General features: G+C 51.6%; 48 protein-coding genes (1 of these 48 running past the window's edge). 32 read left to right on the forward strand and 16 right to left on the reverse strand.

Annotated elements, in window-relative coordinates; all coding sequences use genetic code 11:
- The 3 genes from asnB to lepB form a co-directional block, all read left to right on the forward strand.
- A protein-coding gene (gene asnB / locus BN54_RS06025; protein ID WP_019206269.1) for an asparagine synthase (glutamine-hydrolyzing) crosses the window boundary here: on the forward strand, positions 1 to 1,355 show its 3' portion. Its footprint begins 559 nt before the window's first position; only the last 1,355 of its 1,914 coding nucleotides appear in the window; its start codon lies beyond the left edge, outside the window; the stop codon is at positions 1,353 to 1,355.
- Between the two features lie 164 nt (positions 1,356 to 1,519).
- The gene (locus BN54_RS06030; RefSeq protein WP_019206270.1) at positions 1,520 to 3,058 is read left to right on the forward strand and encodes a UDP-N-acetylmuramoyl-L-alanyl-D-glutamate--2,6-diaminopimelate ligase; all 1,539 of its coding nucleotides are present in this window, start codon (positions 1,520 to 1,522) and stop codon (positions 3,056 to 3,058) included.
- A gap of 62 nt (positions 3,059 to 3,120) precedes the next feature.
- Complete coding sequence (gene lepB / locus BN54_RS06035; protein WP_019206271.1) at positions 3,121 to 3,723, forward strand: signal peptidase I; 603 nt, start codon at positions 3,121 to 3,123, stop codon at positions 3,721 to 3,723.
- 155 nt (positions 3,724 to 3,878) lie between these two features.
- On the opposite strand, the gene thrS is transcribed toward lepB, so the two are convergent.
- The 3 genes from thrS to BN54_RS06050 form a co-directional block, all read right to left on the reverse strand.
- On the reverse strand, positions 3,879 to 5,687 hold the full coding sequence (gene thrS / locus BN54_RS06040) for a threonine--tRNA ligase (protein ID WP_019206272.1): 1,809 nt from the start codon (positions 5,685 to 5,687) through the stop codon (positions 3,879 to 3,881).
- Positions 5,688 to 6,006: 319 nt separating this feature from the next.
- The gene (locus BN54_RS09840; protein ID WP_019206274.1) at positions 6,007 to 6,795 is read right to left on the reverse strand and encodes a hypothetical protein; all 789 of its coding nucleotides are present in this window, start codon (positions 6,793 to 6,795) and stop codon (positions 6,007 to 6,009) included.
- Positions 6,796 to 6,941: 146 nt separating this feature from the next.
- On the reverse strand, positions 6,942 to 8,519 hold the full coding sequence (locus BN54_RS06050) for an Nramp family divalent metal transporter (protein ID WP_019206275.1): 1,578 nt from the start codon (positions 8,517 to 8,519) through the stop codon (positions 6,942 to 6,944).
- Between the two features lie 400 nt (positions 8,520 to 8,919).
- Between BN54_RS06050 and BN54_RS06055 the strand changes: the two genes are divergently transcribed.
- The 6 genes from BN54_RS06055 (at position 8,920) to BN54_RS06080 (ending at position 15,038) form a co-directional block, all read left to right on the forward strand.
- A complete protein-coding gene (locus BN54_RS06055; protein WP_019206276.1) occupies positions 8,920 to 9,930 on the forward strand; it encodes a zinc-dependent alcohol dehydrogenase family protein in 1,011 nt (336 codons plus the stop codon).
- 217 nt (positions 9,931 to 10,147) lie between these two features.
- The gene (locus BN54_RS06060) at positions 10,148 to 10,690 is read left to right on the forward strand and encodes a TetR/AcrR family transcriptional regulator (RefSeq protein WP_019206277.1); all 543 of its coding nucleotides are present in this window, start codon (positions 10,148 to 10,150) and stop codon (positions 10,688 to 10,690) included.
- Positions 10,674 to 11,726 (forward strand): ABC transporter permease, encoded by a 1,053-nt coding sequence (locus BN54_RS06065; protein ID WP_019206278.1) that lies wholly within the window; start codon positions 10,674 to 10,676, stop codon positions 11,724 to 11,726. Before BN54_RS06060 ends, BN54_RS06065 begins: the two co-directional genes overlap by 17 nt.
- Before the next feature lie 18 nt (positions 11,727 to 11,744).
- Entirely contained in the window at positions 11,745 to 12,416 is a 672-nt protein-coding gene (locus tag BN54_RS06070; protein ID WP_019206279.1) for an ABC transporter ATP-binding protein, read from the forward strand.
- Between the two features lie 96 nt (positions 12,417 to 12,512).
- Positions 12,513 to 14,486 carry an ABC transporter ATP-binding protein/permease gene (locus BN54_RS06075; protein ID WP_019206280.1) on the forward strand — a complete coding sequence of 658 codons (1,974 nt, stop codon included), beginning with the start codon at positions 12,513 to 12,515 and terminating at the stop codon, positions 14,484 to 14,486.
- Positions 14,487 to 14,579: 93 nt separating this feature from the next.
- Positions 14,580 to 15,038 (forward strand): arginine repressor, encoded by a 459-nt coding sequence (locus BN54_RS06080; protein ID WP_019206281.1) that lies wholly within the window; start codon positions 14,580 to 14,582, stop codon positions 15,036 to 15,038.
- Between the two features lie 55 nt (positions 15,039 to 15,093).
- Here BN54_RS06080 and BN54_RS06085 read toward each other — a convergent pair whose 3' ends face one another.
- Together BN54_RS06085 and BN54_RS06090 are read right to left on the reverse strand one after the other, a co-directional pair.
- Complete coding sequence (locus BN54_RS06085) at positions 15,094 to 15,396, reverse strand: ArsR/SmtB family transcription factor (protein WP_019206282.1); 303 nt, start codon at positions 15,394 to 15,396, stop codon at positions 15,094 to 15,096.
- 83 nt (positions 15,397 to 15,479) lie between these two features.
- Positions 15,480 to 17,453: a LysM peptidoglycan-binding domain-containing protein gene (locus BN54_RS06090; RefSeq protein WP_019206283.1), complete on the reverse strand. Its 1,974-nt coding sequence runs from the start codon at positions 17,451 to 17,453 to the stop codon at positions 15,480 to 15,482.
- Positions 17,454 to 17,850: 397 nt separating this feature from the next.
- Here BN54_RS06090 and BN54_RS06095 point away from each other — a divergent pair, with 397 nt between their 5' ends.
- Positions 17,851 to 18,801: a LacI family DNA-binding transcriptional regulator gene (locus tag BN54_RS06095; RefSeq protein WP_019206284.1), complete on the forward strand. Its 951-nt coding sequence runs from the start codon at positions 17,851 to 17,853 to the stop codon at positions 18,799 to 18,801.
- Between the two features lie 53 nt (positions 18,802 to 18,854).
- On the opposite strand, the gene BN54_RS06100 is transcribed toward BN54_RS06095, so the two are convergent.
- Positions 18,855 to 19,043: an LBP_cg2779 family protein gene (locus BN54_RS06100; protein ID WP_019206285.1), complete on the reverse strand. Its 189-nt coding sequence runs from the start codon at positions 19,041 to 19,043 to the stop codon at positions 18,855 to 18,857.
- A 153-nt stretch (positions 19,044 to 19,196) separates the two neighbouring features.
- Between BN54_RS06100 and BN54_RS06105 the strand changes: the two genes are divergently transcribed.
- A complete protein-coding gene (locus BN54_RS06105; protein WP_019206286.1) occupies positions 19,197 to 19,817 on the forward strand; it encodes an LVIS_2131 family protein in 621 nt (206 codons plus the stop codon).
- 126 nt (positions 19,818 to 19,943) lie between these two features.
- Positions 19,944 to 20,501, forward strand: a complete 558-nt coding sequence (efp, locus tag BN54_RS06110; protein WP_019206287.1) for an elongation factor P — start codon at positions 19,944 to 19,946, stop codon at positions 20,499 to 20,501.
- Between the two features lie 56 nt (positions 20,502 to 20,557).
- Here efp and BN54_RS06115 read toward each other — a convergent pair whose 3' ends face one another.
- Complete coding sequence (locus tag BN54_RS06115) at positions 20,558 to 21,193, reverse strand: NAD(P)H-hydrate epimerase (protein ID WP_155818327.1); 636 nt, start codon at positions 21,191 to 21,193, stop codon at positions 20,558 to 20,560.
- A gap of 134 nt (positions 21,194 to 21,327) precedes the next feature.
- Here BN54_RS06115 and BN54_RS06120 point away from each other — a divergent pair, with 134 nt between their 5' ends.
- The 6 genes from BN54_RS06120 to BN54_RS06140 all read left to right on the forward strand — a co-directional run bounded on the left by BN54_RS06120 (position 21,328) and on the right by BN54_RS06140 (position 26,524).
- Positions 21,328 to 21,654, forward strand: a complete 327-nt coding sequence (locus BN54_RS06120) for a DUF7671 family protein (protein WP_019206289.1) — start codon at positions 21,328 to 21,330, stop codon at positions 21,652 to 21,654.
- Positions 21,651 to 22,334 carry an NAD(P)H-dependent oxidoreductase gene (locus tag BN54_RS06125; protein ID WP_019206290.1) on the forward strand — a complete coding sequence of 228 codons (684 nt, stop codon included), beginning with the start codon at positions 21,651 to 21,653 and terminating at the stop codon, positions 22,332 to 22,334. Before BN54_RS06120 ends, BN54_RS06125 begins: the two co-directional genes overlap by 4 nt.
- A complete protein-coding gene (locus BN54_RS10315; protein ID WP_019206291.1) occupies positions 22,334 to 22,507 on the forward strand; it encodes a hypothetical protein in 174 nt (57 codons plus the stop codon). Before BN54_RS06125 ends, BN54_RS10315 begins: the two co-directional genes overlap by 1 nt.
- A gap of 161 nt (positions 22,508 to 22,668) precedes the next feature.
- Positions 22,669 to 23,979, forward strand: a complete 1,311-nt coding sequence (locus BN54_RS06130; protein ID WP_019206292.1) for an NCS2 family permease — start codon at positions 22,669 to 22,671, stop codon at positions 23,977 to 23,979.
- 122 nt (positions 23,980 to 24,101) lie between these two features.
- Entirely contained in the window at positions 24,102 to 25,997 is a 1,896-nt protein-coding gene (locus BN54_RS06135) for a M13 family metallopeptidase (RefSeq protein WP_019206293.1), read from the forward strand.
- A gap of 5 nt (positions 25,998 to 26,002) precedes the next feature.
- Complete coding sequence (locus BN54_RS06140) at positions 26,003 to 26,524, forward strand: O-acetyl-ADP-ribose deacetylase (protein ID WP_019206294.1); 522 nt, start codon at positions 26,003 to 26,005, stop codon at positions 26,522 to 26,524.
- 69 nt (positions 26,525 to 26,593) lie between these two features.
- On the opposite strand, the gene pnuC is transcribed toward BN54_RS06140, so the two are convergent.
- Positions 26,594 to 27,346 (reverse strand): nicotinamide riboside transporter PnuC, encoded by a 753-nt coding sequence (pnuC, locus tag BN54_RS06145; protein WP_019206295.1) that lies wholly within the window; start codon positions 27,344 to 27,346, stop codon positions 26,594 to 26,596.
- Positions 27,347 to 27,556: 210 nt separating this feature from the next.
- Positions 27,557 to 28,054, reverse strand: coding sequence for a transcription elongation factor GreA (gene greA / locus BN54_RS06150; protein ID WP_019206296.1), 498 nt, complete (start codon positions 28,052 to 28,054; stop codon positions 27,557 to 27,559).
- Between the two features lie 84 nt (positions 28,055 to 28,138).
- Between greA and BN54_RS06155 the strand changes: the two genes are divergently transcribed.
- The 4 genes from BN54_RS06155 (at position 28,139) to BN54_RS06170 (ending at position 30,869) form a co-directional block, all read left to right on the forward strand.
- Positions 28,139 to 28,462, forward strand: coding sequence for a hypothetical protein (locus BN54_RS06155; protein WP_019206297.1), 324 nt, complete (start codon positions 28,139 to 28,141; stop codon positions 28,460 to 28,462).
- A gap of 98 nt (positions 28,463 to 28,560) precedes the next feature.
- On the forward strand, positions 28,561 to 29,358 hold the full coding sequence (locus BN54_RS06160) for a transporter substrate-binding domain-containing protein (protein ID WP_019206298.1): 798 nt from the start codon (positions 28,561 to 28,563) through the stop codon (positions 29,356 to 29,358).
- Positions 29,359 to 29,435: 77 nt separating this feature from the next.
- Complete coding sequence (locus BN54_RS06165) at positions 29,436 to 30,131, forward strand: amino acid ABC transporter permease (RefSeq protein WP_019206299.1); 696 nt, start codon at positions 29,436 to 29,438, stop codon at positions 30,129 to 30,131.
- 3 nt (positions 30,132 to 30,134) lie between these two features.
- The gene (locus tag BN54_RS06170; RefSeq protein ID WP_019206300.1) at positions 30,135 to 30,869 is read left to right on the forward strand and encodes an amino acid ABC transporter ATP-binding protein; all 735 of its coding nucleotides are present in this window, start codon (positions 30,135 to 30,137) and stop codon (positions 30,867 to 30,869) included.
- A 38-nt stretch (positions 30,870 to 30,907) separates the two neighbouring features.
- Here the strand turns inward: BN54_RS06170 and BN54_RS06175 are convergent, their stop codons facing one another.
- The 3 genes from BN54_RS06175 to BN54_RS06185 form a co-directional block, all read right to left on the reverse strand.
- On the reverse strand, positions 30,908 to 31,132 hold the full coding sequence (locus tag BN54_RS06175) for a hypothetical protein (protein WP_019206301.1): 225 nt from the start codon (positions 31,130 to 31,132) through the stop codon (positions 30,908 to 30,910).
- 17 nt (positions 31,133 to 31,149) lie between these two features.
- Positions 31,150 to 31,656, reverse strand: a complete 507-nt coding sequence (locus BN54_RS06180; RefSeq protein WP_040469998.1) for a YbhB/YbcL family Raf kinase inhibitor-like protein — start codon at positions 31,654 to 31,656, stop codon at positions 31,150 to 31,152.
- Between the two features lie 71 nt (positions 31,657 to 31,727).
- Entirely contained in the window at positions 31,728 to 32,675 is a 948-nt protein-coding gene (locus BN54_RS06185) for an SGNH/GDSL hydrolase family protein (protein ID WP_019206303.1), read from the reverse strand.
- Positions 32,676 to 32,847: 172 nt separating this feature from the next.
- Here BN54_RS06185 and BN54_RS06190 point away from each other — a divergent pair, with 172 nt between their 5' ends.
- From BN54_RS06190 to BN54_RS06200, 3 genes are all read left to right on the forward strand, one after another.
- Complete coding sequence (locus BN54_RS06190) at positions 32,848 to 34,014, forward strand: galactokinase (RefSeq protein ID WP_019206304.1); 1,167 nt, start codon at positions 32,848 to 32,850, stop codon at positions 34,012 to 34,014.
- Between the two features lie 121 nt (positions 34,015 to 34,135).
- Positions 34,136 to 35,587, forward strand: a complete 1,452-nt coding sequence (locus BN54_RS06195; protein ID WP_019206305.1) for a UDP-glucose--hexose-1-phosphate uridylyltransferase — start codon at positions 34,136 to 34,138, stop codon at positions 35,585 to 35,587.
- Positions 35,588 to 35,636: 49 nt separating this feature from the next.
- A complete protein-coding gene (locus BN54_RS06200; RefSeq protein WP_019206306.1) occupies positions 35,637 to 36,623 on the forward strand; it encodes a LacI family DNA-binding transcriptional regulator in 987 nt (328 codons plus the stop codon).
- Between the two features lie 124 nt (positions 36,624 to 36,747).
- Here the strand turns inward: BN54_RS06200 and BN54_RS06205 are convergent, their stop codons facing one another.
- The 3 genes from BN54_RS06205 to BN54_RS06215 form a co-directional block, all read right to left on the reverse strand.
- Positions 36,748 to 38,967 carry an alpha-galactosidase gene (locus BN54_RS06205; RefSeq protein WP_019206307.1) on the reverse strand — a complete coding sequence of 740 codons (2,220 nt, stop codon included), beginning with the start codon at positions 38,965 to 38,967 and terminating at the stop codon, positions 36,748 to 36,750.
- Between the two features lie 77 nt (positions 38,968 to 39,044).
- Positions 39,045 to 40,979, reverse strand: coding sequence for a sugar MFS transporter (locus BN54_RS06210; RefSeq protein WP_019206308.1), 1,935 nt, complete (start codon positions 40,977 to 40,979; stop codon positions 39,045 to 39,047).
- A gap of 202 nt (positions 40,980 to 41,181) precedes the next feature.
- Positions 41,182 to 41,865: a DUF6198 family protein gene (locus BN54_RS06215; RefSeq protein ID WP_019206309.1), complete on the reverse strand. Its 684-nt coding sequence runs from the start codon at positions 41,863 to 41,865 to the stop codon at positions 41,182 to 41,184.
- 214 nt (positions 41,866 to 42,079) lie between these two features.
- On the opposite strand from BN54_RS06215, the gene BN54_RS06220 reads away from it, so the two are divergent.
- The 4 genes from BN54_RS06220 (at position 42,080) to BN54_RS06235 (ending at position 47,117) form a co-directional block, all read left to right on the forward strand.
- Positions 42,080 to 43,363, forward strand: coding sequence for a dicarboxylate/amino acid:cation symporter (locus BN54_RS06220; RefSeq protein WP_019206310.1), 1,284 nt, complete (start codon positions 42,080 to 42,082; stop codon positions 43,361 to 43,363).
- 3 nt (positions 43,364 to 43,366) lie between these two features.
- On the forward strand, positions 43,367 to 45,184 hold the full coding sequence (gene pepF / locus BN54_RS06225) for an oligoendopeptidase F (protein ID WP_019206311.1): 1,818 nt from the start codon (positions 43,367 to 43,369) through the stop codon (positions 45,182 to 45,184).
- A 166-nt stretch (positions 45,185 to 45,350) separates the two neighbouring features.
- The gene (locus BN54_RS06230; RefSeq protein WP_019206312.1) at positions 45,351 to 45,800 is read left to right on the forward strand and encodes a GNAT family N-acetyltransferase; all 450 of its coding nucleotides are present in this window, start codon (positions 45,351 to 45,353) and stop codon (positions 45,798 to 45,800) included.
- The gene (locus BN54_RS06235) at positions 45,801 to 47,117 is read left to right on the forward strand and encodes an MATE family efflux transporter (protein WP_019206313.1); all 1,317 of its coding nucleotides are present in this window, start codon (positions 45,801 to 45,803) and stop codon (positions 47,115 to 47,117) included.
- Between the two features lie 53 nt (positions 47,118 to 47,170).
- On the opposite strand, the gene BN54_RS06240 is transcribed toward BN54_RS06235, so the two are convergent.
- Entirely contained in the window at positions 47,171 to 47,656 is a 486-nt protein-coding gene (locus BN54_RS06240) for an Lrp/AsnC family transcriptional regulator (protein WP_019206314.1), read from the reverse strand.
- Between the two features lie 193 nt (positions 47,657 to 47,849).
- Here BN54_RS06240 and BN54_RS06245 point away from each other — a divergent pair, with 193 nt between their 5' ends.
- The 3 genes from BN54_RS06245 (at position 47,850) to epsC (ending at position 50,052) form a co-directional block, all read left to right on the forward strand.
- Complete coding sequence (locus tag BN54_RS06245; RefSeq protein WP_019206315.1) at positions 47,850 to 48,317, forward strand: universal stress protein; 468 nt, start codon at positions 47,850 to 47,852, stop codon at positions 48,315 to 48,317.
- Positions 48,318 to 48,578: 261 nt separating this feature from the next.
- Positions 48,579 to 49,493 carry a PLP-dependent cysteine synthase family protein gene (locus tag BN54_RS06250; RefSeq protein WP_019206316.1) on the forward strand — a complete coding sequence of 305 codons (915 nt, stop codon included), beginning with the start codon at positions 48,579 to 48,581 and terminating at the stop codon, positions 49,491 to 49,493.
- A gap of 13 nt (positions 49,494 to 49,506) precedes the next feature.
- Positions 49,507 to 50,052, forward strand: coding sequence for a serine O-acetyltransferase EpsC (epsC, locus tag BN54_RS06255; protein ID WP_019206317.1), 546 nt, complete (start codon positions 49,507 to 49,509; stop codon positions 50,050 to 50,052).
- Positions 50,053 to 50,086: the final 34 nt, after the last annotated feature.

The raw sequence follows: 50,086 nt of genomic DNA on the forward strand, positions 1-50,086 counted from the left end.
ACCCAGCCCTTGATGAAACCTTCTTTAAGGGGATCTTTAAGCTGCCAGAAGGGCATTATTTCTACTACCGGAATGGTGAATTTTCAATGGCCCAATACTGGGACGCGGAATTTGCGGCTGAAGACGAAAGTTTTGAAGAAGCCGTTGACAAGATTGAAGCGGCAGTGAGCGAATCCGTTAAGGCCCACTCCTTTGCTGATGAAGGCATCAAAGTGGGGTCCTTCTTATCCGCCGGGGTTGACTCCAGTTACGTCACGGCCATGATGCGCCCCGATGAAACCTTCTCGATCGGCTTTGATCAGGGGTATGATGAAACCAAGCAGGCCCGGGAGTTGGCTCAGAAGCTGAACTTAAAGAATACGGATGCGACTTTGACCAATGATGAGGCCTTTCATACCTTCCCGTTGATCCAATACTACTTGGATGAACCGGATTCCAACCCGTCGGTCGTGCCGCTGTACTTCTTGACCAAACTGGCTAAGGACCACGGCTACAAGGCAATGCTTTCCGGGGAAGGGGCCGATGAGCTTTTCGCGGGTTACACGGCTTATGGCTACAATACCAATTCCAAGGTCATTAAGTGGTTGACCAACCGGTTGGCGAAGTTGCCAAAGGCCAAGCGGGAACGGGTGGCCAACTGGCTGAAGCACCACAAGAATTTCCATGGTCGGTTGCACATGTACAATAACCTGGCGGCGGCACGGGATTCCTTCATTGGCCAAGCCCGCGTCTTTACGCCAGAAGAAGCCGAAGCGATTTTGCAACCAGCTTACCACCAAGCCCCAAGCGTGCAAGAAATCGTTGACCGGACGTATGACCGGATTGATGATCAAGCCGTGCCAGAACTGTCCAAGAAGCAATACCTGGACATTCACCAGTGGATGCCCGGTGATATCTTGCTGAAGGCGGACAAGATGAGTATGGCTAATTCCTTGGAACTGCGGGTTCCATTACTGGATAAGGAAATGATGAAGGTGGCAGGGCACACGCCAGCGAAATACTTGCTAACGGATCAAGGGACGAAGTGGGCCTTCCGGATGGCGGCCAACCGGCACTTACCAGAAGAATGGGCCACCCGCGAAAAGCTGGGCTTCCCGGTTCCGGTGCGGGAATGGCTGCGGCAAAAAGATTTCTATGAAGAAGTGCTCGAAATTTTTAAGCAGGATTTCGTGGGAGAATTCTTTGATCAAGCCAAGTTGTTGGCGATGGCGCAAGCCAACTTTGAAGGCAAAACGGATGACCGGCGGAAACTGTGGACGATCTATACTTTCTTAGTTTGGTACAAGCTTTACTTCATTGACAACTTTAACCCGCACGAGGAAGTTGAATTAGTCAAGGAAGGCGCTAAGGCCTAATCCCGCGGCGAAGAAAGCAACAGCCTGAAAGTAGGAAAGCGGCGGCAAGGCGGCTTTCCTTTTCGCTGTGTTACACTTGGAAATCGAACAAGAGGCCGCGGAAAAACAGCGTTTTTCCCCGGCCTTATTTTGTAGCGCTAAAATAAATTTGGAGGATCATGATGATGCGTTTAACCCTAACTCAAGCCGTAACCTTGCTCAAGGAGCACGATTTACTGATTAAAGTTGTCAACCCGCAGGTAACCGAATTTACGGCGGTGACCTATGATTCCCGCCACATTCCGGCGGGGCAGCCCCTCTTTTTTTGCAAAGGGGTTGGCTTTAAGGCGGACTACTTGGCAATGGCAATCGATCACGGGGCAGTTGGATACGTGGCGACCCAGGCTTATGAGCAACCCGTCACGGGGATTGTGGTCAAGGATGATCAAAAGGCAATGGCCCTGCTAGCGGCGGCCTTTTATGATTATCCGCAAAATGATCTGTTCATCGTGGGGATTACGGGAACGAAGGGGAAAACGACCACCGCTTACTTTACGCATAATGCCCTGACGGCCAGTGCCGGCCCCCAAACGGCCCTGTTGTCGACGTTGAACACGATCTTAGGGCCCCAGCCCGATCAGACCTTCAAATCCCACTTGACGACCCCAGAATCGCTGGATCTCTTTGCTTATATGCGCCAAGCCGTTGATAACAAGATGACCCATTTGGTAATGGAAGTGTCGTCGCAAGCCTACCTTAAGCACCGGGTCTATGGCTTGACGTTTGACGTGGGCATCTTCTTAAATATTAGTCCGGACCACATTGGGCGCAATGAGCACCCGACCTTTGCCAACTACTTATTCTGTAAAGAACAACTGTTGGTCAACGCCAAGACCTGTTTGATCAATGCGGATATGCCATACTTTGCGGCGGTCCAGCAGGCGGCCCAAACGACGACGGCGCCTGAGCGCATTTTTACCTTCGGGCAAACGGCGCCGGAAGTTGATTTTCGCTACCAATCAGTGCTGAGTGATTTAGCGGAATCCAAGTTTCACTTGGAGGCGGAAAGTCCGAAAGCCCAGGCCCTGCAAGTGGCTGGTGAGTACATTGCCAGTGTGCCCGGGGACTACAACGAAGGCAATGCGACCGCAGCCGTGATTACGGCTGGCTTGGCCGGGGCTAAAGCGGCGGCCATTCAAACGGCCCTGCAAAAGACGCACATTCCGGGCCGGATGGAGGTCTTGCCGACCAAGGGCCACGGGACCGTCTACGTTGATTATGCGCATGATTATGCCAGTGTGAAGCGGTTAGTGGCCTTCTTACGTTCGCAAACGCCAGCCGGGGGGAAGGTAATTGTTGTCTTGGGGGCCCCCGGTGATAAGGGCATTTCCCGGCGGCCGGGCTTTGGGAAGGCCTTATCCGAAGAACGCGCCGACGAAGTGATTTTAACGACGGATGACCCAGGTTTTGAGGATCCCAAGGCAATTGCTGACGAAATCGCCGCTCACATTGATCCGCAAAAGGTGGGACACGTCCAATACATTGCGGACCGGGCTCAGGCCATTGCAACGGCGATTACGATGAGTCACAACGATATGGTCGTCATTGCCGGCAAAGGGGCCGATGCCTACCAGAAGGTCAAGGGACAAGATTTACCGTACCCGAATGATTTGGTCGTTGCCAAGCAAGTCATTGAAAAGTTAGGGGCCCAATCGGAAAAATAGTGGTCAAGGACGCCTCAGCGGACTATGATGATAGTAAATGTACAAAGTGCAAGGAGAAGCTTATGAAAACCATGAAACAAATCATGAGTTGGGTCGTGCCGATTGTGATTGGGTTATTGATTGCGGTCTTGATTCGGACCTTTATCATGCAACCAGTCCGGGTGGATGGCCCCTCAATGTTACCGAACTTACAAAACAACGAGCGGGTCTTGACCTGGAAGTTAGCCAAAATTCACCGCGGCAGCGTGGTCGTCTTTAATGCCGATGGGGTCGATCCGCAGGTCTCCCAGCGCACCTATTACGTGAAGCGGGTCATTGCTGTCCCCGGGGATACGGTAGCTGCTAAGGATGGCAAGCTTTACGTCAATGGCAAGGAAGTGCGCCAGCAATACATTAATCGGTACCAACGGACCCAAGGGACGGGGAATTGGACCCTCAAGTCGATTTCGGTCCAAAACAGTTGGCTCAAAAACAGCGGCGCGACCAAGGTGCCTAAGGGGGAATACTTTGTTTTAGGTGACCACCGGAGTGTTTCCAACGATAGTCGCTACTACGGCTTTGTCCCGAAAGAAAAGGTCTTAGGGGTTGTGCAAGTTGGCTTCTGGTCCGGCAACCAAAGCAAGAAGAATAACGTTAACCACGAATGGCAACACTATTTTGAATAGGGCCAAGTGAAGTTGGGAAAAAAGTCTTAAAAATTCAAAAGCGCTAGAAACCACGTTACTGAAAACGTTGATTTCTAGCGCTTTTTGTTGTTACTTGCTAAGCTTTAGCCGCAAAGATAGTTTCGTCTCAGCCTCACTCACCGTTACCCACCGAATTAGTTTTTCCGGGAGTAGCTGGCAATGTCGGCTAAGATTTCGTTTAAGAATTCTTGCTTGCTCAGGCTGGTTTGGTCTTTTTCACCGTATTTACGGACGGAAACCGAACCGTTGGCTTGTTCATCTTCCCCTACGACCAGCGTGTATGGGACTTTTTGGGTTTGAGCTTCCCGGATCTTGTAGCCCATCTTTTCGTTGCGGTGGTCAACTTTGACCCGCACGTTAGCGGCCTTTAATTGAGCGGCCAATTGGTCGGCGTAAGCCCCGTGCTTGTCATCAGAAACCGGAATGATCGTTACTTGTTGTGGCGCTAACCAAGTTGGGAAGGCCCCCTTGTAGATTTCCGTCAGGTAGGCGATGAAACGTTCCATCGTGCCGACAACCCCCCGGTGGATCATTACGGGCCGGTGTTGCTTCCCGTCTTCGCCAACGTAGTGCAGATCAAAGCGTTCTGGCAACATGAAGTCGAGTTGGATCGTCGACATCGTTTCTTCGTTGCCTAGGGCCGTCTTGGTTTGGATGTCCAGCTTTGGTCCGTAGAAGGCGGCTTCCCCTTCGGCTTCGTAGTAGTCTAAGCCGAGGTCGTCCATGGCACCCTTTAACATGGATTGGGCTTGTTCCCACATTTCATCGTTTGCGTAGTACTTGTCGGTGTTCTTAGGGTCCCGGTAGGACAGCCGGAAGGTGTAATCCGTGATGTCAAAGTCTTCGTAGACGCTCATGATCAACTTTAAGATCTTGGCAAATTCCTTTTGAATTTGGTTTAAAGCAACGAAGGTGTGACCATCGTTCAGCGTCATTTCCCGGACCCGTTGCAAACCAGACAGGGCCCCGGATTTTTCGTAACGGTGCATCATCCCCAGTTCGGCAATCCGCAAGGGCAGATCCCGGTAGGAACGAATGTGGTGCTTGTAGACTTGAATGTGGGATGGGCAGTTCATTGGCCGCAATTCCAGCATTTCGCCGTCCCCCATGTCCATTGGTGGGAACATGTCATCACGGTAGTGTTGCCAGTGGCCCGACGTCTTGTAGGCATCCAGGTTCATTAAGACCGGGGTGTAAACGTGCTCGTAATCGTCAGAAACTTCCCGGTCGATGATGTAGCGTTCAATCGTCCGCCGGATCGTCGACCCCTTTGGCATCCAGTAAGGCAAACCGGCGCCGACCTTTGGATCGACAAAGAAGAGGTCGAGTTGGTTCCCGATCACCCGGTGGTCGCGTTCCTTAGCTTCTTGGCGGGCCTTTAAGTCCGCGGCCAGGTCATCGCCGTTAAAGAAGACCGTTCCGTAAATCCGTTGCAGCATCGGGTTGGAAGACATCCCCTTCCAGTACGCGCCAGCCACGGACAGGAGTTGGTAGTGCTTAACGACGTTGGCATAGACCAGGATCGGTGCTTCAGCGACAATCGCTGCATCCCCCAAGCGGTAGAGGGCCACCTTACCGTCGTGGGCGTGTTCCTTTAACAGTTCGTTGGTGAATTGATCATCCCCGGCTTCAGCTAAGGCCGCATCCAGGTCAACTTCAGCAAATTCTACCTTTAAGCCGTCCTTGGCAATTTGCTTCATGGCGGCGGCCAGATCGTCCAGTTGGTCGGCGGAGACTTGTTGGTCGTCCTTGTCGGAATCAACGTAGAATTGATCGTCTTCGGCCACGGCCGCGCCTAAGCGAATGCCGTCAAATTCGTGTTGTAAAGCCGCCTTTAACATCAAAGCGGCCATTTGCCGCAGGGCAGCCAGTGCGGCGGGATTCCCATCCCGTTCAATCTTTTCGACTTGGCCATCGGGGGCCATTACTGCTACTTGTGCCATCAAATCGCTCCTTTGTAAGAAAAAAATAAATAAAACGCCCCCTTGACCAAGGCTTGGTCAAAGGGACGTTGGTTAACATAACTCAGCGTGGTTCCACCCAGTTTCAGAATCAAAGCATGATTCTCTTTGAAGGTGTGGTAACGGACACGACCCGGAACACCTTATTTCGGTGTCAAAATAGAAGGTGGTACCACCAGTGGGGCTAACGATTCTTCCAGCCTAGGAACCGCTCCCTGGATAACTGACCACTGGTGACATGTCCTTCCAATTAGTGCTGATTATAGCATTTTGGTGGGTGGTGTCAAGGGGAGTGACTTAATTATTGTTCTGCCGGTGCCCCGGTTCCCCCACTTGGGGTTGCTTCACTTTGGGCGCTACCAGTGGTTGTCCCAGTATTACCATTGCCCGTGCCATTGCCGTTACCATTACTAGTAGTGTCTTGGGGCTGACTAGGCTTGGATTGGTAAGTCGACTGGTTATCGTTGCTGTTGGTAGTCGTTTGGTCATCCGTCGTGGTGCTGGTGGCCTGCGAAGTCGTAGTCGGAGCCGTCTGGTAGCTGTCCTGGACGTCCGTGGCAGTCGACGAAGTGGAGTGAGACCGCTTCTTGTGGCTGCTAGAGGACTTGTGACTAGAAGTCTCACTCGAGGAGACCGTCTCGTCGGAAGTCGTATTGACCGGGTTTTGTTGTTTGATCAAAAAGACCACAAAAAAGACTACTAAAGTAGCGATCGCGACCCCTAAAATGGTTTTATAAATCAGGTGTTTCTTGTGGCCGCCAGCCGGCCGGGAAGCATGGTGGCGCTGTGGCTGGCTGGCCGTTGGGGCGGTATAGACCGGTGGGGTGGGTTGGCTCGGTTGAGCCGTCGTCGGCCGCGGAGCATCATAGCTAGCGGTCTTTTCCACCCGGGTGGGGGTGGCGGTTTGTTCTTGCCGGACGGCGGCGCGGCTGCCCGGGGTGGGAGCAGACTTTGCTTCTTGATCTAAGACCCCTTTGAGCTTAATTTTCAGCGGCTTATCTTTTAAGCGCCGTGCTTGTTCGCGCTTGTGCTCGGGCGTGTCGTAGAGTTCGACCCGACTGAGCTGCTTTTTGCGCTCTTCATTGTTCAAAGCAATCACCTCTTCGTAATTTCAGTCAGTTTTAGGACCATTATATCATCTTGCGTCGGGAAAGGATAATTTCCCCGGGGACTACGCCCAACAAAAAAACGATCGAGCTTCCCCCGATCGTTGTCATAGTATTATTTCCTGGGAAATTATTCCGCCGTTGCCACGGTTTCCCACGGGTGGGCATGATGTTCGGCCGCAAAGCGCTTATTACCCTTGTGTAATTCATAAATTGTCCAAGCCAACAATGCCAAGATCGCGATAATTGTAAGCCAAGCTAAAACATCTGCAGTTCCTTTGCTCCAAATGCCAAAGCCTTCGTACGTGGCTGGCATATTCAAGAGATTTAAGAACGTCAGAACAATTACCGATAACCACCCTAACACTTTGGTCCAAGTAGCATTCTTAAATTGCCCCATTTCAACCTCACTGTTGGTCATCATCAATAATGGTAGCATTGAGAAAGGTAAGGCAAAGGCTAAGAAGACTTGAGAATTTTCCATCAACATGTTGATAGCTTGGTGTTGTTGTAAGTCACTTTCACCAGCGGTCATGGAAACACAGATTAAAACTGGTACAACAGAAATTAACCGGGTAATCAAGCGCCGGGCCCATAATGGCATCCGCATGTGCACAAAGCCTTCCATGATAACTTGCCCAGTTAAGGTCCCAGTAATTGTTGAGTTTTGACCAGAAGCCAGTAAGGCAACGGCAAATAAGGTGGATAAAATACCAGATTTTGCCACTGCAATCAACACACCATTACTCAGCATTGAAGTGTTATTTAATGCTTCATACAATCCAAAGAATGAGGTATCTTGGACAGCCCCAGACTTGAAGACGGCAACCCCCATGATTAACAAGAGGGCGTTGACAAAGAAGGCCGCTGTTAATTGAATGTTGGAATCCCATGCGGAGAAGCGAACCGTTTGCTTGATGTCTTCAGCTTTAGTGTGGTCGAGTTTGCGGGTTTGGGAAATTGCGGAGTGAAGATAGAGGTTGTGCGGCATAACGGTTGCCCCAATAATCCCTAATGAGCCACTAAGTGGAGAAATCCCCATTTTTTCAGGTCCTTGTGCAACTGCGGCAGTAGAAGGCACTAAGCCAACTAGCGCTGCGCCCCAATCCGGATCAGAAAGCAGGACTTGATAAACGAAGACAAAAAGAATGACTAAAATTAAACAAACCACAATTGCTTCAATTTTTCGGAAGCCCACTTTGGTTAAGAGCAACAATAGTAAAACGTCTAAGACCGTAATAAAGACGGCAATTACTAATGGAATATGGAATAAGAGATACAAGGCAATCGCCGCCCCAATAACTTCGGCAATGTCGGTGGCCATAATTGCCAGCTCAGTCATGATCCAAAGGACAATTCCTAACGCCTTCCCGGTCCGCGCCCGAATGGCCTGAGCTAAGTCCATTTGGCTGACGATCCCAAGTTTGGCTGCCATGTATTGAAGCAACATCGCGATCAAACTTGAAATCAGGATGGTCGTCATTAAAGTGTATTGAAATGCTTGCCCCCCGGTAATCGAAGTTGCCCAGTTACCAGGATCCATATACCCAACGGCAACTAAAGCGCCGGGGCCAGAATAAGCAAAGAGAGTTTTCCAGAAACCCTTGCCATGGGGCACTTCAACGGAGCCGTTGATTTCTTCGAGTGATTTCCCGTTTGCGTATTCAATTAATTTGTGCTTGCGGGGTTGGTTTTGTGTGCTGTCCACGCCAAATCCACCTTTCTGTCATATGCTTTCGACGGTTCTCAATTTGAGATTCACCGATTGAGAACACCTTTGTTAGGTTAGCATAAAAAATAATATCCCGCAATAAAAAATGCCGCATTTTCGGCGTTTTCACGGACATTTATGCCGAAATATCCTAAGTCAATCTTGAAATCGGTTTCAGCTTGCGGATGAAGTAAAGAAAATAAAAAGTTTGTCTCCTCACAAAGCGAAATAAAAAACGTGGGGAAATTTACCAGTCGACGAAAAGGTTGTTAAATCAAATCTTTTCAGAAAATTAACAGGGCTAAAGTTTATGACAAGCGGTTGACATAAATGGGTCAAACGACTATACTTACAGTCGTCAAATGATATTTTTCACAAGAGAGAAGGAGAAAAAGTTATGAAGGCACTTGTATTACAAGGAATTAAAGATTTAGCAGTGCAAGATTACGACGTCCCAAGCATTAAGCCAGATGAAGTGCTGGTGCACACGGCCTTTGCCGGGATTTGTGGGACTGACAAGGCCCTTTATGCCGGGTTGCCAGGTTCTGCTTCAGCTGTGCCACCGATTGTTTTGGGGCACGAAAACTCCGGGGTAGTGGCCAAAGTCGGGGCGGCCGTGACGAACGTTAAGGTCGGCGACCGGGTGACGGTGGACCCGAACATCTACTGTGGCCAATGCCAATACTGCCGGACCCAACGGCCTGAATTGTGTGAACACCTGGATGCGGTAGGGGTAACGCGTGACGGGGGCTTTGCCGAATACTTTACCGCCCCAGCCAAGGTGGTTTACCCAATTCCAGATAACGTTTCCCTCAAGGCCGCGGCGGTCATCGAACCAATTTCATGTGCGATGCACGGGGTGGACTTATTAGAAACTCACCCATACCAAACGGCTCTGGTAATCGGGGACGGCTTTGAAGGGCAACTCTTTGCTCAAATCCTGAAAGCCCGGGGGATTCATGAAGTGACCCTGGCGGGCCGGTCGGACGAAAAGCTGGCCAACAACCGGAAGCACTTTGGCGTTAAGACGATCAACACCACCAAGGAAGAAATTCCAGCGGATCACTTTGACGTGGTTGTCGAAGCCGTTGGTCTGCCAGCCACCCAAGAACAAGCCCTGGCCGCCGCTGCCCGGGGGGCCCAAGTGCTGATGTTTGGGGTCGGGAACCCGGACGACAAGTTTAGCGTCAACACTTACGATGTTTTCCAAAAGCAACTGACGATCCAAGGGGCCTTTATTAACCCTTACACCTTTGAAGATTCAATTGCCCTGTTGGCAGCCGGGAAGGTTGATCCGCTGCCACTGTTCTCCCACGAATTGGATCTGAGCGGGGTGGAAGACTTTGTCGCCGGGAAGTTAGGGAAAGTTTCCAAGGCGATCGTAAAGGTCGGCGGCGAAGAAGCTTAATTTATTTACCAATGCTTCGCCTTCGCGTGGCCGCCGCTCCAACGGCCAGTCGAACTTAATCTGTGTAAAATCTAACCCCATTAATTTGTCCCGCCCTAGTGCGGGATTAAGTTCCCGGCCGGGCCGGGAACTTTTTTTACACTCTTGTTGACACGGTGTCACTTGAGGGGTAAAGTTAAGTCGTTGACATGATGTCACTAAGAACGGAGGAACCAGAATGCCAAGTCAAACCTTTTTAAATTTGAAGCCCGAAAAGCAAGCGCGGATTTATGCCGCCCTCCTGACGGAATTTAGTGCCTATCCCTTAGCCAAGGCTCAAGTTGCGCGGATTGTCAAGGAAGCCCAGATTGCCCGAGGTGCCTTTTATAAGTACTTTGCCGATTTGAACGATGCTTACCAGACCCTCTGGCGGCGCTCGCTTCACCAGATCCACTCCCAAGAAGAGTTAGCGGGGCAATTGGCGCAAACCCCAGCGGATTATACCAATCAGGTGCGCCAGTTTTTGACCACCGGAGCCCAGCAAGGGTTGCGCGAGTTGTTGCGGCTGCATTATTCCACGAATGAAGCTTACTTGGGCCTAGCGGCAGTCCCAACGATGGGCCCGCGTTTTAATGCGCAAACTTGGGCGGTTATGACCCTGACCCACCAAGCAATGAAGGAATGCTTGATGGAGCCCGACCGGGAGGATGCGATTTTAACGCGGTTAGAGCAAGCTTTGACGGCTCTGATGGGAGGGAAGGTCCATGTTTCTGGCGATTAAAGAAATCAAACACGCTAAAGTCCACTATGGCTTGATTATCGCGATGGTGACCTTGATTGGGTATTTGATTTTTATGCTGCTCGGCCTCATGTTGGGCTTGGCAAATGAAAATACCGCGGCAATTGATGCTTGGTCGACCAAGACGGTGGTTTTAAGTAAGGGCGCGAATGTCAATCTCAATCAATCGCTGATTAAAACGGCGGATTTGCCCCCGTTAAAAGCTGGTGACAGTTTGGTCGGGCAAAGTCCAGTCGTGATCAGCCGCCAAACGGGCGCGGCCCGCAAGCAAAGTGCCCAGCTGATTGGTCTGCGCGCCGATCAGCCGATTTACCAACATTTGGAACTAGTCAGTGGGCACCGGCCCAAGGACTCTCGGCAGGTCGTTTTGGCGGCGAACTTGCGGACCAAGGGCTATCACTTAGGCGATCACATTAAGCTGGCGGGGCAGATGCAGAGATTAACGGTAGTTGGCTTTGCTAAAGATGGGATGTTAAACATGACCCCGATCGTCTACGGGAACTTGCAATTATGGCAAGCCGTTAAGGGGGGCCCGCAATTTGCGGCCAGTGCGATTTTTTCCCAACGCACCTTTCAATTGGACACCACCGCTTTAAAGGCCTACCCGCGGGCGACGTACGTTAATAAGTTGCCGGGTTACACGGCGCAAAACAAAACATTTGCGGCGATGATTGGTTTCTTAATGATCATTTCGATGATCATTATCGGGGTCTTTTTGTACATTTTAACGATGCAAAAGTTGCCAAACTATGCGGTTTTACGGGCCCAGGGGATTCCCGGGCGGACACTGACGATGGCGACAATCAGCCAGGCGGCGGTGCTCATGGTCAGCGGGGGGCTTTTAAGCTTGCTTTTGACCCGCTTGACCATGCTGGGCTTGCCAGCCAGCATGCCTTTCCAATTATCATGGCCACTGGCGGCGGGGTTGACGGGGGCGTTGGTCTTGCTGGGAATGGTCGGCGCGTTAATTCCAGTGAAGCTGATCCAACGGGTCCAACCCTTAGATGCGCTGCACTAGCTCAATCAGGAGGCAAGTATGAACTTAATTGAATTAAAGCAGGTCAGTAAGGTTTACGGGCACGGCGTCAGCCAGGTGCAAGCGTTACAAGAAGTTAATTTTGCGGCGGCCCCGGGCGAATTAAATTTGGTGGTTGGCCCGTCAGGGTCGGGTAAAAGCACCTTTTTAACGATTGCGGGGGGCTTGCAAACCCCGACGAGCGGGCAGGTGTTAATTGACGGTCAAGATCCAGCTCAATTAACGGCTCAGCAACGGGATCATTTGCGCTTGACCCGGCTGGGCTTTATCCTGCAGGCGTATAACCTCCTGCCGTATTTAACGGTTCACCAGCAATTTGAACTGGTCGACCGGGTGAAAAAAGATCATTTAACGCCGGCGGCCTTGCAAACCTTACTGAGCGAGCTAGGCATTGACCAACTGCAAGCCAAGTATCCGGACCAATTGTCAGGGGGCCAAAACCAACGGGTGGCGATTGCCCGGGCGCTTTATGCCAACCCGGCGATTGTGCTGGCGGACGAACCAACGGCGGCCTTAGACAGTCAGCGGGTTCAAGTAGTTGGCCAATTATTTAAGACTTTGGCGGTTAAGCACCACAAGGCGGTGGTGATTGTGACCCACGATCAGCGCTTGGCGGCCTTTGCGGACCATTGTTACCAAATTGAAGATGGTCAAATGACGCAATTATCATAACGGTACGGGGATTTCCCGGGAAATAACTGGCTTGGCCAAGTGAAATTCGGTACCATAAAAAGCAAAGTGTTGCTGTAGCTGGAAAGGGGAGATCACATGGCTTTTTTAGAACTGGCTGCAATCCGGAAATCCTACTATTTAGGTAAAGAAGAATTCCCGGTCTTAAAGGGGATTGATCTGCGCTTTGAGCGCGGAGAATTTGTCTCGATTCTCGGTGAATCCGGGGGCGGGAAGACGACGTTGATGAATATTATTGGGGGCTTGGATCGTAAGTTTAGCGGGACGGTGACGGTGGAAGGCGCCCCCTTAGACCATACGAAAGAAAAACAAATGGATGAGTACCGCCGGGCGATGGTTGGCTACATTTACCAGTCCTATAACCTGGTCCCCCATTTAACGGTGTTGGATAATGTGTTGGTCGCCTTAGAGATGACGACCCTCGCGGCTGCGGAACGGAAGGAACGGGCTTTAAAACTATTGGATGAAGTCGGGTTGGCGGACCACGCCAAAAAACACCCCCGGCAATTATCAGGCGGGCAAAAGCAACGGGTGGCGATTGCGCGGGCTTTGGCGGCTGACCCGCAAATTATCATTGCCGACGAACCAACGGGGGCATTGGATGCGCAGAACACCAAGGAAGTCCTGGGCATTTTGGACCAAATTGCTCAAAGCGGTAAATTGGTGATTGCCGTTACCCACTCCCAAGCGGTCGCTGATTACGGGACCCGGGTCGTTCGGCTGGCGGATGGCCAGATTGAAGCGGATGAACGCTTGCGGCCGGCCTACCCCACCCAAGCGGCGCCACAGTTGAAGGCGCGTCCACTGCCGGCTTTAGCTAGTTACCGGACGGCCTTTAAACACTTAATGTATAATTTTTGGCGCAATTCTTTGATTATGCTCGGCGTTGGGATTGGGCTGTTTGCGGTAATTTTATTTGCCGGTTTGGGGAATGGCGTTAACGGGTACTTGCAAAATCAGATTAATCAGGTTGCCAATCCCCAGGTAATTTCCGTCTTAAAGAATCCAACGGGGAAAAAGATGTCGATGGAACGGCTGCAAATGGCGGTGCAAAACATGGGTGCCAACCTGAAGGACGCCACGATCAGTGAGCATGACCAAGCCCGGATCAAAAAGCTGGCGGGGGTCCAAAAAGTGGAAGCCAACTATATTTTGCCGACCTACCGGTTAACGAACCAAGCCAAGCAACAAAGCGGGGCGATGATGCAGACGTGGTCATTGAGTGATAAAAAGAATCTGTTGAAAGCCGGCCACGTTCCGGGCAAACAAGAAGTGGTCTTAAAAAAGCAAGATGTAATCGAGCTCTTTGGCGACCACGCCAACAAGGCCTTGATCGGTAAGCAAGTCACGTTGGAATTCCAATGGGTAGATTCAAATAACCAGCCGGTGGTCATCAAGGTGCCGCTTAAAGTAGCCGGGATTACGGAGGGCACCAGCAGTGCCACGTTGGTGAATGCGCAGACGATTAAGGCGGCCTTGCAGGCCCAAAATGCGCTTACCGCCCCGAATATGCTGGCGGTTAAGGTCCACCACTTGGGCCAAGTGGAAGCCGTTGCCACGAAAATCAATCACTTAACCACGGATAACAAACGGGTAGTCGGCGCCATTACGATTGGCTCGGCCCTTAAGCGGGTGAATACTTACGTGAAGTTAGCGGCGAACCTCTTAGCTGCCATTGCAGGGATTTCCTTGCTAGTATCAGCCCTGATGATTATTGTTACGATGTACATGTCAGTTTCGGAACGGACCAAAGAAATCGGGATTCTCCGGGCCTTGGGGGAACGCAAAAAGGACATTCGCCGGTTGTTTACGGCGGAATCGCTGTTAATTGGACTGTTTGGGGCGCTGTTTGCCCTGATCTTAGCCCTGTTAGCCGCGGCGGGCATCAACCATGCGGTTGCCCACCTGATTAAATATCAGATCGTTCAAATCCAAACTGGCAACGTGGTGTTTGCCTTTTTAGCCGCGATTGTGATCTCCTTTTTGGCCGCTGTCCTGCCGGCCCGGCGCGCGGCCAAACTCAATCCGGTTGACGCCTTAGCCGAAGATTAGAAAGGGATAAAAATTCACCAAAAATCCCCCTGTAAACGGCTTGACTGAATGTTAATTATGATAAGATTGAGGGTGCTAAAAGGGGTGTTGAAAATGGGAAATAAGGAACGACGAAAATTAATTAAAAATTTGATTGCGGCCGAAAAAATCAGTACGCAAGATGAACTCCTAAAACGGCTCAAAGCGGCAGGGGTGGAAGCAACCCAAGCGACCATTTCACGCGATCTGCATGCGCTCAACGTCGCTAAAGTCAGTGATGGAAATGGCCGTTCTTATTATGCACAACTCGAGGTTGCGGCCCCAAAGATCGATCAGCGCTTGTATGATGCGATTGAAAATACGGTTGAGTCGATTACGATGGTTCAGTTTATGAACGTGATTAAAACGACGCCGAATTCCAATTATGCCACGATTCTGGCGGGCTTGTTTGATGACAGTCAAATGCCTGAAATTACGGGGACCTTGGCGGGGAATGATACTCTAATTACGATCAGCAAGTCACCAGAAGAAGCGCAAGTCATCAATCAATTAGTCTTAGATCACATGAACTAACAAAAAGCCTGGTTTACCTCACTGCGAAGTAAACCAGGCTTTTTCGATTAGGTGGTTAGCGACCGAGGTTGCGATCCTCAATCGCATCGGCAATTAAGGCCATAATTTGCGGGCTGGTTAATTGGTAAACCATATTTTTCCCGCGCCGGCTCGCCGTGACCAGCTTTTTTTGTTTCAACAATTGCAATTGGTGGGAGACCGCCGACTGTTCCCAATCCAAGGCTTGGCTGATTTCTGAAACGGTCATCCGGTTTTGCATCAGTAAGTAGAGCAATTGCAATCGCTTGGGGTGGCCAAGAATTTTAAAGAGCGAACTGACCCGTTCGAGCTCATCTTGCCGTAATGATTGATAGTTCATCGCCAGTCGTCCCTTCTTAACTGGAAAAGACAGCCGCTGTATTTGACAGCTGCTGTCTTAAGGTTGTCCGTCTCAGCTCAATGCTAGAAAGCTAATTTTTGTCCGACGTAGATGGTGTAAGGCTGGCTGATGTGATTGGTCTGCGCTAAGTGTTGCCAGTTGACCCCGACTTTTTGGGCAATTTCATAGAGCGTATCCCCCGCGGTCACGGTGTATACCCCCCGTTTCGCTGTCGTGGTTGTGACTGACGTGGTCCGGGTAGGAGCCGTAAACTTTAAGGTTTGCCCAACGTAAATTTCGTTGGGATTGCTGATCCCATTTGCTTGGGCCAGGGCTTCGTAACTGGTACCGTGAGCGGCGGCAATAGCTGATAAGGTATCGCCCGCCTTAACGGTGTAAGTCCCTTGGTTAGTTGAAGCGGCCGGGGTCGAGGTTGTCGTTTGGGTAGAGGTATTGGTGGTAGCTTGCAACTTTAAAGTTTGGCCAACGTAGATTTCGTTAGGGTTGCTCAAGTGGTTGAGGCTCGCCAAGTTTTGGTAAGAAGTTCCATGGCTGGCAGCGATTTGACTTAAGGTGTCCCCCGCTTTAACGGTGTAAGTAGCTGTCGAAGCAGGCTTAGCCGGCGCGGCAGTGGTTGATTGACTTGCCGAGGTGGCTTGCTTGATCGTCAGGACTTGACCGACGTAAATCAGGTTGGGGTTGGCCAACTTATTTAATTGCACCAATTGGTTGACGCTCGTTTGGTGGTTGGCAGCAATCTGACCCAGGGTGTCCCCTGCTTTAACGGTGTACGTTGCAGCCGTGGTCGTGCTGGTGGATGGGGTAGTGGTTTGCGGTTGGCTTGGGGTCGCAGCTTGTTGGACCAAGAGCCGTTGACCGACGTAAATCAGGTTGGGGTTGGCCAAGTTGTTCAAACGAGCCAAGGTATTCACGGTCGTTTGGTAGTTGTTGGCAATCCCGGATAAGGTGTCGCCCGCTTTAACCGTGTAGTAACTGGTACCCCCCGTCGAGGTGCTGGTGCCATTGCCAGTGTCACTAGTGTTGTAAGCATCGTTATTGGCGGCTCCGTTGCCCTTGTTGTTAACGGCGGTTGCCCCCGACAGCGCAATTGAATCTAAGCGGTCCAACCCGTACGTTTGGACCAGGTTAATCAAGGCACTGGCATAGTTTGGATCGGTTGCGTACCCGTCCGCCCGTAACTTGTTGGCCACGCTGACGTAGCTGGTGTCCCCCAACAGATTGTGGTAACGACTGTTTTGGTTTAAGAACGCCCCGTGGTCTTCAACGGATTGATCGTTGTTAGCGTAAGCTCGGAAATTGTCATAGATGTAGACACTTTGACCATTGTAAACTTCCCGGGTTTGGAGCCGAATCGAGTTTCCGTTGTAGCTCCCCTTGATCCCAAAGAGGTTGTGGGCGGCCGTTGACAGGTATGACGATCCCCAACCACTTTCCAAAATGGCTTGGGCAACCGTCACCGACGGGAGAACTTGGTAGGTATGCCAACCGTTGATTGCCCCTTGAGCCACACTTTGGATAAAGGCTTGGCTCTTTGCATTGTTGGAGAAGGTAATAGTGCTTAAATCCACGTTGTTTGTCGTCGCAGCGGCTTTGTACATGGCAACACTGGCCTGGCTGGCTTCAACCGGGGCTGAAGCAACGCTGGTGGCAGCTTGGGACGTGGCACTAGCCGCATTTTCATTAGCGCTTTGGGGGGCTTGACTGGCTGCTTCACTGGCACTGGTTAAAGTGACCTGATCAGCCGTGGCCGCCACTTGCGCTAATGAGGCTTCACTGGTAGCCGCCGCACTGTTGCTGTCAGCGGCACTGCCGTTGCTTGTTGCGCTGGTGGTTTGGTCCGCCGGGCTGGTGGCATCACTGCCATTTGCGTTTGTGGTTTGCGCTTGGTCCGGCGCAGCTGCTTGATCATCGGCGTGGGCCACCGCCCCGCTGGCCGTCAACAGCGTTAACGCACAGACGCTGGCAAAGACCCATTTTTTTCCATTTTTGTACATTTTGTAGTGTAGGTGGTTTAACTCGTAATTGTTTTTCTGCATAAGTTTAGTCCCCTCTTGATATTCCCAGTTTTTGTGTGAATAGCTTTAATTTCAAACGTTGTGGTGATCCCCAAAATTTAAGAAAATCATAAGGATGCTAACACCTTCAAACTAGCATGATTCCGGGTTCAGGTCAACGAATTTTACCAGCCTTTTTTGCGATCTTAGGCACGGTAAGGTAAAGTGCTTAATAAGTTTCGAAAAAAGCGGCAAGTTCGCCAATTTTGTCAATTTGTGGTTGGTGATTAAAGCGGAAGCAACCGGACGCAGGAAGGCAAACAGCACTGGTAATGGGCCGACGGGATTGGTATACTGATGATTGATTGGAAATGATAACGCCACCATGCGTTGGTTGAGTGATTTTCCCAATAATTTTTGGTGAGTGGAGTTTGAAAAAATGGTAGCGAAGTTAAAAGACGTAGCCAAGTTGGCGGGGGTGTCGGTCACGACGGTCTCCCGGGTAATTAACAACTATGGTTCGCTAAGCAAAAAGACAATTTATAAGGTGCACCAGGCGATGCAAGAGCTGAATTATCAGCCCAATGCTTTGGCCCGGGCGATGCAAGGAAAGCCGTCCAACTTTATTGGCCTCATCTTTCCTAATTTGACCAACCCCTTTTACGCGGAATTGGTCAATGAATTAGAGTCCCGGCTGTTTGCTAAGGGATACAAAACAATCATTGCCTCAGCCGCAGAAAATGAACAAATTGAGCACGAATACTTGGGGATGCTGATGGCCAACCAAGTTGATGGGATTATTTCCGGTTCGCATAATTTGGGGATTGAAGAATACAAGCAGGTGGGCGCCCCGATTGTTTCTTTTGACCGGTATTTGGCAGAAGGGATTCCGATTGTCACGTCAGACAGTTACAGTGGTGGGCGCTTGGCGGCCGATTATTTAGTGAACTGGGGTTGCCAAAACTTGGCGGTCTTAATCGATGAAGACACCTCTTCGTCACCGACCATTAACCGGGTCCAAGGGGTGGTAGATTACATGAATGAACATGATTTTGAATACACCCCCCTGGATGTCAATGAAATTCAGGTCGAAGCAGTTTTCCCGGGTGATTTTGACGGGGTCTTGGCCCCGGATGATGAATTTGCTTTGCAGATTCGCAGCTTGGCCGAGCGAGCAGGGAAAGTCTTTGGCAAGGACTTTATTGTTACCGGCTATAACGGCTCGCACCTGGTTCAAAAAATTGCCCCCGATTTGCCAACGGTGGTCCGGCCCGTTGACAGCTTAGCAGATGAATTGATTGATACCTTATTAAAACGGATTGCCGACCCCACCAAGCCTTTGCCCTCAAAGGAATTACCGGTCCGGCTGGCCAATCCGTTGCCAAACTAAAAAAGCACAGGGGCCGCAGCGGCGTTCCCTGTGCTTTTGATTTTTGAGCGGGCTTAACGTTGGGAGTCCATGAACTTGCGCAATAAGCCGGCTTCTTCTTCGGTGGCTTGGCTGGCTTGGGACTTGATATCGTGGACCCGTTCAACTGACAGTTGGCTGCCAAAGGCAACTTGATTGTCAATCAGATCAAATTCCTTTTCAAAATTAATGATTTCCATTGACAGGTTGTTTGATTCGTCCATTATAAGGCCTCCTGGAAATTTCCGTAAAAGTGATAACTTTTATCATTTTACCCCATTGATCTCGGATTGGCCAATCTTAAATTCAGGGTAAGTGTGGTACAATGCTAACATAACGGCAGAATGCTGACTTTGGTAAAAGGATGGAGACAAATAATGACATGGAATTGGTTAGGCTGGTTGCTTTGGCTTGGGGCCTTGGTATACCTGTGTTGGGTCATTCACTATATTCGGGTGCACCAATTGATGCTGATTGCCAAGACCGGGAATCGCTTAGATAAAATGCTGATGGCCAAATATGTGGGCTTTTTATTGGTAGCCTTTTGCTGGGTTGGCGGGATGTATTATTTAACGTTTGCCCGGTCCGTTGATTACCGTGATCAAGCGGCAGTTAAAGTCACGACCCAGTATGCGCCGTTGCAATTAAGCAGTGCGGGGGGCGATTATTACTACGTGTTGGGTAATAAGAGTGCTGGTGGCAAACACCAGGTGGCTTCGTATACGTACGCCACGGCCACCCGCAAAAATACGGTCAGTGCCCGCTATGCGACAGTGGTCACAACGGATGAACTAATTCCGGCGGATGCCCGGGATTATCCGTGGCAAGCTGCCCGGTTGCAAAAAGAAGACCGTAATACCACCCATGCCTTTGTTGCCACGATGGATGTTACTTACCGGAATACGGTTTTAAACGGTTTGGGCTTGCGCGTGAACCGGCCCGCCGGTCAGTACACACTGTTGCGAATTCCCGCACCGGGGTTGTTGAAAGAACAATAACTCTGGTCAGGAACGGATTGCATGATATAATTGTAAGGAATGCCCTGGTTGGGATGAAGCAGCCAGGAACTGAGCATAATTAACGTCGGCTCGTCAGCTTGGGGAGCCTAATGAGGAGGAAATACAATGATTCAAACGATTGATTTGAAGAAGGGTATGGTTTTTGAACGTGACGGTAAGTTATTACGGGTCTTAGCCATTAACCACCACAAGCCAGGGAAGGGGAACACCCTGATGCAAATGGATATTCAAGACCTGCGTTCTGGTTCCATTGTGCACACGACGATGCGGCCATCCGAAAAGGTGGAACAAGTCAACGTTGACAAGCGCAATGCCCAATACCTCTACGATGAAGGGACCACGTCAGTTTTCATGGACTTGGAAACGTACGAACAATACGAAATTGACCAAGCCCAAATCAAGGAAGAAAAGAAGTACTTGGTTGAAAACATGGAAGTCTTAATGGAATTCGTGGGCAGCGAATTAGTTGGGATTGAATTGCCAGCGACGGTTACCCTGGAAGTGGTTGACACGCAACCAGAAATCAAGGGGGCCACGATTGATGGTGGGGGCAAGCCAGCCACGCTGAACACTGGGTTGGTGGTGAACGTGCCATCCTTCATCAAGAATGGGGACCAAATCGTGGTTAACACGGCTGATGGGGTTTACAAGTCCCGGGCCTAATCGCCACTTAAAGCAAGGAAAAAGGGACGCTACTCAGCGTCCCTTTTTTACTTGCTTTATAGATCATAAATTCCAATGTGATCGGCGACGATGATGTGCCCTGCCTGTGCTTCTCCGGCCGGGGTCGTCAAGCCAACTTTCAGGTAGGCTAAGGTGACGGTGGAGGCGGCCGTAACTGCGGTTCCCATTGCTTCGCCCGTATCGGTGTTCATTCCCGAAGGAAGGTCAATGGCGACGATCGGGGCCGCCGCTTGGTTCATGGCATCGATCAAGTCAGCATAGTGGCCCTCAACTGGGCGATCAATGCCGATTCCCAAGAGGGCATCGACGATGAGGGTGGCTTCGCTTAACACGGCAGGATCGGTCGTGACCGGCAGTTGGTAATATGCACAGGCGTGCTGTTGAACCCGGTTGGCCTCACTGGCTTGGGTTGGCGGTAGGGCGAACAGCAACTTGACGGGGGTCCCGGCTAAGTGGAGCAGGCGGGCAACCGCTAAACCATCGCCCCCGTTATTCCCGTTGCCAACGACCACCACTACTTGGTGGCGTTTTTCCTTTGGCAACGCCAAGATGTGGTCGGCCACGGCCAGGGCCGCCCGTTCCATTAAAACCAGGGCCGGAATCCCGACTTCTTCGATGGTGTGGCGATCAAGGGCTTGCATTTCTTTGGCAGTAACAACTTTGGTCATCAGCTTCATCCCTTCCTAAAGCGGGCGGTGGGGCATTCGCGTGGCGCCCGTCAATCCTAAGTGATAAGATACCTTTATCTTACCACGGAATGAAGCGCTTGCAGATCGCCGAACGAAATTAAATGAGGTAAATCAAGATGAGCAAAAAGAATCAATATGAGGTACAACGTTTCTATGGGGTCCCCGTGGAAGCTGATGCTAACGGGACGTACCAGTTAAAATTAGATCCCCGTGGTGAATTTAAAGTCCATACTTGGCGGACCGGCAAGCACACCAAGGGGAAATTCACGGGCATTGGACAATTAATGCTAACAGAAAACAACTTACCGGTGGTGATTTTAAAGGCCGAGCCAATGGCGTTTAAGGATCGCCACACGGAAACGCCCTTGCAACGCTTCTTAACGGTGGCAGTGACCCCAGCGGTTTTAGCGATGGCACAACACGAGTGGGGGGAACCGCAATGAAAACGTTAGTCGTCGTGGGGCACCCGTCCTTGGCGGACTCAAGCACCCAGCCTTTTTTAAAGGCATTGAGTCAGGATTTAGCGCTTTGGCACCCGTTAGCGGCACCGTTCGACCCCCAACATGAGCGGCAAGCATTATGGCAAGCCGACCGGATTATTCTCCAGTTTCCCTTGTATTGGTATAGCGTCCCGGCGATTATGAAACAGTGGCTGGATGAAATTTTTGACGACGCCTTGCTCGGGCCGGATCATACCCGTTTAGCGGGGAAGGAATTAGGGGTAGTCGTGAGCCTGGGCCGGCCCGGGGATGAATTTGGCGCCGGTCAAAAGCAGGGCTTTACGATCGATGAGTATTTGCGGCCCTTGCAAGGCTTGGCCCAAGCCACCGGGATGGGGTGGCTGCCACCGTTAGTGATCAGTCAGTTTGCCTATCAAACAGCAGCTCAGCGCCAAGCTCTGGCGGTGGCCTACCAGCAGTATCTAACGCTGCCCCAACCCAGTCGGTTTGCGGATCGCGTCCAGTGGCTGGCCACGCGGTTGGACCAGTTGGCCCAGCAAGTGCCGGCCCCCAAGGAGCGCCAAAAATTGACCCAGCTGCGCGCGGTGCTGTTGGCCCAACAAGCCGAATTGGATGATTTAACCGCGAACCTGCGCTTGGTGCGAGAAACGGAGGGATTTTAATGAATGAAGAATGGGTGAGCCAAACGGTAGCGGAATTACAAGCCGCGTTGCCAGCTTATGCGGACCGGGCGCTCCTGGCCCAATTGCAGGTGATCTTAGCTGAGCAACAACACCGGTTGGATTTGGCCGCTGCCGAATTGGATGGCCGCGCGTGGAGTAAACGGAATTGGTAAAGCCGAACTAAAACCGCCTGCTAGCTGGCGAGACCAACGGATGACCAAAAACGGGAGGATTGTAAGCGAAAAAGTTTCGTTTTTCCTTTACAAAGTTAAGCGAATATTATAAGATACTTAACGTGATTTTGTTCGTTAATAATTGGAAAGGGAGAGAAACTGTGACTTGGTTGAACAGCTACTTTCAGTTAGATAAGCTTAATACTACGATTAAGCGGGAAATTTTGGCCGGGATTACGACCTTTATTTCCATGTCGTATATTTTATTTGTAAACCCGAACGTTTTGGGAGCAGCGAAGATGGACACGGGGGCGGTCTTTACGGCAACCGCCCTGGCTAGTGCGTTGGGCTGCTTGCTGATGGGCTTTTTAGCACGGTACCCGATTGCGACGGCGCCGGCATTGGGGATTAATGCCTTTTTCTCCTACTCCGTGGTGATTGGGATGGGGGTGGACTGGCAAACCGCCCTGGCCGGGGTCTTTGTCGCGTCATTAATCTTCCTGCTGATTACGATCTTTAAGTTACGGGAAATGATCATTAATGCGATTCCCAGCGACTTAAAGTACGCTATTTCCAGCGGGATTGGCCTTTTCATTGCCTTTTTGGGCTTGCACCAAGGGGGCTTGGTCGTGGCGAATAAGTCGACGGTCGTGGGATTAGGTTCGTTTACCACGCCAACGACTTGGTTGACCATCTTTGGTTTATTAGTGACGACGATTTTGATGATCCGGAAGGTACCAGGGGCGATTTTCATTGGGATGTTTTTAACGGCCGGCTTGGGCCTGGCAACCGGGCTGATCAAAATGCCGGCGCGGTTGATTTCGGGCGCCCCGAGCTTAGCGCCCACCTTTGGGGTAGCCGTTAAGCACGTTGGCGAAATCAATACCCCGCAAATGTGGGTGGTGGTCTTGACCTTCTTATTGGTAACCTTTTTTGATACCGCGGGGACGTTGGTTGGCTTGGCCCAACAAGCGGGTTTCATGCGCAACAACCAAATGCCCCGGGTCGGGAAGGCCTTGATGTCTGATTCGACGGCGATGTTAGCCGGGTCGATTTTTGGGACTTCGCCCGTGGGGGCCTACGTTGAATCCTCAGCGGGGATTGCCGTTGGGGGGCGTTCAGGATTAACGGCCGTGGTTACCGGGATCTGCTTCTTGGTGGGGATGTTATTCTCACCGCTGCTGACGGTGGTCACCGACCAAGTGACGGCGCCGGCCCTGATCATTGTCGGGGTCTTAATGGCCCAATCGCTGAAGTACGTCGATTGGGGGCACTTAGAAGTGGCCGTGCCATCATTTTTGATTGTTTTGGGGATGCCACTGACCTACAGCATTTCTGATGGGATGGCCTTAGGGCTGATCATGTATCCAATTTGTATGATTGCCGCTAAGCGCGGCCGGGAGGTCCACCCGATTATGTACGCCCTGTTCTTTATCTTCATTATCTTTATGTGGGTTTTGACGGTGGGATAACACGATTGGCAAAGGGGACTGGTGAGAAAAGCGTCTTTTCTCACCAGTCCTTTTTTGGTATTTTGAGTCGAATTTTTCTATAATAAAAAGAAAAGTGCTTTAACAGCAAGGAGGAAGTTGAAATGACAATTGATGTGGCAGCCGTCCGGCAAGATTTATATCAAGCCGTTAATGGCGATTGGGTCAAACAAGCGCAAATTCCGGCCGATAAACCCGCGACCGGTGGCTTTAACGACTTGGTCGATGGGATTGAAAAGCAGTTAATGGCCGATTTGGATGCCATGCTGACAACCCCACCAACGGATGCAAAATTGCAACAAGCGGTCCAATTGTATGCGTTGGCGAAGGATTTTGCGCGCCGGGAGCAAGAAGGGGTGGCCCCCTTGCAAGCGCGGCTGGCCGAGATTGAGGCCCTGAATTCGTATGCTGATGTGCAACCCCACTTGGTAGCGTGGACCTTAAGCGGGGAAGCTCTCCCCGTCGCCTTTGACGTAGACGCTGACATGAAAAATGCTCAGGTCAACGCTTTGTTTGCCGGGGCTCCCGGCTTGATTTTACCGGATAAGACTTACTACGACTCAACAAATGAACAGGGGCCACAATTGCTGGCGGTTTGGCGGCAGATGACCACCAAGTTGTTGGCGAAGCTGGGCTACTCCGCTGCTGACCAACAGCGGCTGGTAGAACAAACCATCGCCTTTGATGCGCGAATTGCGCCCCATGTAAAGAGCCGTGAAGAAGCCGCGGACTACAGCAAGATGTACAATCCCCAATCATTGGCGGAATTTGTTGGCCACACTACCCAGCTGGATCTGCAAGCGTGGATTACTGCTTTGCTTGGTCAAACCCCAACGCAAGTCATTGTGACGGAACCAGAATACTATGCCGTCTTAGACGGGCTGCTGCGGGATCACTTTGCCGAATTTAAAGCTTGGTTGTTGGTGAACCGGGTCTTGGGTGAAGCGAGCTTTCTCACGGATGAATGCCGGATTTTAGCGGGGGAATACGGTCGGGCTCTGTCGGGGAGTCAAGCCCCGATCAGTCAGGCCAAATCGGCCTATTACCTGACGAACGGCTACTTTAGTCAGGTTGTGGGCGGCTACTATGCGCAGCGCTATTTTGGGGCGCAAGCGAAGGCCGATGTGGAACACATGGTGCACCAAATGATCGCCGTCTACAAGGCCCGGCTGCAAGCCAACGATTGGTTGAGTCCAGCGACGCGGCAAAAGGCAATCACCAAGCTGGATCACCTGGGGGTACAAGTGGGCTATCCAGACCAGATTCCCGCCCTGTACGACCAGTTGCAAGTGGATCCGCACCAAACCTTGCTGGCTAATGTCCTGGCGTTGACAAAAGAGCAACGCCAAGACCTGTTTGCCCGTTTCAATCAGCCCGTGGATCGGTTGCGGTGGGAAATGAGTCCGGCGACGGTCAATGCTTACTTCCATCCCTTCAAGAATATCATTGTTTTTCCCGCGGCAGTTTTACAAGCGCCGTTCTATAGTCTGACCCAATCCAGCAGCCAAAATTACGGTGGCATTGGGGCGGTGATTGCCCATGAAATCTCACATGCCTTCGATAATAACGGGGCGTTGTTTGATGAATACGGGAACTTGAGCAATTGGTGGACGGCTGAGGATGCCGCGCACTTCAAGCAACTGGCCCAACGGATGATTGATGAATTTGATGGCTTGCCGTTTGCTGGTCAAACAGTTAACGGGAAACTCACGGTGTCAGAAAACATTGCGGATGCCGGCGGTTTGAGCTGCGCGCTTAGTGCCGCGAAGACCGAAGCTGATTTTGATGCCCAGGCCTTCTTCATTAATTGGGCCCGGGTTTGGCGTACCAAGGCGCGCAAGGAGTATCAACAATTGCTACTGGCAATCGATGTGCATGCGCCGCAAAAATTACGGGCGAACGTTCAAGTGCAAAACCTGGCGGACTTTTACCAGGCGTTTGGGGTCCAACCTGGCGATCCGATGTACCTGGCCCCTGACCAACGCGTAAATATTTGGTGAGCATGATGGGGCGGTTAATTATTAAACAAGGTGATATAACGCTGGAACGAGTTGATACGATTGTGAATGCGGCGAATACAACGCTAATGGGTGGGGGCGGCGTTGATGGGGCGATTCATCGGGCCGCGGGGCCAGCCTTGGACGTGGCCTGTGCCCGCCTGCACGGCTGTCCAACCGGTGAGGCCCGTTTGACCCCAGGGTTTGCCTTGCCCGCCCGGTATATTATTCATACCCCGGGTCCCGTCTGGCAAGGGGGTCAGCACAACGAGGCGCAGTTGTTGGCTAACTCATATCGTAACAGCCTGCGGTTAGCAGTGGCCCACGGTTGTCAAACGGTGGCATTTCCTTCGATCAGCACGGGGGTTTATGCCTATCCGGTGGCTAAAGCCGCCCAAGTGGCCATTGCGACCATTAAGACGGCATTAGCCCAGTGGCCCCAACTGCGGGAGGTCCGGCTGGTGTGCTTTGATGAGCAGACGTATCACGCTTACCAACGGGCGGCGCAAGTAGCGCTAGGTAACAATTGATGATCAAACCAGAGTGGGGAGCGAAAATGCCATTTTCGCTCCCCACTCTAGTGTTTCACATGAAACATGTTAAATTTTCACGCCCATCGCTTGGGCATAGGCGACTTCCTGGGCGCTGACGCGTTGGCGTTCTTGTTCGTTGTACCAAGGTGAAATGGTAAAGGCCAGCAGGTCGTTAAGGACGTAAATCGAACTGTTGATGGCCATGGCCAAGGTGGCCGAACCCTGGCGGAAGGAAATGAACCAAAGGACCAATTGTGCGATCCCCGAAGCCAGCCACCAGAAGTACTGATTATTGTACCGCAAGAAGCAGATAACCCCGGCGGAGAGGCTGATGGAAAAACTGATGGCATCAATCCATGGCCGGGGATCATCAGTCCACCGGGCAATCAGGGTGCCGGAAAGCACGTAGACAGCCGCCGTAGCGACTAAGGCAACGCACCAACTCCGCCAAGTAAAGCGGCGGATCTTAGCGGCTAAGTTGAGATTCCAATTGCTGGACAGTAAAACTGGAATATCTAAGGTGATTACGTAGGCCAGCTGCTCAAAAATACTCAGATAGTTCTTGGCATGGAAGCCAGCAATGGCAAAACAAAGAGCTGATAAAAGGCCTAACCAACCGTTAACGGATTTGGTGGCATTAATAGCGAGCACGCATAGCACCCCTAAATTAGTTCCGATAAAAGTAATCAAAGTGAGCCAGGTAAGCGGTGCATTAACGAGCGTCATGAGTTGACAGCCCAAGCTAAAAAAGAACAGGTAGTAGTTTTGTTGGGGCCACCCTTGTAACTGATGGCGTAAAAAATGCCAGTAATTCTTCATGATGATAATTCCTCTCTTAAACCCAAGATCTGGTGGTCAGCGCGCTATTTTGTGGTTAAAGGCCACAAGATCTAGGAAAATACAACGAGAATTAGTATAGCATCTTCAACGCGAAAGACAAGCAGTTAATTAGACGCCAATCAGGTGATGTGTCTATTAGATTCGGGGAGCCAGCCCAATGAAACCCGTTCCGGTTTGTGCAAGAAAAAATTAATCAGCCCCGAACCCCGCCGCGGCAGTTGATCGGACGTTAAGGATTTTAACCTGGTAGGTGCCGGCGGGGGCCGTGACGATGACGACTTCGCCCGCTTGGTGGTGACTGAGCGCTTGACCGAGGGGCGAGTCAAAGGCTAGTTTTTGCTGGTGTAAATCGGCTTCTTGGCGGCCCACCAATTGGTAAGTGACTTGAAAATGATCATCCAAAAATTCGAGGGTCACCCAATTGCCCAGGTCAATTGCCCCGTCGGTGCGCGGGGTGACGATTTGGGCGTATTTCAGCTGTTTGTCGAGGTACCGCAAGCGGCTGTCTAAATGTCGCAAATCCCGTTTGGCACTGCTGTATTCCGTATTTTCCGACAGGTCCCCCAGGGCGCGGGCGGCTTTGAGGCGCGCGACCAGGGTCGGCCGCTTGGCTTTCAGGGTAGCAATCTGTTCTTCCAAGGCGGCATAGCCAGCCGGGGTCATTTTTTGAAAGTAAATTTTGGTCATCAGTAAGGTTCCTTTCGTGCTTTTTGTTGCCATTATGGTAAGATTAGCAACGGAAAACAAGTTCAAAGAAGGGGATTTTTAGCGATGAGTATTGAAATTCCAGAAAACATGGAAGAAGTCGCGATGAAGATCGCGCGGGCGCAAGTACGCGGGGAACATTTAACCCAACGGATGGTAATTGAAACGGCGGTCACGGAAATTTTGCAGTCCTTTATGGATGAAGCTTTGGAAGGTCATTATGATGACGTTAAATTAGAAGGCTCCGCCTTAGTCGTATATGACTTTATGGGCCAAGAAGAAGGTCGCGTGACGCCGGAAGTCGACTGGGTCAGTGACTTTCAGGCCGATGCCGATGCCGTGATTGACAAACTCTTAGCGGCCGTGGGCCAAATTGTGCGGGGCCGGTAAGGACTTTTCCGGGGTTTTGTCTTGACGGGGCCCAGGGAGTTCGGTAAACTACTTATTGTTTGTAAGTATGTTGGCAAAACAGTAAGGAGGATTTACCAATGAAAAAGTTGATGAAACGCTTGGGACTCGCTGCGGCAGGGATTTTAATGGTCTGTGGTTTGGCAGCGTGTGGTAAGCAAGCCAGTTCGACTCAACCGCAGTTGGTAAGCAAAGGGACCTTGACCGTGGGGTTGGAAGGAACCTATGCCCCTTACTCTTACCGCCAAAACGGTAAGCTGACTGGGTTTGAAGTTGAACTCGCCCAACAATTGGCGAAGAAGATGGGCTACAAGGTTAAGTTTGTGCCAACCAAGTGGGACTCTTTGATTGCCGGGGTTGGGGCCAAGAAGTTTGATTTGGCCATCAACGATATTGCGATGACCCCGGAACGGAAGAAGGCTTACCGCTTCTCGGATCCATACATTTACTCGAAGTCAGCCTTGATTATGAAAAAGGATGACCAAGCAATTAAGCAAGTTGGCGACATTAAGGGCCAAAAGATTGCGGCGGCAACGGGAACGGCCAACGCGGATAATGTGAAAAAATTTGGTGGTCAAAACGTCTCTTCGACCGACTTTGCCACGGCGATGAGCCTGGTGCGGGAAGGACGGGTGGCCGCAGCCATGAATTCGAAGGAAGCCTTTTTGTACTACCAAAAGTCAACCGGCGCTTCGGATTTGAAGTACCAAGAAATTCCAACCAGCAAGATTAAGGAACAACCAATTGGAATCTTAATGGGCAAGAATAATGCGGGGCTGCAAAAGAAGGTTAACAAGGCCTTGGCAGAATTACGCAAGGATGGGACGTTGACCCGTTTGTCCGAGAAGTACTTTGATGGTGACATTACCAAGCCGTAGTCAAAGACCAGGCCGTAGCAAGGGTGAGCCTTTGTTGCGGCCTTTTTGGCAATTTAAACAACGAGAAAGGAATTATTATGTGGGAAATTATTCGAACGGCCACGCCCGAAATTGTCTGGGCGGGGCTTAAATACACGATCCCGATTGCGGTGATCTCGTTTGCGATCGGGTTGGTAATCGCGGCAATCACCGCCTTGGTCCGGACGTCCACGCCCCGGGGTAACCAGGTGGTCAAGGCCCTCTGGTACCTCGGGCGGGCGGTGTTTACCTTCTATGTGTGGCTGTTTCGCTCGACACCATTGTTGGTGCAGCTCTTCATTGTTTTCTTTGGGTTGCCCAACCTGGGGATCCAATTTGACGCCTGGACGGCCGGGATTATTACCTTTTCCTTGAATACCGGGGCCTATGCTTCAGAAACCATTCGGGGGGCGATCAGCTCCTTGCCGACCAGCCAATGGGAAGCGGCCTATTCCTTAGGGATGACTTACCACCAAGTGCTCTTTTTGGTGATTTTTCCGCAGGCCCTGCGGGTAGCGTTGCCACCCCTGTCAAATTCCTTCATTGGCCTGGTGAAGGATACCTCATTGGCCAGCTCGATTACGATTCTAGAAATGTTTATGGTCAGTCAGCAGATTGCCTCGCATAATTACCAGCCCTTGCTGATGTATTCGATTGTTGCGGCCGTCTACGCAGTCTTTTGTACCATTTTAACGATTTTACAGCACGCCTTGGAAAAGCGGATGTCACGCTATGTTGTGGCCGAGGGGGAATAAGGAATGATAAAATTAACGCACGTTGATAAGCAATACAAGGAACACCATGCGTTAGCTGACGTTTCGGTCGAATTTCCTGAGCACCAAACCACGGTGATCTTGGGACCGTCGGGGGCGGGCAAATCAACCTTGCTGCGGGCAATCAACCTTTTGGAACGGCCCCAACAGGGTCAGATGACGATCGGGGATTTAACCGTTGATTTTGCGCATCCACTGAGCAACAAAGAAGTATTGGCCGTACGACGGAAAACGGCGATGGTCTTTCAAAGTTGGAACTTGTTTCCGCACCTGACCATCTTAAAAAATATTACGGCGGGGCCTATTCATGTGCTCAAGCAAGAGCCCGCGACGGCCGAAAAGCGGGCTTTGGCGCTCTTAGAGCAAGTAGGCTTGGCCGAGACGGCACACCGTTACCCGGGGCAGTTGTCCGGGGGGCAACAACAGCGGATTTCGATTTGCCGGGCCTTGGCGATGGATCCGTACTACATCTTATTTGATGAACCAACCAGTGCCTTAGACCCTGAGCTGGAAGCCCAAGTCCTGCGGGTCTTGCAGGATTTGGCCAAGCGGCAAAATTCAATGATTGTGGTAACTCACAACATGGAATTTGCCCGGCGGGTTGCGGATCAAATCGTCTTTGTCGAAGATGGGCGAGTTGAGTTTGCCGGTACCAGCGCGGCCTTCTTTAACCGGCCAACGGAACGAATTGCCGCCTTCTTGGATGCAATGAAATTTTAACGAGCAAATTAAAACGGCGCGAGTTTCGCGCCGTTTTTTTAGAGCTTTTGTTGGACATCATAAGGTTGAGAGGTGTGGTGGTCGGCCGGCAGGGCATCCTTGGCGTAGAAGATGGCATATTCTTCGTCGCCGGGGCCCTTGGCGATAACCAGGTCGTCAGTGTGTTGTTCTTTTTTGAAGATTTGGCCTTTGCGGATCGCTTCATTGTAATCGTTGATGTTGGCGATTGAATCACCAGGGTTAAAGAAAATTCGGTTATCCATCAAATCATTCCTTTCTGTTAAACTTGGCAGGGTAATTCGAGTTGGGCTTTGGCCAACACGTGGCCGCGCAGGGCGCGCCGCAGGTCGTTTAACCAAAAGCCTGGGGCCAACTGCAGCTGCTCAGCGAGGGCGTACACCGTTAAAGTATAGGCGTGGGCTTTATCCGGTGGTTGCGGACCGGTATAACCGGTCGCCATCCTTGCTGGCCGGGGCGCAAAGGTATTGGCATTGCTGTTTTTGCCTTGGATGAACTGGGCGGCCAACTTCGGCTCTTGGCTGGCAGTTTCCGGAATGGTCAGCCAAGTCGCGGGCAGGTTGGCCGCTAACCAGTGGACCCAAGGAAAAGCGCAGACGGGCGTGGCATCAAAATCGATTAAGCTGAGGGTAAACGCTTGGGTAGCGGTTGGCGCCTCAGTGATTGTAATCGGAAATGAGCGGACCGGAACTCCTGCCAAAAAATCGGTTGCGTCAGCGTGCTTGGTAAAGCGGGCGGGTAAAAAGCCATCCGTTAGAGGGACTGTAATTTCATTTTCTCACACCCTTTCTAAAGTTTATTATACGCGTTTGATTATAAGTTGCCGGAAATTTCTGGTAGTTAGTCAGCAGAGACTTGTGCCAACCGCTGTAAGGCGTGAGCAAAATGGTGCCCTAAAGTCAGGGAACCGGCTTGGTCAGGGTGCAGACCATCAATCGTGCTAGCGGTCCAGGCTGCCGTTTCGATTACCGGCCAGTGGAATTGTTGCCCAAAAGCGCGGAGTTCGGGGGCCCAAGTTTGGGCAAAGGGAATCATCAGCGCAATCTGGCTCGTGGTAACGGTGGCAAGTTGCCGGAAGTAAGTTGCCATGGCTTGTTGGACTTGGCGGCGCGGGTAGCGACGGTCGTTAACCCCGAGGGCCACAATCAGCCACGGGGTCTGAATCGCGGGCGCCAAGTGCGTCGCGTCGGTTTGCGTAAGCCACGCTAAAGCTGGTGGGACGCCCCCGGCCCCGGGACGGACAAACCCAGCGGCCGAATAAGCAATCCGGTTGAGCGGTTGGTGCAATAAGTCGCTGGCCACTCCGACATAGTTGCTTTCGGCCCGGTAATCAGCGCTGGCGTGTTTTCCGGCCACCCAACAGCCGGCGGTAATTGAATCGCCGATGATGGTTGCGACCGGGGCCGGGGGCTGGGGTGACCATTGAGCGTGGTCAGCACAAGCCAGGGCTTGCAAGGCAAAGCCTTGGTGGCCAGCCCAGACTTGGTCTAAATCACAGTTGCCGGCGGTCATTAACGTGACGTGCGCTACAGCTGGCAGGGCGAAAGTGACGGGCGCCCCAGCTACAAACCGTTGCCACGGCCCGTGGTTGATCCGCACGGCCCAGGATTGCGCTGGACTATGCGGATGGGCCCGATTGGGGGCACGGATAATCAGAAAGGGACTAGCGGAAAGCGTAAAGGTCAGCGTTTGGCCCAGCAAAGGGGTGGTTAAGCACCCCGCTTGCAGTTGCCACCGGCTGCCGGGGCTGGTGGCGGTCATCAACTTAGTGGGGGAAATGATTTGCATAATGTTTACCTTCCTTTCCTTTATTATATCGAAAAGACCGGTCCGGCAATGGGTGACGCGAAATTTTTCCAAAAAATGTAAGCGCTACCTTGACCGGGCGAAGAAAGCAGTGTACCATTAATTTTAGTAAAGTTTTATTAAAACTCACCAGGAGATTTTTGGAGGTTATGTCATGAAGAAGGAAGAACTGCTGCAAAGCTATGAAGCAACCTTTCACACGGCGGGACAGGATGTCTTTTTCTCCCCCGGTCGGATCAATGTAATCGGGGAACACACTGATTATAACGGGGGCCGGGTCTTCCCGTGTGCCATCAGTTTGGGCACTTTTGCGGCCTACGGACCCCGGGATGACGACGAAGTGCACTTGGCTTCGTTGAACATGGATGGCAAAGTAGTCAGCTTCAAGCTTGATGACGACCAACCAGAAACTGATGACGACAAGCAATGGGCCAACTACTTCAAGGGGATGTTGGTTTACTTAAAGCAAGCGGGACACCAAATTGATCATGGTTTTAACCTCTTGGTACACGGGAATCTGCCGTACGGGGCCGGGTTATCTTCGTCGGCTTCGATTGAAATGCTGATGGGGGAAGTCTTAAAGGAAGAATTTAACCTGACACTTGACCAAGTGGACCTGGTTAAGTTGGGTCAAAAGACGGAAAATGACTTTGTGGGCTTGAATTCCGGGATCATGGACCAGTTTGCCGTGGGGATGGGGAAGAAGGACAATGCCATCTTCTTAGACTGCAACACCCTGGAATACAAGTACATGCCATTGGAACTGGGTGATTACGAAATCGTGATCATGAGTACCAATAAGAAGCACTCCCTGGCTGGTTCAGCCTACAACGAACGGGTGGCTCAATGTCAAGAAGCCGTTAAGCGGCTGCAACAAAAGCTCGACATCCAAACCCTGGGGGAATTGGATGCCGAAACCTTTGACGAATACTCCTACCTCATCAACGATGATGTTTTACTGCGGCGGGCGCGGCACGCGGTCTTTGAAAATGAACGGACGGTCAAGGCGACCGAAGCCATGCAAGCTGGCGACCTGGCGAAGTTAGGCCGCTTAATCAACGCTTCGCACGTTTCCCTGCACTTTGATTACGAAGTTTCCGGGATGGAATTAGACACCTTAGCCGAAGCTGCTTGGCAACAACCAGGTGTTTTAGGGGCCCGGATGATCGGGGGTGGCTTTGCCGGCAGTGCCATCGCGATCGTTAAGAAGGATCAAGCGGAAAACTTGAAGGAACAAGTCGGCAAGATCTACGAAGCCAAGGTGGGCTATGCTGCTAGCTTCTACGATGCTGAAATCGTGGATGGGCCACACAAGCTGTAAAATGACTAACGGCCATTGGTAAATTAAGAAATTGCATGCAAATAGATGACGCCTTAGCGCCGCTGGCGGTTAGGGCGCCATTTTAGCTTAAGGCGCAAACTGAATAAGAGAGGGAAGTATCATGGGTGTAATTAAAGCATATGCACAAGCGACAATTGAAGCCGGGGCCTTTGAACCCTTAGACCAAGTTTATGTTGAAAATAAGATTCGGGCCCTGGTCGGGGATGAAGATGTACCCGTTAAAGCCGGTAAGCTGGTGCCGCAGCTGGTCGAATTAGCGGTTCAACGGGGCAAGATTGAAGCCGGGCAAACGGCCCGGGAAATCTTGAATGATCAGCTCTATGACCTGATGACCCCGACCCCGAGTGCGGTCAACCACGCTTTTTGGCAAAAGCACACGGTCGCGCCAGCGGCGGCCACTGATTGGTTCTACCAGTTATGTACCAGCAATGATTACGTCAAAGTTGACGCGATTCAAAAGAACGTGGCCTTTACGGAAACGGTGGCCGACGGCAACGAGCTGGAAATTACGATCAACCTGTCCAAACCGGAAAAGGACCCGAAGGCAATTGCGGCGGCCGCCCATGATACGGCGAAAAAATACCCGCAATGCGCGTTGTGTTTAGAAAATGAAGGCTACTTAGGTCGTTTGGGGCAGGCGGCCCGGAGCAATCACCGGATTATCCGGCTAAACGTTGGCGGCCATTCATGGGGGATGCAATATTCACCATACGCGTACTTTAATGAACACTGTATTTTCTTAGACACCAAGCATGAACCGATGAAAATTGATCAGCAGACCTTGATCAACCTGGTGGAAATTGAGCGGCAGTTCCCCCACTATTTTGTGGGCAGCAACGCCGATTTGCCAATTGTGGGGGGCTCAATGTTGGCCCACGAACACTACCAAGGCGGCCGCCACGTTTTCCCAATGATGAAGGCAAAAATCAAGCAGGAACTTGATTTCCCGGCCTATCCAGCGGTTCAGGCGGGGGTCGTGGATTGGCCAATGAGCGACATTCGCTTGCGCAGTGAAGACACCAATCAGTTGATTCAACTTGGGACGCACATTATGGCCGTTTGGAACCACTATGATGACGCCAGCTTGCAAATTCAAGCCGTTGATGCGGCGGGTACGCGTCATCACACCGTAACGCCAATCATGCACCGGGAAGGCGCTGAGTATGTCTTAGACTTGGTCTTACGTGATAATAATACGACCGACCAGTACCCACTGGGGATCTTCCACCCCCACCAGAAACTTTGGCACATCAAGAAAGAAAACATTGGCTTGATTGAAGTGATGGGGCGGGCCATCTTACCAGCCCGGCTGAAGGACGAATTGCACGAAGTGAAGCAATTCTGGCTGAACGCCCCGAACCAAATTGCCGCTGCTCATTTGCCGTGGGCCAAGGAAGTGGCCGCACGACGCGCAATTACGGCGGAAAATGTCGATCAGGTCCTGCACGAAGAAGTCGCACAAGTCTTTAGCGATGTCTTAGCGGATGCGGGGGTCTTCAAGAATGATCCAGCGGGGGAAGCCGGCTGGCGGCGGTTCTTGCAAAACTTGTAGTCTTGTAAGACAATAAGAACGTTAAACTTTTTGGGGAGGTGCAAGACGGATGGCAGTAACGTTAAGGGACATTGCAAAGCGAGCGGGAGTCTCGTTAGCAACGGTTTCGCGGGTCCTCAATGATGATCCGCAGTTAGCAGTGAGCGATGAGACCAGGAAAAAAATCCTGACAATTGCCGAAGAACTGTCCTATACCAAGCGTCGTCGTCGTGATACGGCCGCCCGGCATAAGATTGTGATCGTGCAGTGGTATCCGGAGCTGCAAGAGCTGACCGACTTGTACTACCTGAACATTCGGATCAACGTGGAAAAAGAAGCCCAGGCGGCGGGCTTGGTAACCGAAACGGTCTTTGCCAATAACCTGGCCCAAGTCCCCAAGGATGCAGCGGGGATTATTGCCATTGGCAAGTATAGTCCCGCCCAACTCAAACAACTCAGCGCGGTTAGTCGGGAGCTGGTGGTGATTGACGGTGACGTCTTAGCCCAAGGTTACGATTGTGTCGTCCCGGATTTTGAAGGTGGGATTACCCAGGCCACCCAGGCCTTGTTGGCCAAATACCGGCGGGTCGGGATGATTGCGGGCCAGGAATCAACCACTGATGGGCGCCCAGTTGCTGACCCGCGGGCCAGTGCCTTTCAAGCGGCGATGGGGGCGCAATTTGTCCCCGCTTGGCTGAAAGTCGGCGATTATTCTGAAAAGAGTGGCTACGCGCAAATGCAAGCTTTACTAGCCTTGCCGGTCGCTAAACGGCCGCAAGCCGTTTTGATTGCTAATGACGTGATGGCGGCGGGGGCGTTGCGGGCCCTGCACGAAGCTGGGGTGGCTGTGCCAGCGGAAATGGCGATTATCAGCTTCAATGATACCAGCATGGCGCGCTACTTGTACCCGCCGCTGACGGCGATCCGGGTGCCAACGGAACAAATGGCCGCAATGGGGGTCGCCTTGTTGCAGCAACGCCTGACGGTGGCGAATTTGGCCCCGCAGCGGGTTGTGGTGGGCACCTTGTTAACCCAACGGCAAAGCGCTAAGTTATAGTTAAGAAGTAGGGGGTGGGAAGCAAATGCTGGTTTGCTTCCCACCCCCCTTTATTTATTGGAAGATGTAAAAACAGCAGGTAACCACTGATCTGATTACCTGCTGTTTTTGTTAGATTAACGCCCTAATCAATGGCTTTGACCACGAAGAGGTGGGCGTAGAAGTCGGCCGGATCCTTTTCGGGTTGGGTCCGGTCCATGACCCGGGCCACAAAGTAACCGGCGTTCATTAACTCGGCCCCGGAGTAAGTTTCCGGATCGTCATTGACTTGGTAGGTCTTTTCTGGTGCCAAGCCCTTGAAGTAGTAGCGAATGTAGCCAGGGTTGGCTTCGTTGAGGATTTGGAAGCGGGCCCCAATCGCTTCGGTTTGGTCGTCGTTCACGACTTCCCAACCATAAACGTTCGCGCTGGTATCCGGCGTTTCCAAGCGGTAGAAAGTCCCAAATTGGAAGAGGGCCCGGTGCTGCTTGTAAAAGGCGACCTGATCCTTGATCGTCGCTTGCTCGGCCGCACTGAGCTTGGTGATATCCAGCTCATAACCAAAGTCACCAAAGTAAGCTACCTTGGCGCGGGTATCAATGGAAGTTACCCGGGCGACTTGATCATTTGGGACGGCTGAGACGTGCGCGCCCCACATGTTTTGGGTGTAACCATAGGAAGTCCCATCTTGGATCTTGATCCGTTCGATGGCGTCGGTGTCATCACTGGCCCAAGCTTGGGGTGCATAGTACATCATTCCGAGGTCGAAGCGCCCACCACCCGAAGCACAGGATTCGAAGAGGACGTTCGGGTAAGCCGTCGTCAACCGGGCGTAGAGTTGGTAGACACCGAGGATGTAACGGTGGGCAAATTCCAGCTGTTGGTCGGCGGGCAGGGCGGCACCGTACATTTCGGTGATGCTGCGGTTCATGTCCCACTTGATGTAATCCAATTGGGTGGCTTCAATCACGGCACTGATCTTGGCGACCAGGTAATCGACGACTTCTGGTCGGCTCATATCGAGGACAAATTGGTGGCGGGCCGGGGTCGCCGTACGGTTTGGCGTGGCAATCATCCAATCCGGGTGGTCGATGTGCAATTGACTGTCTAAGGAAATCATTTCGGGTTCAAACCACAACCCAAACTTCAAGCCCAGATTGTGTACGCGTTGGGCAAAACCGCCGATGCCGTGGTTAAATTTCTTTTCGTCAGTAAACCAATCGCCTAAGCTGGTGTGGTCATCATCGCGGTGGCCAAACCAACCATCGTCAAGGACAAACATTTCAATCCCCAGTTCCTTGGCCCGCTTGACAATTGGCATCAGTTTATCTTCAGTAAAGTCCATGAAGGTAGCTTCCCAGTTGTTAATCAGGATCGGCCGTTCTTGCTTTACGAAGCGCGGGTTTAAGAGGTGGTGGTTATAGAAGCGCCCCAGTTGTTGACTGAGGGCGTTCAGCCCGTCTGACGTGTAGGTCAGCACGGCTTCCGGAGTTTGGAACGTCGCGTCCGTTTTTAAGTGCCAGCCGAATTCCAGGGGGTTGATCCCAACGAGCACCCGGGTAGTGTCAAATTGGTCGACTTCAATTTCATCCTTGAAGTTGCCAGAATAAATGAAGTTAAAGCCAAAGGCCGCCCCGTGGTTGTTATCAGTGTGCGGCCGGGCCAGGATAAAGAAGGGGTTTTCCTGGTGGCTGGAGTGACCGCGGGCGGATTCAATACTTTGGGAGCCGGGCCGCAGGTGATTGCGGTAGAGGTGCCGTTCGCGACTCCAAGTGCCCGAGAATTGCAGGAAGTCATAATCGGCGTCCGGTAAATCAAGTTGGGCACTCATCGCCCGGTTAATGAAGACCGGGGCGCCGTGGTTAGTGAAGGTGGCGCTGCGGACCAGGACGTCTTCTTGTTCAAAGACGGTGTAGTGCAGGGCCAATTCGAGGTGTAAAAGGTGGTCAACCAACTTGACGGTCAGCGTTTGACTGTCGTGATGGTCATCGTCGAAACTGGCGGGCAGGTCGCCTAAGCGCTCCTTGCCCTCACTCAGTTCATAGCCGGCGTAGGCGAATTCCGTGATGCGGGAACCATTGGGCCCGGTAATTTGGTAAGCCGGGGTCCGGTAATCCCCCTTACCAAAGCTGGCGTATTCTTGCTTGATCATTTCCAATTGGAAATCGGTTTGCTCTTCGCTTAAGGTGTTGGTACAGTCGTGTTCTTCCATCCGGGTCAGGTTAGGGTAGGCGGCTTTGACCGGGATCCGGTCGCCATAGTAAATTTGCCCCAGCTCACCGTTTTCCAAAACCCGAAAAATATAACTGGTATGGGCGGTTTGCAAATGGAACAGGTTCGTCGCTTCATTGACGTGAATACTCATGGTTAACCATCCTTTCGAAAAAACGGACCCGAGTAGTTATTCGGATCCGTCTTGTCATCAAACGTGCGTCAACTTAATTATTTGCTTTTGATTTCTCCCAGGGTTTCGCCGTGCTTAACGTCGCCGCTTTCCTTGGTAAATTGCAAGTCGTAAGCTGGGGTATCAGCCGACTTGGTAAAGGCAATCATGACCGTGTCATCATGCCCAGCTTGGGTAATTGCAGGTGCCCAGAATTCAATCAGCTTGTCGCCGGCCTTGACGTGTTGGCCCTTTTCAACGTAACTGATAAAGCCAGTACCCCGCATTTGGATCGTGTCGACCCCAACGTGAATCAGGACCGGTACCCCGTTTTCGCTGCGTAACCCGATCGCGTGGCGCGTCGTTGGGAAGTCAGCGACTACTTCCCCATCAAATGGGGCGAAGATTTGGCCGTCGGCTGGCTTAATGGCAATCCCTTGGCCCATTTCACCGCTGGCAAAGGCCGGGGCAGAAACGGAGCTTAATGGGGCCACTTGACCATCAACAGGGGCTTGGAAGGCCACCGTTGTCACGTCGGTTTCGGCAATCGCGGCTGCTTCGCTTTCGCCTTCCAAGTGCTTGTGCCAAGTCTTTTCCAATTCTTCCACGATTTCCGCGTGCATCTTTTCGTCCAGCTTAACCTTGCGGGCAAAGACCAAGACCCCGAGGATCATTAAGGCAGCTGGTACCAAGAACATCGTGGACTTGAAGACAACCACCCCGTGGGTAGTAATGTCTGCAAAGGTGTGACCAGAAATCATGCCAGCAGCGGCGGCAGTCGCACCGACTACCCCACCGGCGACGGCGCCCCCGAACTTATCGAGCAGCGGCCGGACAGACAGGATGACCCCTTCGTCCCGGTGACCGATCTTTAATTGACCGTATTCAACCGAGTCGGTAATAATCATCAAAACAACCAAGAAGATCAGTGGTTGTGGCAACATGAAGATGACCCCACCGGCGATGACCATTGGTAAGGACTTGCCGGCAAAGGCGAAGAGCAACAGCCCAATCAGCATTACCAAAATGGAGTAGAAGAAGACCTTGCGCCGGCTAAACTTCTTTGCCAGACTTGGGAAGAGCGAAACCGTCACGACCCCGATCAGCCCGTTGATTAAGGCGTATAGGGTGTAGGTGCTGGCCTTCCCCAGAATGTAGGTGAAGTAGTACAGTTGGAAGGAATTCATAATTTGAATCCCGGTCGTGTACAGGACGTAAGTTAAGGAAATCGCCATCAGTTGGTCGTTGTGGATCAAGACCCCAATCACCTTCCCGAAGGTCGTCTTTTCCGTGTTCTTCCGCAGTTCGTTGTCCTTTTCGTGAGTGAAGATCCCCACCCCGATGGAAGTTACGGCCGCAATCGTTGCGATGATCGCAGCAAAGGCGAACCAACCGCGGCTGTCCCCGGAGCCCCCGTTGGATTGGAGGGAGAAGAAGAGAACGATCGGCATCACGATCACCCCAACTAATTGGCCCCCTAAAGTGGAACCAACCCGGGCGAAGGTAGCCGTCTTTTCCCGTTCAGCGGAGTCAAATGAAATGGCTGGAATCATTCCCCAGAACGCAATGTCGTTAAAGGAATAGAAGATATCCATCAAAATATAAAGAATTGCAAAGACAATCAAGTACAGCCATGGGTTCTTGTAAGTCAAGCCCCCCATGTCTGTAAACAGAACCGCAATTGCGACGGCGGAAACAACCCCACCACCAACAACCCAAGGCTTAAAGTGGCCCCACTTGGTGTTGGTGTTATCGATCACGTTCCCAATGAACGGGTCGATTGCCAATTCCACAATCCGTAAGATCATAATCGTCATGGAGATGAAGTAAACCATGCGGGTCGCTTCACCCCCGGCATTGCTACTGAACAGGTGTCCAGTAACGAACATCATAAAGTAAGTCGAGAGCATCCCGTAGAACATATCGTGCCCAAACGCACCGAATGAATACGCGATCCGGGAACTCATCGTCTTGCCTGAGCTGCCATCACTCATTAATCCGTACCTCCTCAAAAAACAAAATACGCAAATACCGTTTACATTTAAGTATCTTAAGCGCTTACATAAGATTGGTCAATGGTTTTTACTAAAATTTTTACTCATTTTTTTGGTCCGGTCCACTGAAGGGACGGTGAGCTAGCCCAGCAACCCTAGTAAAAAACCGGCTCACGCTAAAGCGCGGCCGGTTGACTGGAAACTAATTTTTAATGTCGAGGTGGTGGTGCAAAATCGGCAAAAAGTGTTTGTCAGCCCAACCGATAATGGCCCCCTGAGTCAAGATATTGTACAAAGTGCCCCAGCCGAAGGAAAAGAGCTGGTGGGTAAAGGCGAAGACCAGTAGGACTAAGGCGAGCGGGGGCACATTACTGAGCCACTGGGAAGTTACCGGCGAACCGTGTAAAAAGCGGAAGCGCAAAATATACGGCATGTCATCATTGGGGTGCATGATTAAATTAGCGCGTTGGTAAAGCGAAACGGCACACGCTACCCCAAACAAACCAATGACATCAAAAGCGATCCGCCATCCCAACGGTAAGGTCGGAACGCCCAGGGCAACAAAGATCCGCTCAAAGAAGGCCAGCAAATAGGAAAAGGGAGTAATAAACAGGAGGTTGCGCACTAAGCGAAAGTAGTCAAAGCGGCCTAATAACGATAAATTGACAAAGGCGACGATCACCCCTTCTAAAAAGAGGATATTCCCGAGGGAAACGTGAAGCCACCCGCTCAAGCTAACAGCCGAAGCAGTCCAAATGGCACTCCCCAAATGGGTAGAGACCGTTAAAGCATTGAAGAAACTGTTGATTAAGATTGAAAGGGCCAAAAAGGCCAAGCGGCCGTTGAAGCTGTTGGCCCATCCGGCCGCCGGGCGTTGTGCTTGCATGGGGATCGCACCTTCCTTAACATAAAATTTAACATTGTCTACTCTACCACAGATTAAAGTGGTTGGCGGAAAAAGACCGCTAGAAATCAGTGCGTAAAAATTAGAAAACTGTGAGAGAAAGCAGCGATCTTTTCACAGCTGATTTTAAGCTTTTATCAAACGGTTGGTGAATTGTGGTAAAGTAGATATAAATGGATGAGATGGAGGAATGATCATGAAACACTACCGGTTCAGCCGCCTGTCGTTAGGGTGGCAGATTTTTATCGGTTTACTGGCGGGGATTGTGGTGGGGATGATTTTTTATCAGAACCACACTGCGATCACCGTCTTACAAAGTTTAGGGACGATCTTCTTGCGGATGATTCAAATGATCGTCATGCCAATTGTGATCTCATGTTTAACGGTGGGGATTGCCAACATTGGTGATATTAAAAAGTTAGGGCGGATCGGGGGTAAGACCTTGATCTACTTTGAAGTCTTAACGACGATTGCGATTATTTTAGGGTTGATCGTGGGGAACTTGGCGCACCCGGGTAGCTTTATTGATATTCACAAACTGCAATCGACCAGCATTGCCTCTTACATGGCCAGTGCGAAAACGGCTTCGCATACCGGCTTTTGGGACATTTTATTAGCAATTATTCCAACTAATATCTTCAAGTCGATTGCCGATGGCGATATGATGCCAGTGATCTTTTTCAGCGTCTTCTTTGGGCTGGGACTGGCCGCGATTGGCGAGCAAGCCAAGCCCGTCATTGATGTGTTGAACACAGTGGCAGAAGTCATGTTTAAGGTCACCAGCTGGGTGATGAAATACGCCCCGATTGGGGTCTTTGGACTGATTGGGATGACGATTGCCCAAATGGGGGTCAGCGCCCTCTTGCCGTTAGGGTACTTTATTTTAATCGCCTACCTGACGATGATTATTTTCTGTGTTGTCATTTTGGGGATCGTGGCCAAAATTTTCCACTTGCATTACTGGAAGACCATGAAGGTCGTGGCCGATGAAATCATTTTGGCCTTTTCGACCGCCAGCTCGGAAGTAACCTTGCCCCGCTTGATTGACAAGACCCAAAAGATGGGGGTCGACCAGGGGATTACTTCATTTGTGATTCCCACCGGCTATACCTTTAACCTGGATGGGTCGGCGATTTATCAATCCCTGGCGGCGTTGTTCTTAGCCCAAGCTTATGGCCTCCACTTATCATGGGCGCACCAGTTTACCTTATTACTGGTTTTGATGGTGACGTCAAAGGGGATGGCCGGGGTGCCCGGGGCGTCCTTTGTCGTCTTATTAGCCAGCGTCTCAACCATCGGGGTGCCGGTGGCCGGGTTGACCTTTATTGCCGGCATTGACCGTTTCGTTGACATGGGTCGGACGGCGGTCAACGTGGTTGGGAACTCGATTGCCACCTTGGTAATTGGTGAATCGGAACATGCCCTGGACCGCGAACAATATGAGCACTACTTGGCGCACTACCACGAAGCGAAAGGATAGATCATGACAGAAAAATTACCATTACGCAGCGAAGTGCCAACGGAATTGACCTGGGATTTAACCCGTCTGTTTACTAGTGATGAAGCAATGCAGCGCGCTTTGCAGACAACGCAAAAACGGGCCCAGGCCTTGGCGGCCATGAAGGGGCAATTGACCAGTGCGGCCAAGCTCTTGCAGGTTTTACAAGCCGTCAAAACAATTGATGAAGAGTTGGAACAAGAATATGTCTATGCCTTCTTGCGGCGCGATAGTGATACGACGGATGCCACGGCCACGGCGCTATTTGGTCAAGCCGCCCAGGCTGCGACCCAAATTGAAACGGCCCTGGCCTTTATTGACCCAGAAATCATTGCACTCAGTGATGAACAAGTGGCCGCTTGGCAAGCCGCTGAGCCCGGCTTGGCGGAATTTGCTTTCCAATTGGCCGCGTTGCGCAAGCAAAAGGACCACGTTTTAGCCGGTGAGCAGGAGCGGCTCTTGTCGCGGTTGAACCGGGCGTTGGATGGAGCCAACGAAGTCTACAATACGCTTAATGACGCGGACCTGGATTTTGGTCAGATTCGCGATGAGGCGGGGCAGTTGGTACAACTGACCCACGGAAACCGGAGTCAGTTTACCGAATCGACCGATCGGACAGTCCGCAAAGCCGCGGCCTTGGCCTACCAAAAGCCCTACCACGCCTTGCGACACACCTTTGCGGCGACCTTTAACAACTTTGTGGACAGTCAAAATGCGCTGGCCGAGTTGCGCCACTACCCTTCGGCCCGGGCGGCGGCTTTGGGGCGCAATCAAATTGACGAAGCCGTGTATGATACGTTAGTGCAGACGGTGAATGCGCACTTGGCTTTAGCGCACCGGTGGTATGCCTTAAAGAAGCGGATCTTGGGATTAGACCCGTTTTACCAATACGATATTCCAACTCCTTTGGCGGGTGGTGACCAACTGAAAACCACCTATCAAGAAGGACAAGCGATGGTGTTGCAAGCAATGAGTGTCCTCGGGGATGAGTACGTCGCGGGGCTGAAGCAGGAATTTAGCCAGCGGTGGGTTGACGTGGCTGAGAATAAGGGGAAGCGTTCCGGGGGCTATCAGATCAGTGCTTACCGGGCGAACCCGTTCATTTTATTGAATTGGACCGATAAGCTCTATTCGACCTTTGTGTTAGCTCACGAGTCTGGTCACGCCATGCACTCGTGGTTCAGTCAGCACCACCAACCGTCCGAATATGCGGATGCGCCGATTTTCTTGGCGGAGGTGGCCTCAACGTTTAATGAACACCTTTTAACGGATTGGTTGCTGAAAAAGTATCGTGACGACCCGCAAGTCCAATTGTACGTCTTGGAACAATCCATTGACGGTTTTATTGGAACGATCTACCGGCAAACGCAGTTCGCGGAATTTGAACACCAAGCTTACCAGCAACAACAAGCGGGCGAGACCCTAACGGCGGATGCTTTAGATGCGCTCAATGAACAGTTGTTAAAGAAGTATTATGGCCCAGCGGTGGAATTAGCGGGAACTTTGACCCAAAGTTGGGCCTACGTACCACACTTCTATATGAACTACTACGTTTACCAATACGCGACGTCATGGGCAATTTCGACCAGCTTGGCAGCGCAGGTCTTAGCGGGCCAGCCTGGCGCCAAGGAACGCTACTTAGCCTTTTTAGCGGCCGGTGGTTCGGATACCCCGGCGAAAGTTTTAGCGGCCGCTGGCATTGATATTACCAACGGGCAATACTTGACCGAGGCCCTCCAGGTCTTTGCGCACCGCTTAGATCAAATTGAAGCGTTATTGGCGCAAATAGCGGCAAAAGATTGACACCAGACAGCGTTTTCAGTAGGATAAAGACAAGTTAATTACGCCGGTTGGCTTACCCCCGGGGAGTCAACCACCAAGGCACCAACGACCTTCCACTAGGGCCTGTCAGTTTGACATGCGGGAGATCGGGGGTGCCTTTTTAACAAGAACCAGGAGGCGACAAAAAATGGAAGTCAAAGTTCAACGCTTAGCAGAATTAACGAGTGCAGAATTTTATCAAATTGCCAGGGAACGAGTCAAAGTCTTTGTGGTTGAACAAAATTGTCCCTACCAAGAAATTGACGAGCAGGATGGCACGGCGTATCACTTGCGTTTATTTGATGACGCCGGCCATTTGGTGGGCTATACCCGGTTAATGGCCACCGCGACGGGGGCAGCGTTTGGCCGGGTGTTGGTGCCCCAAGCCTACCGGGGGCACGCGTATGGCCGCCAATTGGTAGCGGCTACGATTGACTGGGCGCACCGGTTATTTCCCGGGAAATTAATTGAGATCGAAGCGCAAAACTATTTGCGGCACTTCTACGAATCCTTTGGGTTTAAAGCGGTCTCAGAGGTCTTTTTGCTAGATGGCATTCCTCACCTTAAAATGATCCTGGCAACGGAAGGCGGCGATTAAATGACCGGAGCTTTGGCAATCAAACGAGAAATTAATCACTACGTTATCCGCAATATTTTGGCGAACGTGGGGCTATCAACTTATGTCCTCATTGATACCTTGTTTATTGCAATTGCGGCGGGTTCACTGGGGTTGACGGTCTTGAACTTAGCCCTGCCCCTGTACAATATTTTTAACGCTACGGGGCTGTTGCTCGGTGTCGGGGGCGCCACTTATTTTTCTTTGCATAAGGTAAAGGAGCCGGCCCGGGTCCAAACAACGTATAGTCAGTTGATGATTTTTGCCTTTGGCCTGGGGGTGGTTGAAATTGGCTTGATTTGGCTGTTTTTAGATCCCCTATTGCACCTGCTGGGGGCGGATAGCCAAACCCTGGGCTTAGGGCGAACCTACGTGGGGATTATGGCCTTCAGTGCGCCCTTATACATGTGCAATTACATTACGATCAACTTTGTTCGCAATGATGGCAACCCAAGTCTAACGATGATGGCAACCTTGACGGAAACCGTGTGCGTGGTGCTGATTGATTGGTTCTTTATCTTTAAGTTGGGCTTACAAATGGAGGGGGCGGCCTTGGCGGTGATTTTTTCACCACTATGCAGCCTGTTGGTCTTAAGCCGCCATGCCCGCTTCAAACACCGCCAATTAACCTGGCGCTGGGTCAAACCGCAGTTGGCGACCCTGAAAGCGGCGGCGCGGTTGGGGCTGGCGCCCTTTATGAATGAAATGAGCAGTGGGGTCAGCATTTATGTTTTTAATTGGATGCTGTTGCTGCTGGCGGGAAACTACGCGGTCGCGGCGTACGGGGTGGTGGCCAATGTGGCGATTATCACCCTCGCGGCCGCCAATGGGGTTGCGCTAGGGGTGCAACCGATTGCCAGCCGCGAATTTGGCAAGCACGCGCCGCAAAATGCTGTTACGGCGTTTTGGCATGGCTTGAAGCTGACGGTCACGTTAGCGGCGCTCTTAACGCTCGGTTTAATTGTTTTTAAAGCCCCGATTGTGGCGCTGTTCAACACCGAACACCAACCCCAATTACTGCACTATGCGCTGACGGGGTTGCCAATTTACTTTACCAGTGCCGTCTTTGCGGCGGCCAACATTTTGATGATTATCTTTCTAACGGCTGTCAACCGCGGGCAAGTATCATTTACGCTGTCTTTTTTACGGGGGTATGTAATTTTATTGCCCCTGATCGTTTTGCTGGCTTGGCTCGGCGGCGTGAACGGGGTTTTTGCGGCGATGCCGGTCAATGAGCTGCTCATCACTTTGATTGGCGCCGGGATGGTGAGAAACGAATTGCGCCGCTTGACAGCGTGAGCGGTAAGTAAAAGCGGGCCAAGCTAATTTCTGTGCTTGGCCCGCTTTGGGATTTAGTGATGAGCGTCGTCTTTTAAGTCATCGGCGGACAAATCGTCGACGTTTTGGAAGGTGATGCCGCGGTGATCAACACTGGTTGAAAAGACGATTTGGGTACTGGTCTTGCCAAACCGACTTTGCAGATCATTGATAAAATTGTCCAGGGCGGCGGTGGATTCAAAGACAACTTCCATTAACTCAGAGTAATCGCCAGTTACGCAATTACACTCAATGATGTTCGGAACCGTTTTGACAAAGGGGTAAAACTCTCCCTTTTGCCGGGGTTCCAGTTGAATTTGGATGAAGGCTTTGACGTGGTAATCGAGCTTTTCAAAGTTTACGCTGGCGTGATAGCCGGTAATGATGCCGGCTTTTTCTAATTTGGCAATCCGGGCGGCAATGGCCGGGGATGAGATATAACAGGCGGCAGACAACTCTTTGAGCGAAGCCCGGGCATTTTGCTCAAGCATGTTAATGATCTTGCGGTCGATTTGATCCATTGCAAAAACTCCTTTTGACGTCAAAAAGACAACCGGTGTTCATGAAATTAAACTAGGACGATTGTAGAACATTTTATGGGGGAAAGTCAACGACAACCGAAGATGGAAAACATTTTCACCACTTTTTGTTCAGTTAAGCTAGGGATAAATATGGTACAATAAAAACAAGAGTTGAGTGAATGGAGTGAAAATTATGGATCAAGAATACGAAAACATCCTCGTGCCCGTTGATGGGTCAGCTCAAGCAGAAATGGCGCTGCGCAAAGCGATTGCAGTTGCCAACCGGAACGGCGCTCACATTGACTTATTGAACGTAATCGATACCCGGGCGATGTCATACAACTTTGCCGGCATGTCCGACGGCAGCATTGCTTACCAATTAGTGGACAAGGCGAAGGAATACTTACAAAGTTTATTGGAACAAGCGAAGCAAGACGGGTTTGAAAACTTGGACATTCACATCCGGTTAGGGAACCCGAAGACGGTAATTTCCTTTGATTTCCCGCGTGATCACAGTAATGACTTGATCATGATGGGGGCCAGCGGGATGTCACGCTTACAACGGGCAATGGTGGGCTCAGTCACGTCCTTTGTTAAGCGCAACGCGGCGATTGATGTCTTGGTAGTACGGACGGACTTGCAAGCGCGGCCGGAAGAATAGTTGACACGCTTCCCGTTTGCGCGTATGCTTACTTTTAATTAATTACTGGGAGGATCACTGATGCCAATTAAGCAACTCAAGGCGAGCTTGTGTTGTTGTGGATCGCGTCTTATGCGAGCGACCCACTTTTTTGGCATGGTTGATGATTAAAGACAGCAATCGCTGACCACCCCATTAAGACAGGTCAATTGGATAAGACGCCAATTCTAAGCAGGGAATTGGCGTCTTTTTGTGTCTAAGTCCAAGAAAGGAAGAACCACCATGATTTACCACCACGTGCACGAATTAATTGGGCAGACCCCGTTGTTGGAATTAGCGCTCCCGACCCCCAATCAGAGTCGGATTTTAGCGAAATTAGAATTTTTAAATCCTGGGGGGAGCGTGAAGGATCGGCTAGGGCAAATGATCATTGAAGGCGGCATTGCTGCGGGAGACATTCTGCCTGGTCAGACCACGATTATTGAGCCGACGGCGGGGAATACGGGGATTGGCTTGGCTCTGGCGGCCCAGCGGTATCATTTGCCGTTGAAACTAGTGGTGCCCGCTAAATTCAGCCAGGAAAAGCAAACGCTGATGCGGGCTTTGGGGGCTGAAATTATTAATACCCCCAGTGCATTGGGGATGACCGGGGCGACGAAAAAAGCTTACGAACTAGCGGCCCAAGTCCCGGGCTCATATGTGCCCAACCAATTTAACAACCCACTGAACCCAGCAGCTTACCAGCGCACGTTAGGACCAGAAATTCTGGCGGCTTTAGGGGCGGAACCAATCACGGCTTTTGTCGCCGGCGCAGGCACGGGCGGAACCTTTGCTGGCACGGCGCAAGCCTTACAAGCGGCCCAGCCTGATGTCTATACCGTGGCGGTGGAACCGGCGGGTTCGATTTTAAACGGGGGCCCCGCTCATCCCCACCGCACGGAAGGGATTGGGGTGGAACAACGGCCACCGTTCTTTGACCAGGTCCGCGTAGATCAAGTTCAAACCATCAGTGATGACGCGGCCTTTAGCGAAGTTAAGCGCGCAGCACGCGAGCTTGGGTTGTTAATTGGCAGCTCCAGTGGTGCCGCTTTGGCAGCCAGTTTAGCGGTTGCCGAACAATTGCCGGCCCATGCAACGATCGTCACGATTTTTCCGGACGGCAGCGACCGCTACCTCAGTGAGGGAATTTACGATTAGGGGGGGAGGACCAATGTGGCAAGCGGCAAAGTATATTCAAAAGCTTGATCCCGCCGCCAAAAGCGTCTGGGAAGTACTGCTAACCTACCCGGGGTTTCACGCCTTAGGGTGGTATCGGCTCAGTCACTGGTTGTACCAACATCACGCCCACCTGCTGGCCGCGCTGGTAGCTAGTTTGGGCCGCTTTTTTACCCAGGTGGAAATCCACCCGGCGGCGACGATTGGCCACCACGTCTTTATTGATCATGGTCACGGCGTGGTGATTGGGGAAACGGCGGTTGTGGGGGATTACGTCACGATTTTGCATGGTGTAACCTTAGGCAGCAGCAAAGCCCAGCCGACCCCGGGACCGCGCCATCCGCAAGTGGCCAGTCACGTCTTTTTAGGGGCGCACGCCCAAGTGCTGGGCCCCGTTAAGATTGGGGAAGGCGCCAAAGTAGGGGCGGGGACGATTGTCTTGCATGATGTACCGGCCCACCGGACCGTGGTCGGGAACCCCGGCCGCTTGGTCCCGGTGAAAGCTAAACTGCAGATTGTAGGAGACAAGCAGGAAGCTTAGCGTAATTTAAGCAACAAAAAAAGCGGCGAGCGGT

It is taken from the genome of Limosilactobacillus ingluviei str. Autruche 4, assembly GCF_000312405.1.
In the GTDB taxonomy this organism is placed as follows: domain Bacteria; phylum Bacillota; class Bacilli; order Lactobacillales; family Lactobacillaceae; genus Limosilactobacillus; species Limosilactobacillus ingluviei.

Coding starts and splice junctions, on each gene's coding strand:
- pnuC (WP_019206295.1), bottom strand. CDS start 27,346: ATGAAGAATTACTGGCATTTTTTACGCCATCAGTTACAAGGGTGGCCC.
- BN54_RS06125 (WP_019206290.1), top strand. CDS start 21,651: ATGAAAACGTTAGTCGTCGTGGGGCACCCGTCCTTGGCGGACTCAAGC.
- BN54_RS06170 (WP_019206300.1), top strand. CDS start 30,135: ATGATAAAATTAACGCACGTTGATAAGCAATACAAGGAACACCATGCG.
- BN54_RS06065 (WP_019206278.1), top strand. CDS start 10,674: ATGTTTCTGGCGATTAAAGAAATCAAACACGCTAAAGTCCACTATGGC.
- BN54_RS06205 (WP_019206307.1), bottom strand. CDS start 38,967: ATGAGTATTCACGTCAATGAAGCGACGAACCTGTTCCATTTGCAAACC.
- BN54_RS06090 (WP_019206283.1), bottom strand. CDS start 17,453: ATGCAGAAAAACAATTACGAGTTAAACCACCTACACTACAAAATGTAC.
- BN54_RS06230 (WP_019206312.1), top strand. CDS start 45,351: ATGGAAGTCAAAGTTCAACGCTTAGCAGAATTAACGAGTGCAGAATTT.
- BN54_RS06085 (WP_019206282.1), bottom strand. CDS start 15,396: ATGAACTATCAATCATTACGGCAAGATGAGCTCGAACGGGTCAGTTCG.
- BN54_RS06185 (WP_019206303.1), bottom strand. CDS start 32,675: ATGCAAATCATTTCCCCCACTAAGTTGATGACCGCCACCAGCCCCGGC.
- BN54_RS06220 (WP_019206310.1), top strand. CDS start 42,080: ATGAAACACTACCGGTTCAGCCGCCTGTCGTTAGGGTGGCAGATTTTT.
- BN54_RS06030 (WP_019206270.1), top strand. CDS start 1,520: ATGCGTTTAACCCTAACTCAAGCCGTAACCTTGCTCAAGGAGCACGAT.
- BN54_RS06195 (WP_019206305.1), top strand. CDS start 34,136: ATGGGTGTAATTAAAGCATATGCACAAGCGACAATTGAAGCCGGGGCC.
- lepB (WP_019206271.1), top strand. CDS start 3,121: ATGAAAACCATGAAACAAATCATGAGTTGGGTCGTGCCGATTGTGATT.
- epsC (WP_019206317.1), top strand. CDS start 49,507: ATGTGGCAAGCGGCAAAGTATATTCAAAAGCTTGATCCCGCCGCCAAA.
- BN54_RS06060 (WP_019206277.1), top strand. CDS start 10,148: ATGCCAAGTCAAACCTTTTTAAATTTGAAGCCCGAAAAGCAAGCGCGG.
- BN54_RS06165 (WP_019206299.1), top strand. CDS start 29,436: ATGTGGGAAATTATTCGAACGGCCACGCCCGAAATTGTCTGGGCGGGG.
- efp (WP_019206287.1), top strand. CDS start 19,944: ATGATTCAAACGATTGATTTGAAGAAGGGTATGGTTTTTGAACGTGAC.
- BN54_RS06135 (WP_019206293.1), top strand. CDS start 24,102: ATGACAATTGATGTGGCAGCCGTCCGGCAAGATTTATATCAAGCCGTT.
- BN54_RS06095 (WP_019206284.1), top strand. CDS start 17,851: ATGGTAGCGAAGTTAAAAGACGTAGCCAAGTTGGCGGGGGTGTCGGTC.
- BN54_RS06160 (WP_019206298.1), top strand. CDS start 28,561: ATGAAAAAGTTGATGAAACGCTTGGGACTCGCTGCGGCAGGGATTTTA.
- BN54_RS06055 (WP_019206276.1), top strand. CDS start 8,920: ATGAAGGCACTTGTATTACAAGGAATTAAAGATTTAGCAGTGCAAGAT.
- BN54_RS06200 (WP_019206306.1), top strand. CDS start 35,637: ATGGCAGTAACGTTAAGGGACATTGCAAAGCGAGCGGGAGTCTCGTTA.
- BN54_RS06210 (WP_019206308.1), bottom strand. CDS start 40,979: ATGAGTGATGGCAGCTCAGGCAAGACGATGAGTTCCCGGATCGCGTAT.
- BN54_RS06155 (WP_019206297.1), top strand. CDS start 28,139: ATGAGTATTGAAATTCCAGAAAACATGGAAGAAGTCGCGATGAAGATC.
- greA (WP_019206296.1), bottom strand. CDS start 28,054: ATGACCAAAATTTACTTTCAAAAAATGACCCCGGCTGGCTATGCCGCC.
- BN54_RS06100 (WP_019206285.1), bottom strand. CDS start 19,043: ATGGACGAATCAAACAACCTGTCAATGGAAATCATTAATTTTGAAAAG.
- BN54_RS06080 (WP_019206281.1), top strand. CDS start 14,580: ATGGGAAATAAGGAACGACGAAAATTAATTAAAAATTTGATTGCGGCC.
- BN54_RS06250 (WP_019206316.1), top strand. CDS start 48,579: ATGATTTACCACCACGTGCACGAATTAATTGGGCAGACCCCGTTGTTG.
- BN54_RS06190 (WP_019206304.1), top strand. CDS start 32,848: ATGAAGAAGGAAGAACTGCTGCAAAGCTATGAAGCAACCTTTCACACG.
- BN54_RS10315 (WP_019206291.1), top strand. CDS start 22,334: ATGAATGAAGAATGGGTGAGCCAAACGGTAGCGGAATTACAAGCCGCG.
- BN54_RS06245 (WP_019206315.1), top strand. CDS start 47,850: ATGGATCAAGAATACGAAAACATCCTCGTGCCCGTTGATGGGTCAGCT.
- BN54_RS06240 (WP_019206314.1), bottom strand. CDS start 47,656: ATGGATCAAATCGACCGCAAGATCATTAACATGCTTGAGCAAAATGCC.
- BN54_RS06105 (WP_019206286.1), top strand. CDS start 19,197: ATGACATGGAATTGGTTAGGCTGGTTGCTTTGGCTTGGGGCCTTGGTA.
- BN54_RS06235 (WP_019206313.1), top strand. CDS start 45,801: ATGACCGGAGCTTTGGCAATCAAACGAGAAATTAATCACTACGTTATC.
- BN54_RS06075 (WP_019206280.1), top strand. CDS start 12,513: ATGGCTTTTTTAGAACTGGCTGCAATCCGGAAATCCTACTATTTAGGT.
- BN54_RS06175 (WP_019206301.1), bottom strand. CDS start 31,132: ATGGATAACCGAATTTTCTTTAACCCTGGTGATTCAATCGCCAACATC.
- BN54_RS06140 (WP_019206294.1), top strand. CDS start 26,003: ATGGGGCGGTTAATTATTAAACAAGGTGATATAACGCTGGAACGAGTT.
- BN54_RS06120 (WP_019206289.1), top strand. CDS start 21,328: ATGAGCAAAAAGAATCAATATGAGGTACAACGTTTCTATGGGGTCCCC.
- thrS (WP_019206272.1), bottom strand. CDS start 5,687: ATGGCACAAGTAGCAGTAATGGCCCCCGATGGCCAAGTCGAAAAGATT.
- BN54_RS06215 (WP_019206309.1), bottom strand. CDS start 41,865: ATGCAAGCACAACGCCCGGCGGCCGGATGGGCCAACAGCTTCAACGGC.
- pepF (WP_019206311.1), top strand. CDS start 43,367: ATGACAGAAAAATTACCATTACGCAGCGAAGTGCCAACGGAATTGACC.
- BN54_RS06070 (WP_019206279.1), top strand. CDS start 11,745: ATGAACTTAATTGAATTAAAGCAGGTCAGTAAGGTTTACGGGCACGGC.